The sequence below is a fragment of the Saccharopolyspora terrae genome (assembly GCF_004348435.1).
Taxonomy (GTDB): Bacteria; Actinomycetota; Actinomycetes; order Mycobacteriales; family Pseudonocardiaceae; genus Saccharopolyspora; species Saccharopolyspora endophytica.
Genome location: NZ_SMKS01000041.1, coordinates 1 through 54,373 on the forward strand (window position 1 = coordinate 1; position 54,373 = coordinate 54,373).

A 54,373-nucleotide genomic window follows, 5' to 3' on the forward strand; every position below is an offset into this window, starting at 1 on the left:
AACACCACCGTGCCGTGGCCTGCCGGTACGACAAACTCGCCCTCCGCTACGAAGCCACCGTGCACGTCGCCACCATCGACATCTGGCTCCGCAGCCTCACCAAGATCGGTTCCTAAACAGCTCCTAGACGCGGTTCGAAGGATGCGGCGAAGCCGCATCCTCTCTCACCACCCAAGGCGCTGGCACCGCCGCGGGTTCTTCAGCGGTTTCGTGGCGAGTACGCCGGGACGCGTCCACCCCATGGGTAAGGCGGAACACATCAGAAGCGGCGACGGAGTCCACGGAGGCGCTGCGCTTTCCCCTTCGGGGGTTTCCGCTACCCGCACCGCCACGCAAAACGACCCGCAACAGCTCCTACACCTGCGGCATCAGCAGCAGCCAGAACCCTCCGACCAGCAGCGATGCCAGTCCGATGAGGAACCACAGGAACATCCAAGCTCCGCCGCCGATGCCGGTGAGCCGCGCCAGCTGGTCGGCGTCGGAGTCCCCGGCTCGCCCGCGCCGGCGCTTGCGCCCCAGTTCGTTGAGCGGCCGCAGTCCGCCGATGAGCAGGAACCAGCACAGCAGCGCCGCGCACAGCGCCTGCCACGGCGGGCTCGCCAGCCACGACACCGCTCCGAGCGCGCCACCGGTGACCACCACCGACAGCACGCCGTAGGCGTTGCGCACGGCCAGCAGCACCAGCACCAGCAGCGCGATGCAGCCCCACAGCATCCACCGCGCCCGGTCGGAGGTGACCAGCCACGCGCCGCCCAGCCCCAGCAGCGACACCGCCGGGTAGCCCGCGAGCAGGGTGAACACCATGCCCGGCCCGTGCGCGCGACCCGTCGAGACGGTCAGCCCGGAGGTGTCGGAGTGCAGCCGGATGCCGTTGAGCTTGCGGCCGCTGAGCAGCGCGACCACCGCGTGCCCGCCCTCGTGGGCGATGGTCACCACGTTGCGCAGCGGCAGCCAGGTCCCGCGGTTGAGCACCAGGGCGAGTGCGATCACCCCGGCGATGAGCGCGGCGACGTTCCCGGAATCGAGGAGGCGCGCCGTCGCGTTCCGCACTAATTCGTCCACGGCGGAACCCTAACGGGTCAGCTGAAGTAGTTCGGCACGTCCAGCGGTCCACCGGCGGCGTCGAACTCGTCACGCACCGCGTCCCGCAGCGCACCGTCGGTGAGGTAGTCCACTGTGGTCAGCGCGAGACCGATGGCGCCGTCGATCACCGCCGCGTCGCCGGCAGCGGAACCGGCTGCGGCGGCGAACCCCTCGGTGTGCAGCGACAGGTTCGCATCACCCAGGCCGATCATCGGGTGGATGGCGGGCATCCGGAAGCTGAGGTTGCCCAGGTCGGTGGAACCGGTCAGGTAGTCCGGGACGATGCCGCGCGGCAGCGAGGTGCGACCGCGCCTGGCCTGGTGCTGCGCCCATCGGGCGGCGAGCGCGTCGTTGTGCCGGATCGGCAGGTAGGCGGGGTTGTGGTCCCAGTTCAGCTCGACCCCGCAGCCGGTCATCGCCGCGGCGCCGTGCGCGATCGACTCCACCCGCTGCGCCAGGTCCTGCAGCGAGCCCGGCTCGGCGGAGCGCACGTAGAACAGCGCAGCGGCCCGGTCGGGAACGACGTTGGGGCGCTTGCCCCCGTCGGTGATCACGCCGTGGATGCGATCGGTGGAGGGCATGTGCTGACGCATCGCCGCCACGCCCTGGTAGGTGGCCACCACCGCGTCCAGCGCGTTGCGGCCCATGAACGGCTGCGCGGAGGCGTGCGCGGCCACGCCGTGGAAGACGACCTCGACCTGCCTGCGCCCGAGGAACGGGTGGGTGGCGATGTCGTGCGAGAACGGGTGCAGCATCACCACGGCGTCGACGTCGTCGAAGACACCGGCCCTGGCCAGGTGCTCCTTGCCCCCGCCACCCTCTTCGGCGGGCGTGCCGAACAGGCTGACCCGGCCGCCGGTTCGCCCCGCGGCGGTGGCCGCGGCGAGGAATCCGCCGACACCGGCCGAGCAGATGATGTTGTGCCCGCATCCGTGACCGATGCCGGGCAGCGCGTCGTACTCGGCGAGCACCGCCACGTGCGGCCCGTCCGAGCCGACGCCGGTGCGCAGCGCGGTGTCCAGCCCGCCGACGCCGACCTCGACGTCGTGGCCGAAGTTCCGCAGCAGCTCGGCGGCCCGCGCGACCGACCGGTGCTCGGCGTAGGCCTCCTCCGGATCCGCGTGCAGCTCGTGGCTCAGCCCGAGCAGGTCGCCGCCGTGCTCGGTGACCCACCGCTCGACCTCGGCGAGCAGCGCCTCATCGGCACCGGCGTGCGCGGACCGCAGCGGCTCGGCCGAGGCCACGGCCTTCTCGGTGGCCGCGGCGACCGCGCGCAGGTAGGACTCATCAGGCTGAACCGGCTGTGTCACAGCACAGACTCTAAGCCGCCGGATGAGCCTCGACACCACCCTGAGCCCACCGGTGTGGCGCTCTGGGAGCGCTGAGCGGCCGCACCCGAACTCCCACCGCCGGCCGGGCAGGGAATCCGAGCGACGAAGAAATTGATTCCAGAAACAACCACCGGGAATCGAATGTCTAGGGATCACACCAGTTGAATTCCCGGAACACCGAGTTTCCCCCAGTTCGACACAACCCAGCGCTCGCTCATCACGCGCATTCAGGCAATCGATCGTTGGCGCGGGTGCACCTGAAAGAAAAAGATGATCAAGGTCGAGCTGGTGCAGCAGGGCGTCTGGCACATGGCCAAGGAATCGATGCCGCTGGCCGCCGGCTACCTCGCGGCGGTCACCCGCGAGCAGCTCGGCGACCGGTGCGACGTGCGGATCTTCAACGCCTCCGGCTCGATGACCCCGCTGGAGATGGCCGTCGACGTGCTCCGCGACGGGGTCCCGGACGTGATCGGCTTCTCGGTGCCTGGCTGGAACGTGCGCCAGTTCGCCGCGGTGGCCGAGACGATCAAGCAGGTGAACCCGCAAGCCGTGGTGGTCTTCGGCGGCAACCACGTGGCCAACCAGGCCGAACGGGTGCTGCCGCGCGACGTCGACGTGGACGTGGTGGTCAACGGCGAGGGCGAGGTGACCTTCGTCGAGCTGATCAACGCGGTGCTCGACGGCGGTTCGTTCGCCGACGTGCGCGGCATCTCCTACCGCGAGGCGGACGGCTCGATCACCACCACCGAGGAGCAGCCGCGGCTGGACGACATGGACGCGATCCCGTCCCCGATCCTCACCGGCGTGCTGCCGCTGACCGACGAGCGCGGCGACTTCCGCTACGACGTCGCGCTGATGGAGACCAACCGCGGCTGCCCGTACCACTGCTCGTTCTGCTTCTGGGGCGGCGCGGTGGGGCAGAAGGTGCGGTCGTTCCCCCGGGAGCGGTTGCGCGCCGAGCTGGAGGTGCTGGCCAAGGCCAAGGCGCACACCGTGGTCCTGTGCGACGCCAACTTCGGGATGCTGCGCCAGGACGCGGAGTTCATCGAGGACTTCATCGAGGTCCGCGAGCGCTACGGCTACCCGCGAGCGCTGGAGACCTCGTGGGCGAAGAACAAGTCCAAGGTGTTCCGCGACATCGTGCGGCGGATGCGCGAGGTGGGGCTGGGCAGCTCGTTCACGCTGGCGCTGCAGACGCTCAACGACTCGGTGCTGGACCTGATGAACCGGCGCAACATGAAGATCAACCAGTGGCGGGAGCTGGCGGAGTGGCTGGCCGTCGAGGGCCTGGACTGCTACGCCGAGCTGATCTGGGGCGTGCCGGGCGAGACGCCGGAATCCTTCCTGGAGGGCTACGACGAGCTGGCCAAGCACGTCTCCCGGATCGCCGCCTACCCGTTGCTGCTGCTGCCCAACACCGACTTTTCCGATCGCCGCGAGCTGCACGGGTTCGTGACGGTGCGCGGTCAGCGGGACGACTTCGAGTACGTGCCGCTGGTCCGCTCCACCAACCACGAGGAGACGGCGCACTTCGTCGCCCACCCGTCCCCTGCCCCGCAACTGCTCTCCGACGCGGGCTGACCGGCGCGGGACCGGTTCCGCTCCGCTGGGCCGGTCCCGCGCCGGATGTCATTTCTGCGTGATGACACCCGGACGCGCGTCGAGAACGCGGTGGGCCAGGAGGGTTCCGCCGACCACCGCGGCCGGGATGACCAGCAGCTGCAGCACCGGCACCAAGCACAGCAGGTAGGCGGGCAGGCCGAAGCCGAGCGTCATCGCCTTGTGCTCGCGCAGGCTCCGGTGGCGCTCGCCGAAGGCGAAGCCGCGCCGCTGGAACACCAGGCCCACCATCTCCAGGCTGATCACCCACGCGCCGAACAGCGAGCCCAGCACCACGCCCGCGATCTGCCCGGCGACGGGGACGAACCCGATCACCAGCAGCACCACGGCCCCGATCAGCGCGACGACCACGAGCTTGAGCGAGTCCCGCACTCCCCGGCCGAGCTGCCGGGCGAATCCGGCTCCGTCGTCGGAGGTGTCCAGCCCGAGCTGCTTCTCCGCCTGCTCGGCGATGTGCTCGTAGAACGGTCCGCCGATGAGCAGGGTGAGCGCGATGAACGAGATCGATCCCAGCACCGCCGCCGCGCCGACCAGCGCGGCGCCGAGCAGGACGCGCACTCCCTTGCGGGCGAAGTCGGCCCAGCCGTCGGCGAACGGGGTCATCCAGCTGGTCAGGTCACCGCTGAAGTAGATCAGCGTGCCCAGGCTCCCCAGCAGCAGCAACGCGCTGATCAGGGCGGGGATCGCGCCGAGCAGCAGCAGTTTCGGGCTGCGCAGGATGATGCCCGTTCCGGATCCCAGCGCGCGGACTCCGGCGGCGAACGAACTCATTCGACAACTCCCGTGATCGGCGATCTCGGACCACCGTACTGCGTGCCCGGTGAGCAGATTCACCGATCGACCGCAGACCGATCGACACCTGAGTTAGGTTAGCCTAGCTTGAACTGCTGCTTCGGGCGGTGAGCCCGGAAACGAACGAACAAGGACTCGGTGATGACTCCTCCCCCCAGCGTGATCGGCCGTCGAGGCTTCCTGATGGGCGCGACCGGACTCGTTGCGGCGGGCCTGGCCGCGTGCGGCAGCGGCGGCTCGACCCCGAGCGGGAACGCGCCCTCCGGCCCCGGATTCCCGGTACGCATCCCCAACCGCTACGGCGCGGCCGACATCCCGGCGGCACCGCAGCGCGTGGTCACCCTGGGCATCACCGACCACGACGTGCTGCTGCCGCTGGGCGTGATCCCGGCCGGCCTGACCAAGTGGGGACCGTGGGAGAGCGGCGTCGGGCCGTGGGTGGAGCCCATGCTGGGCGGGCAACGCCCGAAGGTCTTCGGCAGCGAGGTCGACGTCGAAGGCGTCATCGCCCTGGCCCCCGAGGTGACCATCGCGCTGCAGAGCGCGCTGACGCAGGAGCAGTACAACCGGCTGAGCAGCTTCGCTCCGGTCGTGGCGCAGCCGCCGAACTCCATCGACTACGGCATCGACTGGCGGGTGCAGGCCGAGGCCATCGGCCAGGCCCTGGGCAAGCAGGCAGAGGTCGCCGACCTCCTCGGCAAGACCCAGGCCCGCATCGACGAAACCCGCAAGGCCAACCCCGTTTTCGAGGGCAAGACCCACGTCGTGGTCCGCACCGACGCGGCGGGCACCTACGCCGCCTACACCAAGCAGGACGCCCGCACCGCGCTGCTGGAGCAGCTCGGGCTGCGCCTGTCCCCGGCGATCGAGGGCATGGACAGCGGCGGCAAGTTCAACGTCAAGGTCAGCAAGGAGCAGGTCTCGCTGCTCGACGCGGACGTCGTCATCGTCACCACCGCCAAGGCCACCGACGTCGAAGCGGTCCGCAAGGACCCGCTGCTGAACAACCTCCCGGCCGCCAAGCGGGGTTCCCTGGTCCTGCTCGACGACTACGACCTCACCATGGCCCTGGGTTCGGCAACGGTCTCCAGCATCCCCTACGCCCTCGACCACCTCACCCCCAAGCTCCTCGAAGCCCTCTCCTGACCGGCGGCCGGGATTCGAATTTCGCGCGAAATTCGAGGCCGAACTTCGGCGTTCGAATTTCGCGCGAAATTCGAATCCCCCTGAACTCGGGCGTGTCCGCACAGGTCGGGAGCTTGGCTTTCACATTTCGCGCGAAATTCGAACTCTCGGGACTACGCCTTGAGGGAGTCGACCAGGTCCTTCCAGGGTTCCCACGGGGAGTCCGGGTCGGGCTGGTGGGCGGTGACCATGTCACCGTCCCGGCCGATCGCGAAGAGCGTGCAGGCACCGTCCGGGCGGCTGATGGCGACCGGGTCGCCTTCGAGCTCGCCGCCCAGGTCCGTCCACGCCGACCAGCCGCCGTGGGCTGACTGCTGCTCGGCGGTGTGGATCGCGCCCGCGGTGTCGCGGACGAACACCTCCAAGCGGCCGTTGGGGTTGAGCCCGATCGCCGGGGTGCCGACGAAGTCGCCGCCCAGGTCGGACCAGTTCCCGCCCTCGCCGGGCCGTTCCATGCTGTACAGCTGCTGGTCGTCGCCGACCGCGAGCAGCACGACCACGCCGTCGGCGAGGGTCACCACCACGGGGTCGCCGGCCATGCTGCCGCCGAGGCCCTTCCACTCCGACCAGCCCGCGCCCGCGGTGCCCTGCGTGGACATCACGACCTCGCGCTTCGAGTTGCGGGCGAACACCGACACGGCGCCGTTCGCCCCGAGCGCGATGGCCGGACGGCCGATGAGGTCGCCGCCGTGGTCGTCCCAGTCGGTCCAGTGCCCACCCCGACCGGCCTGCGCGGCGCTGTGCAGCTTGCCGTCCTTGCCGACCGCGAACAGCGCGAGCGCGCCGTCCGGCCGCAGCACCGCCACCGGGTCGTCCTCGATCTGACCGCGCAGACCGATCCACGGACTCCACTTCGCACCCTGCTGCGGGCACGACGACGTGATCACCTCACCGTGGCGGTCGCGCACGAAGACGACCATCCCGCCCGAAGGTTCGCGCACCACGACCGGACGCCCGTCGGGCTCGCCACCGATGCCCAGCCACCCGACCCAGTCGCCACCGGGCGAGACCTGCCAGGCGGTGACGACCTCACCGGACGTCGACGTCGCGAACGCCGACAGCGCACCGTCGGGACCGGGCAGGATCCCGGACCCGAACACGGTCGGCACCACCGGCTGCGGCGGCGGAGGCGGAGCTGGAGCAGGCGCCGGAGGCTGCTGCTGCGGCCGACCCTGCGGCGGCTGGCCAGGCTGCGGCGGCCCAGGAGAAGGCGGCGGCACCGGCGGCTGCCCCTGGTTCGGCGGCTGCGGCGGCACCGGCGGCTGACCGGGCTGCGGGGGCGGATTCGGTCCGGGCGGCGGCGCCACGTTCAACGCCCGCTCGGTGTCCTGGATCAGCCGTCGCGCCTCAGCCTCGTGCTGGTCGTAGCGGTCCCGGTACTGCTTCGCGGGCCTCTGCACGGCGGCAGCGATCTGCCCGGCCGTGCGATTCGAGTCCTCTCGCTCTTCCTTGATCGCCGCTTCCAGGAACTTGTGCGCCGCGTAGTTGACGTTCAAGACCTGCTCCGGTGCGCCCCAATCCTGCGACGGGCGCTGCTGGAACACACCCAGCGAGTCATGGTCACGCGCACCATCGATGTTCGACATCCGGGATTCGACCAACCCGGTCTCAAAGGCGGCGAGCAGGAGCTTGTAGGGGACCTGCATCTCCTTAGCGACCAGGTAAACGGTTCGCATGACCTCGGGGTCGGGAGGTCCCGGCTTACCCATTCGCGGGGGCGGACCGGGCGGTGCAGGAGGAAGCGGCGCGGGGCCAGGCGGAGGCGGCGGAACGGGCTGCTGCCCCTGCGGAGGCTGTCCCTGCGGAGGCGGCGGTGGAGTCGGCGGCGCGCCACCGAGAATCGGCAACGTCCAAGGTCGACGGTCGTCGCACGCCGGCGAATTCATCACCGAGATGTGGAAGTGCTTCGTGTGCGGGTTGCTCCCGCTGTACTTGGTCCACTGCCACGGACTTTGCCCCGGTCGGCTGTCCATGATCAGGCCGTTGGCGATCACGTACTTGATCCGCGGGTCACGACTGGCCGCGAGTTCGTCGGTGATTCGGTTGATGTCGACGCCGTTCTGAGGATCGTGCGTGATGTCCACCGCTGTCACGATTCCCGGCCCGACCCACGGATTGTGGTCGCTGTCCCGAGATTGGTGCGAGGCATCACCGATGGTGCCGTCGCTAGCTTTGTTCCGCTGTGGGAACGCCGCGTCGAACTGGGCGAGCAGTGTCTCCAAACTGCCCGCAAGTCGCCAGTTGGCCATTTTTCTCCCCTTGTGTTCCTGAACCTGTACGTCTGCGGGAGTTCAGGGACCGATCAATCCGAGTAGAGGTGGGTTCGTTCGACACGGCGGTCGCCGCAGACCGTGCCGAAGTTCCAGTCCAGCGTGATCGGCTCGGTGTTGTCCGGCGGGTAGATGCGCACCTTCGCCGGGTCGTCAACGCAATCACCTGTCTGGTAGATCCAGTACAGTTCCTGGGCCACGCCCTCACGGGTGCCGATGCTCATCCATTCGGCAGGCGGCGTCCCCGCCTTGTCCACGAACGTCGCAGGCATCACGGCGCCGGCTCCGTCGAGGAACTCGATCCTCGCGTCGCCGTGAACCGTGCACGCCTTGGCCCCGACGTTCGCCAGCCGCAGCTTCGTTCGTGATCCTCCGACGGGCTGCGTGGGATCGTCGTGCAACCCGACGAGCGTGTCCGGGTAGAACCGGGCTCGGAGCTGCGACGTCTGACAGGGCTTCTGCGTCGGAATTTCCTCCGGATGACTGACCTTCGTCTCCGATGAACTGCCTTGCTCCGAGGCCTCCCCCGAGCTGCTCGTCTCGCTCCCCTCCGGCGCCGGCTGGGTCACCGTCACCGTCGCCGGTGGTTGCTGCGCCTGCGGCGCTTGCTGGCCGCAGGACACCGTTACCGCCGCGGTCGCGGCGATCAACGCCCCCAGGCGCTTCCCCCTGATTTCCAGCACTTCGCGGACCTGTCCTCCCCTGTTGTGCATCGGCCGAGCGTTCGGCCGGAATCCGGGGCGGGAGTCTTCCAAGCGGGTGATGTTCTCCAGGGCCATTTCCGCGAAAACGATAGGTAGATCACTGAATCAGCCGAGGCGGTGGCGATGAATGGCCAGCAACGCAACCCGATCGGCGGTATCCCCATTTCGCGGACGATTGTTATTCGGGCGCGGAATGGGTATTTCCACTTGCACCGCATGCTATTTCGGAATGCGAAAACGGCCGTTGCCGACCCCGGAGGTCGGCAACGGCCGTTTCGGTTGCGCCAGAAGTGATCAGGCGATGATGCGGATCGGGTCCTCCAGCAGCGAGGTGAACTGCTGCAGGAACGCGGCACCCACCGCGCCGTCGACGGCGCGGTGGTCCGCCGAGAGCGTCACGCGCAGGATCTTGCGCGCCACGAACTCGCCGTCGCGGACCTGGACCTCGTCGCGGGCCGCACCGACCGCCAGGATCGCCGCCTCCGGCGGGTTGATCACCGCGCTGAACTGCTCGATGCCGAACATGCCCAGGTTGGAGATGGAGAAGGTGCCACCGGACATCTCGTCGAGCTTCAGCTTGCCCTCGCGCGCCCGGCCTGCCAGCTCGCGGCTCTCGGTGGCGATCTCCGAGACGCTCTTGCGGTCCGCGTCCTTGACCACCGGCACCACGAGACCGCCCTCGATCGCCACCGCGACGCCGAGGTTGATGCGCTTGTGCTGCAGCATCTTGTCGCCCGCGAAGGAGACGTTGACCGCCGGGTTGGCGCGCAGTGAGGTCGCCACGGCCTTGACGATCAGGTCGTTGACGCTGATCTTCGGGCCACCGGCCGACTGCAGGCGCTCGTTGAGGCTCGCCCGGAACTCCAGCAGTTCGGTGACGTCGATGGCGCTGGTCAGGTAGAAGTGCGGCGCGTTCTGCTTGCTCTCCGTCAGGCGCTTGGCGGTCACCTTCCGGATGTTGGACAGCGGGATCTCCTCGACGTCGTCGTTGACGACGGCCGGAGCGCTGGCCTGCGCGGCCGGAGCCGGGGTGGGCTCGGCCGGAGCCGCCGAGGCCGCGGCCTCGATGTCGGCGCGGATGATGCGGCCACCGGGGCCGGTGCCCTGCACGGTGCCCAGGTCGACGCCCTTCTCCTTGGCGACGGCCTTGGCCAGCGGCGAGGCCTTCGGCTTGCTCCCGGACTCCGCCGGGGCCGCGGTCCCCCCCGGAGCAGCGGCCGGGGCCGGAGCCGCGGGCGCTTCCTCGGCTGCCGGTTCGGCTGCGGCCGGAGCGGGTGCGGCGGGCGCCGGAGCCGCCTCGGCGGCGGAACCGGAACCGTCGCCGAGGACCGCGATCGGCTCACCGATCGGAACGGTCGTTCCGGCCTCGACCAGGATCTTCTCCAGCACCCCGTCGTCGTAGGCCTCCAGCTCCATGAGGGCCTTGTCGGTCTCGATCTCGGCCACCACTTCGCCGCGCGCGACCTTGTCACCGACCTGCTTGTGCCAGTTCGCGATCACGCCCTCCTCCATGGTGTCGGAGAGCCTCGGCATCTGAATGTCAGTCATCGTCTTCCTCGGGTGAGCACGGGACTCAGCGGCGGCGGCCCACCGCGTCCAGGGTCTGGTGAACGGCGGTGGTCAGCGACTCCGCGGACGGCAGGGCGGCACGTTCCAGCGGCTTGGCGTAGGGCAGCGGCACCTCGGCCGCCGCGACCCGCCGCACCGGGGCGTCGAGGTAGTCGAAGGCACCGTCGGAGATCGAGGCCGCGATCTCCGCGCCGATGCCGTAGGTCAGCCAGTCGTCCTCGGCGACCACGGCGCAGCCGGTCTTGCGCACGGACTGCACCACGGTGTCGCGGTCCAGCGGGCGCAGGCTGCGCAGGTCGATGACCTCGGCGTTGATGCCCTGCTCGTCGTGCAGCTTCTCGGCGACCTGCTGCGCGACCACGGCCATCCGCGAGTAGCCGATGATCGTGATGTCGGTGCCTTCGCGGGTCACCTTCGCCTTGCCGATCTCGGCGGGCTCCACCACGTCCGGGACCTCGCCCTTGGTGTTGTAGAGCGCGAGGTTCTCCAGGAACAGCACCGGGTCGTCGTCCCGGATCGAGGCCAGCAGCAGCGCCTTGGCGTCGGCGGGCGTGCTCGGCGCGACGACCTTCAGGCCCGGCACGAACGCGTAGTACAGCTCGATGTTCTGCGAGTGGGTGGCGCCCAGCTGCTGACCGCCGCCGCCGGGGGTGCGCAGCACCATCGGGACGCTGGTCTGGCCGCCGAACATGCCGTAGATCTTGGCGGCGTGGTTGACGATCTGGTCGAGGGCGACCAGCGAGAAGTTGATCGTCATCAGCTCGACCACCGGGCGCAGGCCCAGCATCGCGGCGCCGACGGCCGCACCGACGAAGCCCTCTTCGGCGATCGGGGTGTCGCGCACGCGCTTCTCGCCGAACTCCTTGAGCAGGCCGGCGGTGATCTTGTAGGAGCCTTCGAAGACTCCGATCTCTTCGCCGATGAGGAGCACGTCCTCGTCGCGCCGCATCTCCTCCTGGAGGGTGTCGTGCAGCGCTTGGCGATAGGTCATGAGGGCCAAGGGATTTCTCCTGGACAGCGGTCAAGAGCGGCCCGAGGACCGGGGTTTCCCGTTTGGCGTCGAGAAACCCCGGTCACCGGGTTGCGATACGTGTGGCGGGGTGTCGCAAAAACCGCAAGGGGACTTGAGGATTCGACCCGTCAGTTGTGCACGAACAGCGGGTCGGCGGGCAGCCGTCGCGAGTCGTTGGCGACCGGCGTGGCGTAGGTGTAGTCGAACAGCGTCTCGACGTCGGGGTGCGGGCTGTCGTCGGCGAAGGCCACGGCGGCGTCCGCCTCGGCCTGCGCCTTGGTCTCGAGCTCGACCGCGGCGTCCTCGTCGAGGACACCGGCGTTGATCAGCTCCGCGCGGAAGTTGGCGACGGGGTCGGCCTGCTTGGCCTTCTCCATCGACTCCTCGTCGCGGTACTTGCCCGGGTCGACCACGGAGTGGCCCTTGAGCCGCTCGCTGACCAGCTCCAGCAGCGCCGGACGGCCGGTCTCGCGGGCCTGCTCGACCAATCGGGAAGCCGCGTCGCGGACCGCGAGGACGTCGTTGCCGTCCACCCGCTCGCCGTGCATCCGGTAGGCCGAAGCCCGCTTGTACAGCTCCGACTCCGCCGAGGACTTCTCCACGGTGGTGCCCATGCCGAGCTGGTTGTTGATCACCACGAAGATGACCGGCAGGTTCCACAGCGCGGCGATGTTCAGCGCCTCGTGGAAGGCGCCGATGTTGGTGGTGCCGTCGCCCATCTGGCACATGACGACCTGGTCACCGGAGCGGTAGTCGATGGCCAGCGCGGCACCGGTGGCCAGCGGGATCTGACCGCCGACGATGCCGTACCCGCCGAGCAGACCGGCTTCGACGTCGAACATGTGCATCGAGCCGCCCCAGCCCTTGGAGGTGCCGGTGGTGCGGCCGTAGAGCTCGGCCATGACGCGGCCGGGCTCGATGCCCTTGGCGATGGCGTAGCCGTGCTCGCGGTAGTTGGTGAACAGCAGGTCGGTCTTGCGCAGCGAGCGCATCAGGCCGACGACCGAGGCCTCCTCACCGAGGTTGAGGTGGCAGTAGCCGCCGATCTTGGCCTGCGTGTAGCCCTGCGCGGCGCGCTCCTCGAAGCGGCGGATCAGGGTCATCTCGTAGAAGTAGTCGCGCAGCAGCTCGGGCGACTCCCCCGTGAAGCGGCCACGCTCAGCGGCCCGCGCCGAGGTGGAGCGCCGCGCCTTGGTCGCGCCGGTGCGCGTGGACGGCTTGCTGCGGGTGGCGGTCTGTGCCATCGCGGATCCCCTTTTCTCTTGCCTCTAGCGCTTCTTGGGCGGTGCTACGTGGACCGGCAGGCCGAGGGCGTTCATCGCGGCCTCCATGCCGACCTCGCCGAGCGTCGGGTGCGCGTGGATGGTCTCGGCCAGCTCGTCGAGGGTGGCCTCCAGAGCCATGGCCAGCGCGCCTTCGGTGATCAGGTCGCTGGCGGCGTGGCCGATGATGTGCACGCCCAGGACCTCGCCGTACTTCTTGCCGGCGACGATCTTCATGAAGCCCTCGGTGTCGCCGTAGCTCTGCGCGCGGCCGAGCGCGGCGAAGGGGAACTTCGCGGCGATGACGTCGTGCCCGGCGTCCTTGGCCTGCGCCTCGGTCAGACCGACGGAGGCGACCTCGGGGTGGGTGAAGGTGGCGGCCGGGATGACGTTGTAGTCGATCGCGGCGTGGTGCCCGGCGATGGTCTCGGCGGCGACGACGCCCTGGTGCGAGGCGACGTGCGCGAGCAGCGCCTTGCCGGTCACGTCGCCGATGGCGTAGACGTGCTCGACGTTGGTGCGCAGCTTGTCGTCGACGGTGATGAAACCGCGCTCGCTGGTGGCGATCCCGGTCTTGTCGAGGTCGAGGCTGGCGGTGTTGGGCTTGCGGCCCACGCCCACCAGGACGATGTCGGCGTCGATCTGCTGCGGCTTGGCGCCGTCCACGGTGACCTTGAGAGCGCCGTCAGCCTGGTCGACGCGGGAGACGGTGGCCTCGGTGAGGACCTTGATGCCGCGCTTGGTGAAGGAGCGGCCCAGCGCCTTGCCGACCTCGGCGTCCTCGGCCGGGACGAGGGTCTTCTGCATCTCGATGATGCTGACCTCGCTGCCCAGGGTGGAGAACAGCGTCGCCCACTCGGCGCCGACCGCGCTGCCGCCGATGATGGCGATGCGGTTGGGGACCTCGGTGAGGCCGAACGCGCCGTCGGAGGTGATCACGCCGGGCAGGTCCGCACCGGGCAGCGGCAGCTGCACGGGGACCGAGCCGGTGGCGATGATGACGTCGGTGGCCTTGACCTGGTCGATCGGCTTCGCGCCGGTCGGCTCGGCGGCGTAGCGGGGGCCGTCGGCGCCCAGCGGGGACTCACCGGTGGCGTAGACGTCCGCGGTGGTCGGGCCGGTGAAGCGGGCGTGGCCGTTGATGACGGTGACGCCGTTGCCCTTGAGCAGGCCCGCGACGCCGTCGGTCAGGCCCTTGACGACGCTGGCCTTGCGACGGGTGATCGCGTCGTAGTCGACGCTGACGCCTTCGACGTTGACGCCGAAATCGGCGGCGTGCAGCACGGTTTCGTAGACCTCGGCGGACCGCAGCATGGCCTTGGTCGGGATGCAGCCCCAGTTCAGGCACACACCCCCGGTCCGCTCCTTCTCCACCACGGCCACCGAGAGGCCGCGCTGCGCGGCCCGGATCGCGGCGACGTAGCCACCGGGGCCGCCGCCCACCACCAGAAGGTCGAACTCCTGCACTTCGCTGTGCTCCTTTGAACGCACGCGCCGGTTACCGACGACCCGTCTTCGTGAGCGGGCCATCCTCACCCAGAGTGTCGTGAGCACGACCACTTCCGCGCTATGCCCAGCCGCCCAGACTTTAGGACGACCAACTGTGCACATCGCACAGTCCATGCCGTGACGGGCACAACACGTGGCACCGCGGTTACAGAAGGCAGCCGCGATCCCCGTCACAAACGGAACGCCGGCAGGCACAAAACCCCAGCACCTGCGGTTACGCCCGCTACCTGCGAAAAGAACCCAAAATTTTCCAACTATGCCCACTGCACAATTGCCGCGTCGTAACCTGGGGCGCGTGACGGAGCGACGCACGATCTCCAGCGGCTCGACCTTCGAAGATCAGATCGGGTTCGCGCGCGCCGTGATCGACGGCGACCGCGTCCACGTGGCCGGCACGACCGGCTCCTCCGCCGCTACTTCGGCGAAACCCGCCCAGCCGGAACCATCCTCATCTGCGACCTCATCGACCCCCGCATGAAGATCGAGATCGAAGTAGAAGCCCGCCGACCGACCAGCTGACCCGGACGAGCCCCCGGGGTCGTGGGCAGCTCCAACCCGAACAGCCCACGACCCCTTCCTCTCAGCCCGTCAGGTGGCCGGCGTGGAGTCCGCCCGCGCCTCGTTCGATTCGTCCGGGGTCTTCCGCCAGGTCTGCCAGGCGCCGAGGGCGCATCCGGCGCTGAGCACGCAGAGCAGGACTATGCCGACGACGGCGAAGCCATATCCGGCCGAACCCGGCCAGGTACCGATGGTCGCCCAGGGCACCGTCGGCCCAGCGGCGTTACCGGGGTCGTCGAAGCCGACGGGCACCGGCTTGCCGACGTCGGCGGGACTCAGCTGCGAACCGCCGAACGTGTGCCGAATCCGCTGACCGGTCTCGTTGATCGTGACCTCCGCGGCGCACTGCCAGGTCGTCCCCAGCATCGACACGTCCCGCTCGCAGCTTCGCGCGACCGCCGTGCCGGTCGGCTCGACCTCCAGCTGCGAACCGCTGACGAACCAACCGTGCAGCAGGAAGGCCCCGTAGCCGAAGACGACGGCCATCCCCAGGCTGAACCCGACCAGGTAGCGTTCGAAGCCATCCAGCTCGCCCCGACCTCGACCCGGTCGAACACCTCGGTACAACGACCACGCGCTGAGCCCGACGAGCAGCACCTCGGCCGGAACGGCCAGCCCGTAGTTCGGCGCGGGCTGCGCGACGCGCCACCCGTCGTGCACCGAACCCCTGGCGTCCGAATAGGACAGATCAACCCGCTGCCCCGGCACCGCCTCGTCCACCCGGGCGGCCGACACCGACAGCACCCCGTCCGGAGTCCGGACCTCACAGCTCGACAGAAGCCCGAGGTAGACCCACTCCGGCGAGCAGGCCAGCACCTCCCCCTGCGCCTCGACAGGACCGCCCTGATCGCGATCAGCCAGGAAGTACCCGTAGTGCAACAGCGCGGCCAGCAACAACACCACACCGCCCACGATCCGAACAGGCGCCCGTTTCCGCTCTTCCGACTTGCTCACTGCCCATCCTCGTCATGCGGAAAGATCTGCCCGCGCATGGTCCGATCACGTTCGGTCTGGGCCTTCTCCTCGTCATCCTGGAGGTAGCCCTTGTTCGCTTCCTTCGCGCCTTCCTTGATGGCCGGAACGGCATCTCCGACACCAGGTGCGAGGTGTCCGATATCGCCGGAGCGGGCTGCTCGGATCCAGTTCTGGCCGTCGGTCATCCCCTTGCCCGCCGCGTTGTCGACCGCCTCAGCCGCGCGTCCGACAGCGGTCCCCGACAGCGGTCCGCTGGACGGCGCGTCGGCCCGAGCGGTCAGCCGGTCGTAGCCGAGCCCGGAAGCGTCTCGCCCCTCAGCGATGTCCTGGCGGTCCCGCTCCCAGTTCTCCCTCGCCTTCTGATCGAACTGGTCGGCCTTCTGCCTCAGCTGATCGGCTTGGTCGTTACGCCGCTGCGTGAAGTCGTCGAGCTTCTGATCCCGCGCCTCCTGCTTGTCGGCGCGACGGTTCATCTGGTCCGCGAGACCTTCTTCCCTGCGCTTGAGGGCACTGTCCAGGGGATTGTCCCCAGCGCGGTTGGCCGCGCTCTGCGCGAGTTCGTCAGCGCGGCGGCGCAGCGCATCGGTGGCACCGCGCGCGACCCCACCAAGCTCGTCGAGCGCGCGGAAGAGGGTCTTGAGGTGCTGAGCGATCTTGCCCGCGATCTCGACGACCTTGATCCCCGCTCGGGTGATGAAGGCCGCCACCGAAGCGCCTGCGGTTGGGACGGACGCGGCCATCGCGGGCAAGCCCCAGGTCAACAACGTCCCGGCGAGCTCCGCGATCAGGTCGCGGATTAACGCCCGCGTCGCCGCGACGCACACGCCCGCCGTCTTGATCTTGCTCGCCGCGGTCGCAGCCCCGGCGCTCGCGTTGGTGACGTGCCCGGCAAGTGTCTTCGCCTCGCCCCGGTACGCCTCACCTGACTGCTCTTGCCATGAGTCGACGTCTCGCAGCGCTGCCTCGTACTGGGCTCCGACCTCCTTCAAGTGGTCGGAGATGTTCTTGAACGTGTTCGAAGCCGCTTCGATCGCCGGCGGATCACCGGCGAGGTCGTCGAACGGCTCGCGGATGAACCCGACGTTCTCGATGATCCACCCGACGGCCGACGACGCCAGAGTGCCCAGCGGGTCGACCACGGCACCCGCCGCATCAAGCCCCAGCGAGGCAACGTCGATGCCCAGCTGAACGGGCTCGATCTCCTTGCGCAGCTCCTCGTCGACGCCGTCGCCGTTGGTGTCCTTCTTGATGGTCTCCGCAGGGTTGTTGAGGTTGGCGCCGATGTCCTCCATCGTGTCGAGAGGCCCGGCACCGGTGAACATCTTCCCGTCATCTTGTGGCTTCGCCACCAAATCGTTCATCGCACGGCTCCCTCGACCTGGCCCTTGCCGTACTCATCGCGTTCGCGCATCTCCTTCGCCGAGTCCAGAACTCGGTTGCCGGAGGCGTCCACTGCCTTGGGCAGTTGCTGCAGCATTTGCCGGGCCGCTGCGATTTCCTCGTCGAAGAGCTGTGCCCACGGAGCGCAAAGCACGCCCATGGACTCCTCTTCGACCTTCACCTCGGTCGCGGCGTCGTGCGCCTTCTGCAGGGCCTCGGTGATCTCGCCAGTCAGCTGCTGGCCGTGCTTGTGAACCGCGTTCGGGTCTGCCTTCATCCCGCTCATCGACGGCCTCCACGAGGGTTCCAGTCGTCGAACTCGTCGTACTCGTCCAGCTCGATGCTCGGCGTCGCTGAACGCCGGGATTGATCCTGAGGCGTCCCGGCTGCGTCGGCCTTCGCGATTCCGGATTCGACCTGCTCGCTCAAGAAGTTCATGGCTTCCCCATCCCCGAGCATCGGACGCATGCTCTCCTGGGCTGCCTGAGCGGCTTTGGCCTGGGCGGTGCGAATCGTATCGATGATCAAGCGCCCGAGAGCGTCATGTCCGAGCTGCATCGCCTTCGGAGTGAGCCGCAGCTCCTCGATCGCGCCACCGATGCCGGCTGCCACCTCGACGCTTCCGTCGGGGCTAGTCGCCTGACCTCGGGCATTTTGCATGGCCTCTTGCGAGGCCTCCAACTGCCGCTGGAGCTGCTCGGCCTTCTTCTCGAAGTCCTCCAGATAGCGATGCGGATCCATGTCCCCCCGTTCGTCTGCGGCGTTCGACGTCCGTAGTTACCAGAACCGCCGAGTCATCGGTGAAGCTTTTATCAAATCCATCGTCGGCCGGACATCAGCTCTGCTGGTTGTCGCGGAGGTTGAGGGTGGACAGGGCGAGGGAGAGGGAGACGTAGGCGGTGCGGCCGTGGAGGGGTTGGCCGATGAGGGTGGTGATGCGGTGGAGTCGGTTGAGGACCGTGTTGCGGTGGCAGTGCAGGCGGACGGCCGCGTTGGCGGTGGAGCAGTTCTCCTCCAGCCAGGCGGTGAGGGTGTCCAGGAGCATGTCGCGCTCCTTGGGCGGCAGTTCCAGGACCGGGCCGAGCTGGGTCTCCAGCAGGCGGTGCGCCAGGTCCGGTGACTGCACCAGCAGGGCTTCGGGGAAGCGCTCCTCCAGGGTGACCAGTTCGGCGGTGCCGTGGGCCGAGGTGCCCAGCGTGGTCAGGGCCAGCTGGTGGGCGAGGCCGATCTCGGCGAGGCCCTGCACCTTCGGCGAGACCGCGACCCGGGCGCGGGCCAGCGGTCGCAGCGCGTCGAGCGCTAGCGCCGCGGGGTGCTGCTCCAGGGCGACCAGGCCGACGAGGGAGTCCGCGCGGACCTGCCAGACCGAGCGGAAGTGCAGCGCGGCCAGCGCCTCGGAATGCCCGCGCAGCGCGAAACCGCCGTCGTCGGTCATCTCGGCGACCACCACCAGGTACGCCCCGCCGGTGGGCAGGTCGAGCTCCTTGGCCGTGCGCTGGGCGAAGGCGACGTCGCGGGCGCGGCCGGCCAGCAGGTCCTCCACCAGGGCGTGCCTGCGCTGGTCGTCGCGGCGCAGCCGCTCCAGCTCGGTGTTGCGGTAGAAGGTCGACAGCGTCGAGGACAGGCCGTCGATGACCCGCCAGATCGACGTGGCCACGCCCAGCACCGAGTCCGGGTCGGCGCCGTCGCGGTGCGCCTGGTCGACCAGCGCCTCCCACACCACGCGCCCGCCCAGCCGGAAGGTCCGCAGCATGACCTCCAGCGGCACGCCCTGCTCGGCGCGACGGCGACCGATGGCGGCGGCGACGTCGTCGTCCCGATCGGAGATGTCGACCTCGCCGCTGAGGATCTGCAGGATCCGCTCCAGGTACTGCCGACAGCCCTCCCACAGGTCTTCCTTGGGCACCGGCCGGTAGTCGGTCCACTCGGGGTTGTCGGTGAAGATCGCGGACATCAGCCGCTCGGTCAGCACCGGGACGTCATCCAGTCCGGCTTTGGCCAGCGCGCGGGTCACTTTCGGGAGATCGGCAGGATCGGCTACCACGCCCTGCGACAATACCGGTCACGGCGACGTGGCGAGGCCGAGAACGCCGATCCCACCCCCGACGGCACGACGCCGCAGGGTCACTGATCCATCACCTAGAGCGAGCGGGATTCGACTCCGGTGAACCCGAAATCCGGTCGCCGCCAGAATGTTCCGCATCACACCAGAAAGTTGTGACGAAGGCGTTAACGCTGCCGCCTCTCGCGCCGACACCTGGTGTGGGACGACTTCTCCGGCACTCGCCGGGAGCCCCCACCTCCTCCACTCCGCACGACATTTCTCAGGGAGAGCAGCGCGATGCAGATCAACAGCCGCACGATCGTGTCGGTTGTAGCGACGGTTTCGATGGTCGTCATGACCGTTCTGCTCGCGGTGTTCAGTCCTCCGGCCGATACGGGCCAACAGATCGAGCCGGCCGCCAACCAGGCGCCGATCGTCTCCGAGCGCTGACGCGCGTCATTCGCGGCGGACGTCGCCGGCCGGTTTGTCGTTGCGCAGACCCGAGAACCTGGGGTGCCGGAGCTTCCCGTCGCCGGTCCACTCGCTGAAGCCGACCTCGGCGACCAGCTCCGGCTCCACCCAGTGCGTCCCCGGTTCCCGGATCGTGTCGTGGAACGGTGAGTCCGCGCGGGCGAGCTCGTCCAGCTTCGCGGACAGCTCGCGCAGCGTCCGCTCGTCGTACCCGGTGCCGACCTTGCCCGCGTAGCGCAGGCCGTCGGAGTCGTAGTAGCCGACCAGCAGCGCGCCGAAACCGGACCGGGAGCCCTTGGGGTCGGTGTAGCCGCCGATCACGAACTCCTGGCCGGAGACGCACTTGAACTTCAGCCAGTCCCGGCCGCGCCCGGACCGGTAGGGCTGATCCGCCCGCTTGGCGATCAGCCCTTCCCAGCCGCGCGCGCACGCCTGCGCGAAGAACTCCTCGCCGTCGCCGCTGCGGTGCTGGCTGAACCGCAGCGGGTCGGTGAACTCGAAGCACTCGCGCAGCAGCCGCTTGCGGGTCCGCAACGGCAACCGGGTCAGGTCCACGCCGCCGAAGGCGATCAGGTCGAAGACGTAGTAGTGGACCGCGACGCCGGTGCGCCGGGCGGTCGCGGCGTCGGTGAGGTGCATCCGCTTCTGCAGCCGGGCGAAGCTCGTCTGGTCGCCCTCGAAGGCGACGACTTCCCCGTCCACGACGAAGTTCGGCGCGTTCTGAGCAGCGAGCGCCTCGGCGATCTCCGGGTAGGAGGGGTCGACCCGCTTGCGGTTGCGCGACCACAGCTGCGGCTCGCCGCCGTCGGCCCCGGCGATCAGCCGGACCCCGTCGAGCTTGCGCTCGTAGATCCAGTTCTCGTCGGAGAACTCGTGCCGGGTGAGGGTGGCCAGCGCGGGCGGATACCACGTCCCACCTGGCCAGGCCCGCAACGCGGCGCGCGATTCGTCGTCGAGCAGGCCCGCCAGATCGGTCATGCGCGTCAGCATCACCCCTGGTCGGATCACCGACAAGCTGAGAGCTCGCTGTGAAGGTGCTGTGAGAGCACCCCCGCAGAATTTCCCGACCGGGTGAATGCGCGAGACTGTTTTGGTCGGTTCCCCTCACAACCGCCGAAGGTGAATGCGCACGATGCCGAAGAACCAGAACCCGGTGACCCAGAAGAGCGGGGTCTCCACCAACGTCATCCTCACCATCGCGGTGGTGGTCGTCGCAGTGCTGGTGATCGGTGGTGTGCTGCTGTTCAACCGATCCGGCGACAGCGGTGGCGGCGCCGGCGGCGGTAGCGGCACGCCCCCGGTCGCGGCAGAGGTGCTGCGCAAGCCCGACAGCAACGTGCTCACCGAGGCGCCCGACGACAAGGTCACCGTCACCGAGTTCCTCGACTACCAGTGCTCGTCCTGCTACCAGTACTACTCGCAGATGACGAAGAAGATCGAGACCGACTACGCGGGCCGGATCACGTTCGTCACGCGCAACTACCCGCTGGAGATGCACCCGCTGGGGCAGCACGCCGCGCGCGCCGCCGAGGCCGCCGCGCTGCAGGGCAAGTACAAGGAGATGTACCACGCCCTGTTCGACAACTGGACCGCCTGGGCGACCGCGAACGCGGAGGAGCTCAACAGCGACGAGGCCAAGGCCACCGCGGAGTTCGAGAAGTACGCGCAGCAGATCGGCTTGGACGTCAACCGCTTCAAGCAGGACATGGTCTCGCCCCACGTCCAGGCCAAGATCGACCGCGACGTGGCCGACGGAGAAGCCGCCGGGGTCTCGGGCACCCCGTCGATCTTCATCAACGGCAAGAAGTTCGAGCAGGGCAGCGCGCAGAACATGGCCGAGGTCGATCAGGCGTTCCGCAAGCAGCTGGACCAGGAGCTGGCGAAGTGACCACCGCCCACGCCGTCGAACAGGCCGCACCCGGCGCGCAGCGGCCCGCCGCCGGGCCGCGCGGCCTGGCCTGGCTCTACGTCGTGGGCGGCGCGATCGGGCTCGTCGCCTCGTTCGCGCTGATCGTCGAGAAGCTGGTCAAGCTGTCCAACCCGGGCTACGTGCCCTCGTGCAGCCTCAACCCGATCGTGTCCTGCGGTTCAGTGATGGACAGCTCGCAGGCCGCGCTGCTGGGATTTCCGAACCCGCTGATCGGCGTCGCGGCGTTCCCGGTCGTGGTCACCGCGGGCGTCACGGTGCTGGCCGGGTTCCGCCCGCCACGCTGGTTCTGGGTGGGCATGCAGGTCGGGACCACGCTGGCCGTGGTGTTCATCCACTGGCTGATCGTGCAGAGCCTGTACTCCATCGGTGCGCTGTGCCCGTACTGCATGGTCGTCTGGGTCGTCACGATCCCGCTGTTCTGGTACACGACCCTGCACAACCTGCGCGAGGGGCACTTGGGCGGCGGCCGGTCCCTCGGCGTGGCGATGAGCCGGTTTCACAGCCTCGTGGTCGTAGTGTGGTACGTCGTGATCGTGGCTCTGATCCTGCAAGCCTTCTGGGATTACTGGACGGGTCGTTGATCGGGCGTGGAGTTTGCACGACCGGGGCCACGGGTACCAGGAAGCCGCAAGGGCAGGTCACCGTGAGTGAACGCCGCTCCGAGACGAGGTGGTCGTCGAAATGAGCGTGGAACGCGAGGTCGCGCAGGTGGAGCCTGCGACTTCCGCTCCGAATCAGGTCGAGGTGCGGGTCCGGGCTGAGCCCGACCAGCTGTCGGTGATGCGGGCCGTCGTGGGCGACCTGGCAATGCGCGCCGACCACGACATCGACTCGATCGCGGACCTGCGGCTGGCCGTCGACGAGGCGTGCTCGTCGCTGGTCCGGCTGGCCGCGCCGGAAGCCACCCTCGTCTGCCGGTTCCGGCTGTCCGGTGAGCAGTTGTCGATCACCGCAGAAGTGCTGAGCAAGAACGATTTCGGGCCCCGCAAGGACACTTTCAGCTGGCGCGTGCTCAGCGCGTTGGCCGACGCTGTGTCAACCTCGGTCGAGTCGGATCCCGCTGCCAACGGCAGCCACCTGGTGCGGATCGAGTTGACCAAGGGACGGACGGCTCAGGTGTGAAACGAGCGGATTCCACTCAGTCACGCAACGAGCGCTACGACAGGCTGGCGCCGCTGTTCGGCGAGCTCGCGAAGCTGGACGAGAAGGACCCACGTCGCTCCGAACTCCGGGATCAGCTGGTCACCGAGCACCTGCCGGTAGCCGAGCACATCGCCCGGCGCTTCAGCCACCGCGGCGAGTCCCAGGAGGACCTGACGCAGGTCGCGGTGCTGGGCCTGATCAACGCGGTCGACCGCTTCGACCCCGAGCGCGGGGTCGACTTCTTGTCCTACGCGGTCCCGACGATCATGGGCGAGGTCCGCAGGCACTTCCGCGACACGGGCTGGGCGGTGCGGATGCCGCGCCGCCTGCAGGAGCTCCACCTGTCGGTGTCGGCCGCGATCGCGCGGCTCTCGCAGGAGCTGGGGCGCGCCCCCACCCCCAGCGAGCTGGCGAAGGACCTCGGCATCAGCACCAACGACGTCTACCACGGGCTGGAGGCGGGCAACGCCTACCGCAGCGCCTCGCTGGACGAGCTGCTCACCGACACCGACGAGATCCCGCTCGGCGACGCGATCGGGTCGGACGACGCCGAGCTGGCCGAGGTGGAGAACCGCGAGATGGTCCGGCCGCTGCTGGAGGAGCTGCCCGAGCGGGAGCGCCGCATCCTGGTGATGCGCTTCTTCCGCGGCATGACGCAGACACAGATCGCCGACCAGGTCGGCATCTCCCAGATGCACGTCTCGCGCCTGCTGTCGCGAACCCTGGTGTGGCTGCGCCAGCGCCTGGAGGACGACGCACCCACCCCGCAGCCCACCGAGTGAGGAATTGAGCAGAAGAGCGGAGTTCCCGCCCCGTCCTGTCGGCTAGCGTTGTTCTTGATCGAGGCAGAGCAGCCGAGGGAGGACACATGGGTGTGCGGATCGACCTGGCAAGGCTCGCGGGAACCACGGACCACCCGGACCGATCGACCGACGAACCGGAGACCCGGCGCCGCCTGCTGCCCCTACCGCGCCTCCTGCGCCGCAGGCCCGAATCCACGACCAGGACGACGGCGTCCTGAACTTGGTGAACCGCCCGGGGTCTGTCGGGGGAATGCGGACCCCGGGCGGCCGTTCTCGGGTGACACCGCAACTCGGTGCCCCTGCTTTGTGAGGGCGGCGTAGCCGCTCTGCTTCAGGTGAGGGACTCAGCCGGCACCGCCGCGGGTTCTTCAGCGGTGCTGTGGCGAGCACGCCGCGACGCCGTGTATTGGCTGGCATACATCAGGAGTGGCGCGCGGAGTCCACAGCGCCGCTCAGGTTCCGCCACCCGCACCGCTAAGCAGAGCAACCACGAACAGTCCTCAACTGACGTCGATGCCTCGTTCTTTGAGCCAGGGCAGCGGGTTGATCTTCGTCCCGTCTTCGTGGACCTCGAAGTGCAGGTGAGGACCGGTCGACTGGCCGCGGTTGCCCATGGTCGCGATCTGCTCGCCGGCTCCGACGCGCTGCCCCTCGTCGGCCACGATCGTGTTGACGTGGCCGTAGACGGTGACCGTGCCGTCGTCGTGCTTCACCCGGACCCACATGCCGAAGCCGCTGGCCGGGCCCGCGTCGATGACCTCACCGGGCGCCACCGAGTAGATCGGCGTGCCGATGCTGTTGGCGATGTCGATGCCCATGTGGCTGCTGCCCCAGCGGGAGCCGAAGCCGGAGGTGTACCGGCCTTCGGCGGGGCTGTGGAAGCCGGCGGCCTTGCGCGCCTTCTCCTCAGCGGCCCGCTTCGCCTCGGCCTCGGCCTGCGCGGCCTGGGCTGCCGCCTGGCGGGCGGCCTCCTCGCGGACGATGCGCTCGGCCTCGATGGCCTTGGCCTTGGCCAGCTCCTGCGCTTCGGGCTGCTGTTCGGGCACTTGGGCCTTGAGCAGCCGAACGGCTGCGGGGCTGTTCTGAGTGCCGGTGATCGCGGTGCTCAGTTTCTTGGTCCCGGCCAGGGGCCGGACGTCGCGCTGCTGGTCGGAGCCCGCGTTCGCGGCCAGGGGCTGACCCACTGCCGCGAACGCGCCTCCGGCCACCACCGCAGCCACAACTTTGTTGCGGAGCGGAAGGCCGGCTGTCGGGGGGAGCCGGTCTTCCTTGCGATGCTTGCCCATCACTGCCTTCCGTCGGGGGTCGGTCCGGCCACTCCCGCGTTTCGGGGGTGCGGGCAAGAGCTCCTCGGGGAAAGAGATCTTGTCGTGATCGAACCGTGACGTGCAGATCAGAACGTAGCTGACAGTCACGGCAGGCCGCAACTGATGGCTCACCCAGCAGATGGTTCATCCGACTGCGCCATACAAACCGTGACTTTCAGTGACCGACTGAGATCGCCGTTCGATAACATCAACAGCCGGACCAGCCTGCGGAGAAGCCGTTTTCGGCAACCGGCCTACGCCGCCGCTGACTCCTTGATTCGAACAGTTCACGCAGGTCACACGGATGATCAAAGGTAGATCGCCAAGGCGCGCAACGGCTGTCAGATCAACTACCCGCAGGTGGATCGTCCACAATGGACACAAGAGGGCCGGAGCCGGATCAAGATCAATTCGGCCGGATGGTGTCCTTCGACACAAGCCACCCTCGATCGGCCTAGAGATCCCTCCCGCACTCTGGGAGACGCTGCCACTCGAACGCGGGATCTGTTTGACTGTCCCCCATGACGCCCGGTGATCAGTGGCGGCTGCTGTCGCAGCGCCTCCACGTCGACCTGCGCCGCGTCACCTCCGCACGGTGTCGGCGCTCGCGCTAGTCCCTAGTCGCGCCCACCTGTCCGCAGCACCATCCCCGCCACGAGCCCTCGCGCCGCGAACTCGTCGCGTCTCGGATCTTCCCGTACGGAGACATCGTGCAAGCATTCCTGATCTTCGCGGTCGGCGGTTTCATCGCGCAGCTGGTCGACGGCTCGCTCGGCATGGCCTACGGCGTCACCTCGACGACCATCCTGCTGACCGCTGGACTCACGCCCGCGCTGGCCTCCGCCTCGGTGCACCTCGCCGAGATCGGAACCTCGGTCGCCTCCGGCCTCTCGCACTGGAGGTTCGGCAACGTCGACTGGAAGATCGTGCTCACCCTGGGCGTGCCGGGCGCGATCGGCGCCTTCCTCGGCGCGACCGCGCTGAGCAACGTCTCCACCGAGGCCGCCGAGCCCTGGATGTCGACCATCCTGCTCGCGCTGGGCCTCTACGTGCTGCTGCGCTTCGCCATCCGGCCGCTGCGCCGCCGCCAGCTCACCGGCGTCAGCTCCAAGCTGCTGGCTCCGCTGGGCCTGGTCGCCGGGTTCGTGGACGCCACCGGCGGTGGCGGCTGGGGCCCGGTCGCCACGCCCACGCTGCTGAGCACCGGCAAGGTCGAGCCGCGCAAGGTCGTCGGCTCGGTCGACACCAGCGAGTTCCTGATCGCGGTGGCGGCGAGCCTGGGCTTCCTGTTCTCGCTGGCCGACCAGAAGCTGTCCTGGATGACCGTGGGCGCGCTGCTGCTGGGCGGTGTGCTCGCCGCGCCGCTGGCGGCCTACCTGGTCCGGGTCGTGCCGATGCGGCTGATCGGCGTCGGCGCCGGCGGCCTGATCGTGCTGACCAACGCGCGCACGCTGATCAAGGCGTTCGACCTGCCCGCCCCGACCCCCGCGGTGGTCTACGGAGCGATCGTCGTGGCCTGGGTGGCCGCGCTGGCTTACACCATTCGGGTGATCGTCAACGAGCGCCGGGAGATCGACGACTTCGAGGAGGAGGCCCCGGCCACGGCCCAGGGCTGAGCAGGCACGGGACGTTCCCGCCCTGGATCCGACCCCCCGCGCGGGCCCTGGCAGCCCGTCGGATTTGGGAGGGAAACCGTCCGCTTGTCCGGATCCGGGCGCTCGGTGATGCTCGTTAACCAACGTTCACAGCGGGTTCGAGATTTACCCACGTGCCGTATCGCCGTGATCATCCGCGAGGGCTAATGTTCGAAGCTGCCGCGTGGAAGCCCCCCGACACGCGGTAAGGAGCCCCGGGCCGAACAGCCCGGGGCACCCTTCTGAATTCGCCGCTTCCGGCTACTTCTCGTCGCGCATCGGGTTGCTGGCCTTGCGCCAGTTCACCGTCGGCCGCATCGCGGCGAGGTCGACCCGGTGCTTGTGCTTGTCCGCCACCTCGAACAGCGACTCGATGAGCGTGTTCGACAGCAGGTGCGGCTCCAGGCCCAGCTCCACCAGACCGGTGTGCTTGACGTTGTAGTAGTGCTCGCCCTGCTCGACCCGCGGGTTGTCGACGTGCTCGATCTCGACCTGGCCGTCGAAGTTGTTGGCGATGGTCTTGGCGATCTCACCGACCGAGTAGCTCTCGGTGATCTGGTTGAACACCCGGAACTCACTGCGGTCGGCCGGGTTCTCGGCGGCCAGCCGGATGCACTCCACGGTGTCCCGGATGTCGATCATGCCCCGGGTCTGCCCGCCCGGCGTGTACACCGTCAGCGGGTGCCCCAGCACCGCCTGGATGACGAACCGGTTGAGGACCGTGCCGAAGATGGCGTCGTAGTCGAACCGGGTCGCCAGCCTCGGGTCCCGCACCGTCTGCGGGGTCTCCTGCCCGTAGACCACGCCCTGGTTGAGGTCGGTGGCCCGCAAACCCCAGATGCGGCAGGCGAACTCGATGTTGTGGCTGTCGTGCACCTTGCTCAGGTGGTAGAAGGACCCCGGCTTCTTCGGGTAGAGCATCCGGTCGGTCCGCCCGTTGTGGGTGACCTCCAGCCAGCCTTCCTCGATGTCGATGTTGGGCGTCCCGTACTCGCCCATCGTGCCCAGCTTGACCAGGTGGATCTCCGGGTCGACCTCCTGGATCGCGAACAGCACGTTGAGGTTGCCGACCACGTTGTTCTGCTGGGTGTAGACCGCGTGCTTGCGGTCGATCATCGAGTACGGCGCCGCACGCTGCTCGGCGAAGTGCACGATGGTGTCCGGCCGGAAGTCGGCGATCATCTCGGTCGTGAAGTCACCGTCGACCAGGTCGCCGTAGTAGTGCTTGATGGTCTTGCCGGAGACCTCGCGCCAGGCGTCCAGGCGGACCTGCATCGGCTCGATCGGCACGAGGCTCTCGACGCCCATCTCGTGGTCGTAGCCCCGACGGGCGTAGTTGTCCGCCACGGCGACTTCGTGACCGCGGTCGGACAAGTGCAGAGCGGTCGGCCAACCGAGATAGCCGTCCCCTCCGAGGACGAGGATTCGCACGCCTGTCTCCCTCTTTCCAGCCGGTAGTGCAGCATGAACATCACGCATGCTCTCATCTCTTCAACAGTCCAAGAAGACCACGCACAGCGATCGGTATCGTTCCGCGCAGCACACTTGCGCATGAATTTCTCTGGAGGACACGTGGCGCAGCCGATGATCACCGGCCGTGCTCGCTACTGGCGGTTGATCAGTCGGTTCGCGGCGGCATCGGTCGTGGCCACCGGCATAAGCCAGCTCGTGTTCCTGCTGTCCTACTCGCTCGGAGCCACACCGGTCGTCTCGACCGTGCTGGCCTGGCTGGCCGGGGCGATCCCGAACTTCACCCTCAACCGTCGCACCTGGGGCGGCGGTGGGCACGACGCGCTGCGCGGCGAGCTCCTGCGCTACGGCGCGATCTCGGTCGGAACGGCGTTGCTGGCCGCGGGCGCCACCCACCTCGCCGAGATCGCGGCGACCTCGGCGTTCCCCGACACCCGGCCCGCTCAAGTGGCCGTGGTGTGGGGCGCCTTCATCGGGACCTACGCGGTGATGTTCGCGGTCAAGTTCGTCCTGATCGACAAGCTCGTGTTCACTCGCCGACCGCAGCAGGACGCTCGCTGACCCGCTCCACCGCCGGGGCGTCCGCGCGAGCGGTGCCGCGACGCTCGCGCCACCACGTGCCGAGCACGACCTTGGCGTAGCGGTAGCCGTAGCTGAAGCTGGAGCCCTTCTTGCTCTCCCCCGCCGTGCGCTGCAGCATCCGCATCGGCTGCTCCACCGCGCGGTAGCCGTGGCTGAGCAGGCCCACCAGCAGCTCGGAGGACTGGTACTGCGGCTGCCGCAGGGTCACCGAGTTCGGCACCTCCACCCGCATGCCGCGGAAGCCGAACGAGGTGTCGGTGATCCGCTGCCGGGTCAGGGCGCTGACCACCCACGCGAACACGTAGGTGCCGATGCGGCGGATCAGCGCCGGGCGCTCGTTGCTGCCCAGCCGCCGCGAGCCGCTGACGAAGTCCGCGCGGCCCTCGATCAGCGGTTCCAGCAGCTTCGGCAGCTCGGAGATGTCGTACTGGCCGTCGGCGTCGGTGGTGATCACGTAGCGCGCGCCGCGCTGCGCGGCCAGCCGGTAGCCCAGCCGCAGGGCCGCGCCCTGGCCCCGGTTGTTCGGCGCCACGCAGGTGTGGGCTCCGTGCTCCAGCGATACCTCGGCGGTGCGGTCCTTGGCGCCGTCGACGACCACCAGGGTGTCGACGTCCAGGTCGCAGCTGCGGGCCGGGATGGCGTCGAGCACCTCGCCGATCGACTCCTCCTCGTTGTAGGCGGCGATCAGCACGACCACCGGCGCGAACCGGTGCTCGCCGTAGCGGGACGCGTACTCCTCCAGCGCGTCCCGGTCCACCTCGTCGGGGAAGGTCGTCAACATCTGGCACTCCTCGGAGGGCGTCGATCGGGGTGTGGAACGGATGGCCTCGCGGCCGAAGATCGCGGTGGCGCCCAGCGCGCCGGCGAGCGGGATGAGCACGAGTCCGGGCAACTGGTAGCGCCAGGAGAATTCCATGACCGATGCGGTCAGCAGCGAGGTGGTCACCAGACCGGCCGGCAGCAGCGTCACCGCGCGCAGCCCGCTGCGCCTGGCCCGTCCCGCGCCCAGCACCGCCGCGCTCGCGAGCAGCAGCGCGCCGCCGAGCAGCAGGCCCGGGGTGTAGCCGCCGCCGAGCTGGTAGCCGCGCAGGAACGAGGTGAGCTCCGGATCCGCGTGCAGCCCGACGCCGTCGTAGAGCTCGGCCCACTCCTGCGCGTACCACTCCGGCGCGTACATCGGGTGGTCGAGCTGGAACTGCCAGCGGTCCAGCGGCACGTCGCCGACCGCCTGGGTGCGGGTGGGGGCGAAGCCCTTGAGGAAGTCGCCGACGATGCCGCCCGCGATGTCCAGCGGCTGGTGGAGCACGACCTTCCGGGTCAGCGACCGCTGCGCCGCGTTGACGTCCATGCCCTCGGGCAGCAGCTTGTCGACGTTGGCCTGGACGTCCCAGAGGTGCAGGTAGAAATCGATGCCGATCGTCTCGCGGTGCTCGCGCGGCTCGTCGGGGCACAGCAGCTGCTCTTCGCGCGTCAGGTCCAGCTCATCGCAGTTCGCCACGACCGCCGCGCGCCCGAACAGCACTCCCCCGCCGCCGGAACCGCCGACGCCGAACTTCCCCGCGACCAGCGCGCCGTAGAGCGCGTAGACCAGCACGAGCCCGCCGAACCCGGCGACGAGCGCACCGGTGGCGATCAACCGGGGCCGCCAACCCCCGCGCGGGCGCAGACCGGCGGCCAGCAGCACGAACACGGCCGCGGGCAGCACCAGCGTCAAGCCCACCGAGCGCACCATCACCGACAGCGCCAGCACGCCACCGGCCACGGCGGCGACCTTCGGCGTCGGCGGGCCCCACCAGCACAGCAGGTACACGGCGACCAGCAGCAGCACCTGGAACAGCAGGTCGGACATGATCAGCTGCTCGATCTGCAGCTGGTAGGCGTCCAGCAGCACCGGCGCGGCGGCCAGCGCCGCCAGCCACTCGCGGACGCCGAAGCGGCGCAGCAGCACGTACACGCCGATGCCGAGGCCGAGGCCGAGCAGGTGCTGCACGACCGCGACCCCGGCCAGTCCGCCGACGCCCAGCAGCGGCCACAGGAACCACTCGTACCCGACCGGGTTGATGCCGCCGGGGTGGAACACGCCGACGTCGTCGAGGTAGCGGAACGAGTCGATGTAGAGCAGTGCGGGCCGGTAGGCGAGCTGCGTGATGATCCGCAGCACCAATCCGGCCAGCACCAGCAGCGCCAGCAGCCAGTGCCGGCGCAGTGCGCGCGCGAGCGCGGCCGTCACCGCGCTCCGCTGGTGAAGTCCGCCCAGACGGTGCGCAGACCGTCGGTCAGCTCCACCCCCGGCTGGTAGCCGAGCTCGCGCTGCGCTTTGGAGACGTCGACGATCACCGCGGGCATCTCGCCGTTCTTGGCGGGCACGTGGGTGACCGGGACGTCGATCTCGGTGGCGGCGCGGACGGCGTCGATGAGCTGCAGGACCGTGATCGACTCGCCCGAGCCGATCACCGCGGTGCCGGTGTACTGCTTGTCCCACGCGGCCAGCACGCCCTGCACCACGTCGTCGAGGTGCACGAAGTCGCGCTGCTGCGCGCCGTCGCCGTAGACCTCGACGCCGTCACCGGCCAGCGCGGCGCGCATCAGGCGCGGCACGAAGCTGTCCTTGTGGCCCATGCCGGGGCCGTAGATGTTGGTGAACCGCAGCGCGCAGGTCGACATCCCGTAGGCGCCCGCGTACCCGGACAGCAGCATCTCGCAGGCGGCCTTGGTGGCGCCGTAGGGCGTGAGCGGGCGGACCGGCAGCGCCTCGGAGATGGTGCCGTGCCCGATGTCGCCGACGACGGCGTTGGTGGAGGCGAGGATGAACTGCCCGACCTCGCGCTCGCGGGCCAGCTCCAGCAGGTGCTGGGTGACCTCCACGTTGTTGGCGTAGGTGGCGGCGGGCTGCTCGACCGACTTGAGCACCGAGGTGATCGCGGCCAGGTGGATGATGCCTGCGCTGCCGGGCGCGACGGCGCGGTCCCGCACGTCGGCATCGCGCAGGTCGCCCTCCACGAAGCTCACCAGCGGGTCCCGGAGGGACTCGGGCGGGGCCTGGAGATCGACGATGGTGACCGGGGTGCCGCGCTCGATGAACGCTCGGACGACGGCCCGGCCGACGAAGCCGGAGCCTCCGGTCACCACGACCCGGTCGGAGTGGGCGATGTCTGCGGGGGTAGGGCTTGGCACGCGCCCGACTCTAACCGGAGCGTCGGATCACGATCCCCGAGCCCTTCGGTTTCGCCATCGCCCCAGGACCGGAAGTTTCCACCTCCCAGGAGATGACGTTCCAGCGAAACTTCCGCGTCCGTGGTGGCGGTTCCGGCGGGCAACCGCCACCACGCGACGCCCTAGGAGCCGCTCGTGAATGCGGCGGAGCCGGATCCTCTTCCACCACCTGAGCAGCTGGCACCGCCGCGGGTTCTGAGCGCCTTCGTGGCGAGTACGCCGGGACGCCGTGTATTGGCATACATCAGGAGTGGCGCACGGAGTCCACGGAGGCGTTCAGGTTCCGCTACCCGCACCGCCACGCAAAGCAATTCCTCAACAGTTAGCCCGCGACGTGCGCCGCTAGGCCCTTCAAGCCGGTGGCGTAGACGCCCTGGGCGAAGGTCTTGTCCATCTCGGCTTCGACGTCGGCGTCGGAGTCGAAGTCGGCGAACCACTCGACGAAGCTGTGCCCGGACGCCGTGACCGGCAGGACGTGGATCGTGGAGCGGTAGCTGCGGACCGGGAACGGGCTGGTCACGAACTCGTAGGTGTAGCTGCGAGCGACCTCGTCGAGGGCCACCAGGCGCTCGCGCACCTCTCCCCCGTCGCCGAGCTCCAGGCGCCGCACGCAGCCGACGCTCGCGGAGTCGCGGCCGTCCTCGATCTCGCTGGAGGCGATCGCCGGGTGCCACACCGGCAGCGCGTCGAAGTCGCGCACCGCCTCCCACACCTTCTCGACGGGGGCTTCGATGACCGCGCTGGCGAAACTGCGCATGGTTCCTCCTGGTGTCGGTTCTAGAACTTGATGTTGGTGAACGCCTTGGTCTGCTCGGTCAGGGCTTCTTCGGTGGGGAGTCGTTCCATGCTGCTGGCGCCGTAGAAGCCGTGGCAGCGCTGGGTTTTCGACAGCACGTAGGAGGCGTCGGACGGCGTCGCGATCGGCCCGCCGTGGCACAGCACCAGCACGTCCTCGCGGACCTCGGAGGCGGCCTGCGACCACTCGTCGATGAGCCGCACGCAGTCGTCGAGGCTCTTGGCGGTCTCCGCGCCGATCGCGCCACCGGTGGTCAGCCCCATGTGGCAGACGATGATGTCGGCGCCCGCCTCGGTCATCACCCGGGCGTCGTCGGCGGAGAACACGTAGGGCGTGGTGAGCAGGTCGGCCTCGCGGGCGGCGGCGACGAGCTCGACCTCCAGGCCGTAGCCCATCCCGGTCTCCTCCAGATTGGCCCGGAAGGTGCCGTCGATGAGCCCCACGGTCGGGAAGTTCTGGATGCCCGCGAAACCGAGATCGCGCAGTTCGCGCAGGAAGTGCTCGCGCAGCATGAACGGGTCGGTTCCGTTGACCCCGGCGAGCACGGGCGTGCGCTGCACGACCGGCAGCACCTCGCGGGCCATCTCGACCACGATGTCGTTGGCGTTGCCGTAGGCCAGCAGTCCGGCCAGCGAGCCGCGTCCGGCCATCCGGTAGCGACCGGAGTTGTAGATGACGATCAGGTCGATGCCGCCGGCTTCCTCGCACTTGGCGGACAGCCCGGTGCCGGCGCCGCCGCCGACGATCGGTTCGCCGCGCTGGGCTTTGGAGTGGAACTCGCGGAGCAGTTCCGCGCGGTCGAATCCGTTCATCGCCCCTCCAGTGTCAGTGCCGGGAAGCCTCTCGGGTCCCGGGGTTTCCCTGCTCCTCCAGGATTTCACGGAACGAGGCCAGCAGCGCCGTGACGAATTCCTCGTCGTTGATGTTGTGGCCGACCCGCAGCACTCGGCGGTCCTCGGTCTGCTCGACCTCGCGCTCGATGGTGTCGAACAGCGCGGCGTCGGCTTCGGGGTCGTGGAACGGCTGGCCAGGCGCGTCCAACATGGACACTCCGGCAGTCGGCAGCAGGAAGCGGACGGGGCCGCGGCAGGCGTTGAGCTTGCGCGCGATGAACGAGCCGATCTCCCGGCACTCCTGCGCGGTGGTGCGCATCAGGGTGACCTGCGGGTTGTGCACGTAGAGGTTGCGGTCGCGGTAGCGCTGCGGAACCGATTCCAGCGCACCGAAGTTCACCATGTCCAGCGCACCGCACGAACCGACGTAGGGGACCCCGGCGCGGGCGATGGCGTCGAGCCGCTGCTCGCCCGCGCTCATCACGCCACCGGCGATGAGGTCGCAGACCTCGGTGGTGGTGATGTCTAGGACCGCGCGCACCAGGCCGTCGTCGACGAGCTTCTCCATGGCCCGGCCGCCCGTGCCGGTCGCGTGGAAGACCAGCGGGTCGAACTCGGCGGCCAGAGCGTCGGCGGTGGCGGTCACGCAGGGCGTGGTGACGCCGAACATCGACAGCGCCACCGCGGGCTTGTCCTCGACCTGCGGCATCGGGTGGCTGATCGCGCCGAGCAGCGCGTGCGCGGCGTTGGCGAGGATGCGGCGGGAGATCCGGTTCAGCCCCGCGACGTCGGTGACCGAGGGGAACATCGCGATGTCGGTGGCGTCGACGTAGCCCGACACGTCACCGGAGGCCACAGTGGACACCATCACCTTCGGCACGCCCACCGGCAGCTCCCGCATCGCGGGGGTGATCAGCGCGGTTCCGCCGGAACCGCCGAGCCCGATGACGCCGTCGACGTCGCGCTCCCGCAGGAAGTGCGCGAACGCGCACGCCATCGCGGTCACGGCCGTGCCCCTGTCACCGGTGAACACCGCGTCCGCCCCGTCCGGGTGGTGCGCGGCGACCTCGGCGGGCTGGACGACGGCGCTGGACGAGCCCTCGCCGGTGGTCGACAGGTCGACGGTGACGACGGGGTGCCCGTGGGCGATGAGTTCGGCGACGTGGTCCAGTTCCGCGCCCTTGGTGTCGAACGTTCCAGCGACGTACGCGCTGCCCATCGAGACCTCCGTGCTGCTCGCCGTGGAGAACGACCCGGGACCGGACTCTACTGTCGATCGCCCGGCGGGCAACAGAAAAGCGGCCCCCGGCTTCACGCCGGGGGCCGCTCTCTGGGTCTTCCGCTCAGTGGTGCCCGCCCTGGGAACCACCCTGGGAGCCGGATCCGCCCTTGCCCATGAACTTGTTCTTGACCTGGTCGATCTTTTCCTTGTTCTTCGGGTCGGAGGCGTACTTCTTGGCCTGGTCCATCACCTTCTTGCCCTGCGGGCTCTTGGCGAAGTCGGTGACCTTCTTGAACAGCGACATCATCACTCCCGATGCATCGAGGCCGTTGTCCACCAGAGTACCGACAAATCACCCGCGACTCACGACTCACCACGTCGAACGGAGTGGCGACGTTGCGGTGACGTTCCGTTCCGCCAAGCATGCGGCGGAGCCGCATCCTCTTTCCCCACCTGAGCAACAGGCACCGCCGCGGGTTCGCCAGCGGCTTCGTGGCGAGCACGCCGCGACGCCACGTATTGGACATGCATCAGGAGTGGCGCGCGGAGACCGCGGAGCCGCTCAGGTTCCGCTACCCGCACCGCCCAGCAGAACAGCCACGGACGACTATCAGCCCAGTACGCCGCTGACCGAGGCGTGGCCCTTGAGCACGTTGCGGGCGATGGTGCGGCGCTGGATCTCGTCGGTGCCCTCGAAGATCCGGAGGAGTCGCAGGTCGCGGTACCAGCGCTCGACCGGGAGCTCCTTGGTGTAGCCCATGCCGCCGTGGATCTGCAGGATCCGGTCGACGATCTGGTTGGCGTGCGTGGCCCCGAACAGCTTGGCGATGGACTGGGCGTGCCGGGAGTCCATGCCCTGGTCGACCTGCCAGGCGGCCTGCAGGATCAGCCAGCGCAGCGCCTCGATCTCCACCGCCGAGTCGGCGATCATCCACTGGATGGCCTGCCGGTCGGCGATCGGCGCGCCGAAGGTCTCGCGCTGCTGGGCGTACTCCGAGCCCATCTCCACCAGCCGCTCGCAGGCGCCCAGCGCCGCCGCGGGCAGCAGGTAGCGGCCGCGGCCGATCCACTGCATGGCCAGCCCGAACCCGTTGCCGACCTCGCCGAGCACGTTCTCGGCGGGCACCCGGACGTTGTCGAACACCAGCGCGGCCGGCTGGCGCTCGTCGGGGCCCATGATGTCGATCGGCTCGGACTTCCAGCCCATGTCGCGGTCGACGAGGAAGCAGGTGACACCGCCGTTGGCGCCCTTCTCGCGGTCGGTGACGGCGAAGACCATCACGAAGTCGGCGTCGATGCCGCCGGTGATGAAGGTCTTCTCGCCGTTGATGACCCAGTCATCGCCGTCGCGCACGGCGGTGGTGCGCAGGTTCTTGGCGTCCGAGCCCGCGCCCGGCTCGGTGATGGCGAAGCAGGACTTGCGGGTGCCCTCGATGGTCGGCAGCAGGTAGCGCTGCTTCTGCTCCTCGTTGGCGTAGTAGAGGATGTTGTCGGCGTACCCGCCGAAGCGGAACGGCACGTAGGTGCGGCCGAGCTCGACCTCGATCAGCGCCGTCATGACCGCCGAGAGGTTCATGCCGCCGTACTCCTCGGGCGTCTGCACGCCCCAGAAACCGGCCTCCTTGGCCTTGTCCTGCAGCTCCTTCAGCTCGTCCTTGGTGAGACCGCGCTGACCCGCCCGCTCCCTGCGCAGGACCTCCGGCTCCAGCGGCATGAGCTCCCGCTGGACGAAGTTGCGCACCCAGTCGCGGATGTCGCGCTCGGTCTCGGAGAGCGAGAAGTCGACCATCGCGTCGTTCCTTTCCGTGCAGGCCGGTAACTAACACCGTTAGTTTTATGGCAGCCTAGAACCGTCCTGGCGCACGCCGCAAGGGATTCCGGTGAGGAGACAGACGTTGCCCAGACCCAGCACACCCCGGCTCTCCCCGGAACGCATCCGACGGTCCGGGCTGGAGATCATCGACACCGAGGGCCTGGACGCGCTCTCGATGCGCAGGCTGGCCCAACGCCTCGACGTGCGCGCCGCGTCGCTGTACAACCACGTGGCCACCAAGGAAGACCTGCTGCACGAGATCGCCGACGAGGTGATGAGCGCGGTCGACGTCTCCGATTTCGACCGGGACTGGGTCACCGGCCTGCGCACCTGGGCCCGCTCCTACCGCGCCGCCCTGGTCGACCACCCGAACCTGGTCCCGTTCATCGCCTACGGCCCGGCCCGGCGCGATGCGGCCCTGCGCGCCGCCGACGCCGTCCACGGCGGCCTCACCCGGGCCGGTTGGCCGCAGCGCTACGCCACGATGATCGGCGCCTCGACGAAGTACCTGGTCATCGGCTCGGCCATGGGCTCGTTCAGCCACGGTTTCCCCGCCGACGCCACGGTCTACGCCAACCGCTTCCCACACCTCAGCAGGGCCCACCTGCTCCACCAGAAGGCGGCGGAGATAGACGCCGCCAGCTTCGAACTCGCCCTCACAGCCCTCATCGACGGCCTCAAGACCCAACTCGACGACCTCACCCGCGAAAGTTGAACCAAGAGGGACACCATCGAGCGAACCACTTTTGGTTCTCAGTCCGGTTCGCGCCACGTACCATGGAGGCATGTCCACCAGCTTCACCGTCCGCCTCGACGACGACGCAGAACGGAAACTGGCTGCCCTCATGAGCGATGGCAGCTCACGCAACAGCGCCATCCGCTACGCGCTGGACGTGTCGTACCGACACCTCGTCAACGAACAGATGCGAGAGGAATCTGGCAGACTGCTTCAAGATCCAGAAGACCTCGCCGAGGTCAACGCAGCCCGCGAAGCGATGGGCGCGGGCGATGCGTGGTGACGTTTACCGATTGAAGGACACCCCGAACGCACGAGGTCACGAGCAGCACGGTCCGCGCTTCGCCGTGATCTTGCAGTCGGACGCGCTCCTGACCTCGACGGTGATCGCCGCGCCGACGTCAACCAGCGCACGTCCTGCCGCACACCGCCCCGAGATTCGCATCGGAGATCAACGAACACGCGTCCTGGTGGAACAGGTCCAGGCCGTCGACCCCCTGCAGCGGTTCGGGCAACAAGCAGGCACTTTGACGAGAGACGAGGTCGAAGAGGTCGACGAGGCCTTGCGGCGCGTACTGGGGCTTTTCGCTCCTTGGTGAGAACGCGCCGCTCAGCGGGAGTCCTGCGCGCAAGGGTTGAGATCACTCGGTCTTCCTGTTGACTGGGGGTGGGGCGGTTCGTAGCGTCTGTGAGCGGTACAACCGAATACCGCGCCGATGACGTCTCGCGGGAGAGACCTCGTCCTCGCCGGACGAGGCGCCGAAGGAGCAATACTCCCCAGTAAACTCTCAGGCACCGTTACCGCAGGACACCAGGCGAATCACGGAGAAAAGCAGGAGCATCGCGCTTCTCGCCCACGGTGCAAACCACCCTGCCGGGTGGTGAAACTCTCAGGCCAATGACTCCGGGGAGACCCCGCCCGACCAGCGCAGACCGCGCCGGTCGGGGGTCGAGGCGCCCCGGATAAGGTTGGGCGCGTGAGCTGACCGGCCCTCGACTGCCGACCGGCACGCCCACCCAGGAGGAGTTTCACCATGTCGTCGCCCCGACAGACACCGCTGCACGCGGTGCACGAATCCCTCGGCGCCACCTTCACGGAGTTCGCCGGCTGGCAGATGCCGGTTCGCTACAGCAGCGACACCGCCGAGCACAACGCGGTCCGCACGGGCGCCGGTCTGTTCGACCTCACGCACATGGGCGAAATCCTGATCAGCGGCCCGCAGGCCGCCGAGGCGCTGGACTACGCGCTGGTCGCCAACGCCTCCGCCATCACTCCCGGTCGCGCCCGCTACACCATGATCTGCAACGAAGCCGGTGGCGTGCTCGACGACCTGATCGTCTACCGGCTCGCCGACCAGGAGTTCCTGGTCGTGGCCAACGCCGCGAACGCCGCCGTGGTCTCCGCCGAGCTGGCCGAGCGGGTCTCCGGTTTCGACGCCGCGCACTCCGACGTCTCCGACGACTACGCGCTGATCGCGGTTCAGGGCCCGAACGCGGTGGCGATCCTGGCGCCGCTGACCGACACCGACCTGAGCAGCGTCAAGTACTACGCGGGCTACCCCTCCACGGTCGCGGGCAAAGACGTGCTGCTGGCGCGCACCGGCTACACCGGCGAGGACGGCTTCGAGCTGTTCACCTCCCCCGGCGACGCCGAGGCCGTGTGGCAGGCGCTGACCACCGCCGGTGCCGAGCACGGCCTGCAGCCGGCCGGGCTGTCCTGCCGCGACACGCTGCGCCTGGAAGCGGGCATGCCGCTGTACGGCAACGAGCTGTCCGCGGAGCTGACGCCCTTCCACGCGAACCTCGGCCGAGTGGTCAAGCTGGACAAGGACGCCGACTTCGTCGGCAAGTCCGCGCTGGCCGCGGTTGCCGAGAAGCCCACCGAGCGCACCCTGGTGGGACTGACCACCGACCAGCGGCGGGCGCCGCGCCACGGTTACCGCGTCCTCGACGCCGACGGCGCCGAGATCGGCGAGGTCACCAGCGGCGCACCGTCCCCGACCCTCGGGCATCCGATCGGGATGGCCTACGTCGACCGGGAGCACAGCAAGCCCGGCACGGCCCTGCAGGTCGACATCCGAGGCCGCAACGTCGCGGTGCAGGTCGTCGAGCTGCCGTTCTACCGCCGCAACGCCTGACTGAAAGAAAGAAACAGGAGGCACACACTGATGTCGAACCCGGATCTGTTCAACGATGCCCTGGCAGCGGTTGACCCGGAGGTGGCAGCGGCGGTCGGCGCCGAGCTGGGTCGCCAGCAGAACACCCTCGAGATGATCGCCTCGGAGAACTTCGCGCCGCAGGCCGTGCTGCAGGCGCAGGGCTCGGTGCTGACCAACAAGTACGCCGAGGGCTACCCGGGCAAGCGCTACTACGGCGGCTGCGAGCACGTCGACGTCGTCGAGCAGCTGGCCATCGACCGCATCAAGGACCTCTTCGGCGCCAGCTACGCCAACGTGCAGCCGCACTCGGGCGCGCAGGCCAACGCGGCGGCGATGTTCGCGCTGCTCAAGCCGGGCGACACCATCATGGGCCTGGACCTGGCCCACGGTGGTCACCTCACCCACGGCATGCGGATCAACTTCTCCGGCAAGCTCTACAACGTCGTGCCGTACCACGTCTCCGAGTCCGACCACCGGGTCGACATGGACGAGGTCGCGCGCCTGGCGCGGGAGAACAAGCCGCAGCTGATCGTCGCGGGCTGGTCGGCCTACCCGCGTCAGCTGGACTTCAAGCGGTTCCGGGAGATCGCCGACGAGGTCGGTGCCTACCTGATGGTCGACATGGCCCACTTCGCCGGCCTGGTGGCCGCGGGCCTGCACCCGTCGCCGGTGCCGCACGCGCACGTGGTCACCACGACCACGCACAAGACGCTGGGCGGCCCGCGCGGTGGTGTGATCCTGTCCAACGACGAGGAGTTCACCAAGAAGTTCAACTCCGCGGTCTTCCCCGGTCAGCAGGGCGGCCCGCTGGAGCACGTGATCGCGGGCAAGGCGGTGGCCTTCAAGATCGCCGCCGGCGAGGAGTTCAAGGACCGCCAGCGCCGCACGGTCGAGGGCGCCCGGATCCTGGCCGAGCGCCTGCTGGCCTCCGACACCACCGAGGCCGGTGTCTCGCTGGTCTCCGGCGGCACCGACGTGCACCTGGTGCTGGTGGACCTGCGCAACTCCGAGCTGGACGGCAAGCAGGCCGAGGACCGGCTCCACGAGATCGGCATCACGGTCAACCGCAACGCCGTCCCGAACGACCCCCGCCCGCCGATGGTCACCTCGGGTCTGCGGATCGGCACCCCGGCGCTGGCCACCCGCGGCTTCGGCAAGGAGGAGTTCACCGAGGTCGCCGAGGTGATCGCGCAGGCCCTCAAGCCGAACTTCGACGAGTCGATCAGCGCCGAGCTGCGCGCCCGCGTGGAGGCCCTGGCCGCCAAGCACCCGCTCTACCCGAACCTCTGATCGCCTGAAAGAACGCCGCGTTCCAGGACTTCCGTCCGGAATGCGGCGTTTTTTCGTCGCGCTCCGAAGTGCACCGAACGCGAGTGGTGAAGCGGTTCTTCCGGAATCATGCGCCCTCTTGCCGCAGCTCGGTCCCGGGTGGATCATCTTCGCGAAACCACCGCCGAAATCGCCGAGAAAGCGGCCTTCGTCCACAGAGGAGCACAACGTCCATGAGCCAGCCAGTGGCCGAGTACAAGAGAGATCTCAGCACCCGGCACATCAACATGATCGCCATCGGTGGCGCGATCGGTGTCGGGTTGTTCCTCGGCTCCGGCAAAGCGCTCCACCAGGTGGGCCCCGGCCTGATCCTGATCTACGCGATCGCCGGTGTGATGATCTTCTTCGTGATGCGGGCGCTCGGCGAACTGCTGATGTACCGCCCGGTCAGCGGTTCGTTCGCGGAGTACGCGGGCGAGTTCGTGGGCCCGTGGGCGCGGTTCGCGACCGGCTGGGGCTACTGGCTGGTGTGGATCGTGACCGGCATGGCCGAGATCACCGCGGTCGGCGAGTACTTCCAGTTCTGGTTCCCCGAAGTGCCGCAGTGGATCCCCGCGCTCGGCGCGCTGATCGTGCTCAGCGGGGTCAACCTGATCGCGGTGAAGCTCTTCGGCGAGTTCGAGTTCTGGTTCGCGCTGATCAAGGTGCTGGCGATCGTCGGCCTGATCGTGCTGGCCGCGCTGATCCTGGTGTTCGGCTTCTCCAACGTCGGTGACACCGCCTCGCTGAGCAACATCTGGGCGCAGGGCGGGTGGTTCCCCCACGGCACCGCGTCCTCGCTGCTGGCCTTCCAGATCGTCATGTTCGCCTTCGTGGGCGTGGAGATGGTCGGCCAGACCGCCAGCGAGAGCGCCGACCCGCAGAAGGTGCTGCCGCGCGCGATCAACTCGGTGATGCTGCGGATCCTGATCTTCTACGTGGGCGCCCTGGTGGCGCTGACCGCGCTGGTGCCGTGGCACCAGTTCCCGGCCAGCGGCAGCCCGTTCGTGCACGCGTTCACGCTGATCGGCATCCCCGCCGCTGCCGGGGTCATCAACTTCGTGGTCACCACGGCCGCGCTGTCGTCGTGCAACAGCGGCATCTACTCCACCGGCCGCATGCTGCGCACGCTGTCCGAGGACGGGCAGGCGCCGCGCAGGCTCGGACAGCTGTCCGGCCGGGCCGTTCCGGCGCGGGCGATCGGCGTGACGTTCTGCGCGATGCTGATCGGCGTGGCGCTGAACTACCTGGCGCCGGAGGAGGCGTTCACCTACATCACCAGCGCGAGCACGGCCGGGGCCATCTTCACCTGGGGGATGATCCTCGTCGCGCACCTGGGCTACCGCCGCAAGGTCTCGCGGGGTGAGCTGCCCGAGGGCCGGTTCCGGATGCCGCTGGCGCCGTACTCGAACTACGTGGTGCTGGCGTTCCTGGCGTTCGTCGTGGTGCTGCTGGCCTTCGACGCCGAGACCCGCATCGCCCTCTACATCACGCCGGTGCTGGCGATCGCGATCGTCGTCGGCTACCTGGTGAGCCGCGAGAAGCAACCCGCCCGAGTCTGAGCGTCGAGGCGGTGAACGGGCCCCCGGTCCTCATCGGCCGGGGCCCGTTCTCATGCGCCTTCGGCGGTGTCGGCGAGGCCCTGGAGGGCCCGGGCCAGCTGGCGGGCTTCGGAGCGGCTGAGCTCGCTGGGCTCGTAGCCGGCTTCGCAGGCGGTGCGGCCGAGCCAGGTGACCAGGTAGGTCTCCGCCCCCTCGGCCTCGATCGCGAGGTTGAGCTGCTGACCGGTGCGCGACATGTCGAAGGCGACCTGCCCGGCCTCGGCGTCGAGCAGGCCGAGCACCGCTCTGGCCAGCTCGCGGGCCTCGTCCGGGGACAGCTCGCAGGGCTCGCAGCCGCCGTCGCGGGCGCTGTCGACGAACGCGATCAGGTAGGTCTCCCCGACCGAGGTCTCGACGGCCACGTGCAGCCGCTCGCCCGTGCGAGGAGCCGGGATGGCGGCCGCTGTGGCCGGAGCGCTCACGGTGCCGGTGTGGCTCATGCTGTCACCCCTCATCCGTTCTCAGGCAGCAGTCCACTCCGCTTCCGGCCGGATGTCACGCCGTGAACGTTCGCGGAGGGCCAACCGTTTCCGAATTTCAACAAGGCCCGGCACCTACACGCCGACTTCCGCGTGGTCGGCGGTGGAGCGCTCCAGCTTCTCCACGCGCGCGCTGACCTCGCGCAGCAGGACCTGGGTGGGCACCGAGTCGAGTTCGGGAACGATGCGGACCTCGGCTCCGGCCTCGTCCGCGCTCAGCCGACCGGCCTTGACCAGCACTTCCAGCAGCGGGACGCCGAGGGCGCGGGCCATGATCCGCGCGTTGCCGATGTCCGGCCGGTAACCCTTGCGCCAGCGGAAGACCACGCTCGGTCTCAATCCGCTGTGCTCGCAGAAGTCGTGAACGGTCCATCCGCGTTCGGCCAGGTGCCGTTCGAGGTATTCGACGAAGTCGCTGTCCCCCGCAGTCGCGGTCACGTCGCTCGCGCCAGCGTGTGCCATGCGTTCGAGTCTAGTCCCACCCGTGCGACTCACCGCACTCCGCTCAACGGTGGATGCGCACGCCTGCCATCGGCCGCCAACGCGTTCACCACTGGTTTCGCGCTGATGCATCCATTAGAGTCCAGACACATGAATGAGACTCACGTGTGCGTCACGCCGCCGACCCCAGGCCGCGGAGTCCGCATCTCGTTGCTCCACCCGGCTCACTAGGGGCGGCTGGTGTTCCAGGTGTGGGACTCGGCCCGCACCGCCCCGCGAAGTGGTCCCGACAGTTCTCAGGCCGCGGTCTCGACGTCCTCGACCTGTGTCTCGGTCACGACCTGGCTGCGCGGGCGACGGCGCTTCCACGCCCAGACACCGACCCCGACCAGCACGACCGCGATCGCCAGCACCCAGCTCGCCCGGCCGAGCATCGACTCGACGTACTTCGCCGACGCTCCCGCCGCCCAGCCGATGCCGACGTGGGTGGCCGACCAGGCCACGGCGCCGATCACCGACGAGACGAAGAACCGCGGGTAGGACATGCCGCTGGTGCCCGCAGCGGCGGGCAGCAGCGTCCGCACCACCGGCAGGAACCTGCCCACCAGCACCGCGCCGATCCCCCAGCGCCGCAGCAGCGTGCCCGCGCGATCCCAGTGGTGCTGGCCGAGCTTGCGCACCACCTTCGTCTCGCGCATCTTCAGCCGGTACCGGCGGCCGAGCCAGAACCCGATGTTGTCGCCGATCGCCGCGCACACCGCCACGGTTCCGGCCAGCGTCAGGAAGAACCCGAGGTCGTTCACCGCGGCCGAGGCCACCAGCAGACCTGCCTCGCCGGGGACCAGGAACCCCAGGCCGATGGTGCACTCACCGAGCACCAGGGCTCCGGTGGCCAGCACGAGCAGCGGCCGGGGCAGACCGGCGATCATGGCCAGGGCGTCGCTGATGAACGTCACGGGATCGGGCTCCTCGGCTGCGGTAGCTCGGACGGCGGTCACGCTACCGGGGAGCAGATGAGGTGTTCTCAGGTATGGCACCGATACGCCAACCCGAACCCGAAACCGTTGCCCCTAGGGGGAACCGGATCAGCAGGACTTGGTCCAAGCGCACTCCAGGGCACTTTCGTCGCGCGGGGTGCTCGGGTCGTCGGGCGCCGTGCGCGGCTGCGGCACCCGCGGGAGCCCGCGCGGCTGGTCGGCGGCGCCGTTGTGCTCGGCGAGCCGGATCGCGATCGCGTCCTCCAAGTCCTGCGGGGTGTCGGAGAGGAAGTCGTTGAACACCACCGAGAACACCAGCCTGCGGCCGTCAGCAGCGGTGACGTAGCCCGACAGCGAGGTGACACCGGTCAGCGAACCGGTTTTGGCGTGGACGTTGTCGGCCGCGGCGGTGTCGGCCATCCGGTTGCGCAAGGTGCCGCCGACCATCCTGTCCGGTGCTCCGGCGACGGGCAGGGCGTCGTAGAAGGTCTGGGCCCACGGGCGCTGCGAGGCGTTGTCCAGCAGCACGGCGAGCTGATCCGGGGTGACGCCGTCCATCCGGGACAGCCCGGAGCCGTCCACCAGGCGCAGCGCGTCGGCGTCCACGCCGAGCCCGCGCAGCTTCTCGGCGAGCACGCCCGTCCCGGCCGCCCAGCTCCCCTCCCCGGCCTGCTCGCGGCCCATGGCCTTGACCAGGACCTCGGCGTGGCCGTTGTTGCTGAGCTTGAGGAACGGCACCAGCAGCTCGCGCAGCGGCATCGACTCGCGCGCGGCCAGCTCGCGGGCGCCCGGTGGCGCGGCGGCCTTCCCGGTCCCGGTGACGGTGATGCCGTGCGCGGCCAGGGCGCGGGCGAAGACGTCGGTGGCGTAGGCGGTCGCGTCGGGCACGGCCACCCACTCCTCGACCGGCGCGGCACCGGCCGGGACGGTCCCGGTCACCACGACCCGGCCGCTGTGGTGGTCGCGGGTGATGGCGAGGTCAGGTTCTCCCTCGGCCGCGGTGGTGGCGCGGTTGTCGACGCTCAGCGCATCGGTTCCCGGGTCGAGCGCGACCTCCGGCGCCTGGCCCGGCGCGGTCGGCGTGACCCGCACGATCGCGCTGCCGGCGTCGTAGTCGGTGTCCGGCGCCGCGCTCAGCGCCGAGACCGGCGCCGAGTAGTAGTAGGGCTCGTCGTCCCAGGCCCAGCCGGTGCCCAGCGGAACGTCGTCGAACCAGGTGTCGTCGGCCAGCAGGCGACCGCGCACCTCGCGAACGCCCTGCTCGGCGATCTGGGCGGCGAGCCGGTCGTAGTCGGCGGCCAGCATCGTCGGATCGCCCGTTCCGCGCAGGTGGAGATCACCCAGCAACGTCGGGCCCTGCTGCGCGGCGTCGCTGAGCACCTGCGTGCGGAACCGGTAGTCGGGCCCGAGGGATTCCAGCGCCGCCGCCGCGGTGAACAGCTTCGCGTTGGAGGCCGGCGTAGCGCGGTCGGTGGCCTGCCTGCTGTAGAGGATCTCGTCGGTGGCCGGATCGCGGACCACGACCCCGGCCTGCGCTCCGCCGAGCCTGGGGTCGGCCAGGATGTCGTCGAGGTCGACCTTCAGCGCGTCCACACCGGTCGGCGCCGCACCCGTGGAGGGCACCGCCACCAGCGGGAACGCCACTGCCAACCCGACCACGAACGCCCACCGTCTGCGCATGCCCGCTCCTCTCCGAGATCACGGAGACTAGGCACCCCAGCTGTGAACGGTCAACAAACCCAACCCAAAAGCCGCAAACAAGAAACCACCCGCCACACCCCCCGCCCCCGCACCCGGAACACCGCAGTATTCAGAACCCGGAATACCGCCGTAATCCGGGAACCGAATACGGCCGTAATCCGGCACGGACCCGGAACCGAAGTCAGACGACTGCGAGCGAAGTGACCGCGGCCAGGGGCACGGCTGCCGCAGGGACGGAATACCGCCGTAGTCCGGGATCTGAATACTGCGGTATTCCGGGTGGAGCGGGTGGGGGTCGGGGGTCAGCCGACTGCGATCGAGGTGGCCATGGCCAGGAGGGCGCCGCCGCAGCAGCGCTCGAAGACCGCGCGGCGCTTGGGGCTCGCCAGGAACGCGGCCAGCCGACCCACGGACGGGACCACGACCAGCCACCACGCGGCGAAGGCCATCACCGCGACGCCGCTGAGCAGCGCGGCCTGCGGCATCGGTGCCGCGCTCGGGTCCATCGCCTGCGGCAGCAGCGTCAGGAACGTCAGCATCACCTTCGGGTTGAGCACGTCGGTGAGCAGCCCGCGCAGGAACACCGAGCGGCCGGAAGGCGGCTGCTCGACGACGGTCTCGGCCGGGTGGGAACCGGCGTGGCGCAGCATCTGCAACGCCATCCACGCCAGGTAGGCCACGCCCAACCCCTTGACCACGAACAGCGCCGCCGGCACGGCCGCCACCAGCGCCGACAGGCCGAGGGTGGCGGCGGTGGCGTGCAGCAGCAGCCCGCAGTTCACGCCCGCCGCGGCCAGCCATCCGTACCTGCGACCGCTGGCCGCGTTGCGGGTCACCAGGACGAAGTCGGGACCGGGGACCAGCACGATGACCAGCAGCGCCAGCAGGAACGACCCCCAGGCGATGTGCACGACGAACTCCTTCGAAGAATTTCGGGGAAGCAGATGCGAAGATTCTCCGACGATGGTTCGCCTGCTATCGAGCTCCTGCGTAGGATGTTCGGTTATGAGCGAATCCGTAGAACTGGATTCGGTTGACTGGTGGATTCTGGAGGAGTTGCAGAACGACGCGACCCTGCCGAACCGCACCCTCGCCGAACGGATCGGGCTGGCACCGTCCAGCTGCCTGCAACGCGTCCGCAGGCTGCGAGAACAGGGAGTGATCACCGGGTCGCACATCGACGTCGACCCGGCCGCGACGGGCCTGGCGCTGGAGGCGGTGGTGGCGGTCAACGTCCGCCCGCACACCCGCCAGATCGTGGATCAGTTCCGCGAGTTCGTCATGGCCCAGCCGGAGACCCGCTCACTGCTGCACGTGAGCGGCCAAGCCGACTTCCTGCTGCACGTCGCGGTGGCCGGCACCAAGCACCTGCAGGAGTTCCTCGTCGACAAGCTCGCGTCCCGAACAGAGGTCCGCAACTTCACCAGCTCGATCGTCCTCGAACAACTCCGCACCAGAGCCCTCACCGCCCCCAAGCACCTACGTCCCAAACGCCGCAGACGAACCTGAACCCCGCTCCCGGCAACCGCCACCCTTAGCCGTCGGACTCACCCGACACGACCACGACCCGGTCCCCGCAGGTGATCAACCGGATTTCAGTGGAACTCCGTAACCCGATTTCAGTGGAACTCCGGGACCAGACTTCAGTGGAACTTTGGAACCGGACTTCAGTGGAAGTCGGAGGCCCGATTTCCACTGAAATCGGGGGTCTGGACAGGAGTGGGCACGCGGCGGAGCCGGAGAACAGAGGTGTCAGTCGTTGACGCGGAGGAGACCCTCTTGGACGACCGTGGCGACGAGTTGGCCGTCCTGGGAGAAGAAGCGGCCGGTGGCCAGGCCGCGGCCGCCGGAGGCGCTCGGCGAGGCGCAGTCGTAGAGGAACCACTCATCAGCGCGGAAGCGGCGGTGGAACCACATCGCGTGGTCCAGGCTCGCGCCGACCACGTTGTCCAGGCCCCAGTAGACGCCGTGCCGCGCCAGCGGCGCGTCCAGCAGCGTCATGTCGGAGGCGAAGGCGGCGATGCAGACGTGCAGCAGGTGGTCGTCCGGCACGGCCAGGGCGCCGTCGGCGCGCATCCACACCTGGTTGCGGGCCTCGCGCGGGCCGTTCTCGCGGCTCACCCACGGCGGCTCGGTGACGTAGCGGACGTCGATCGGGCGGGGCTGCGGCGGGCCGAGCTTCGACAGCGACTCGCCGAGCCGCTCGCCGAACGTCGGCAGCGATTCGGGGTCGGGGACCTCGGGCATCGGCTCGGCGTGGTCGATGCCGTCCTCGTCGAGCTGAAACGACGCCGACAGCGAGAAGATCGTCTTGCCGCGCTGCAGCGCGACCACGCGGCGCGTGGTGAACGAACGACCGTCACGGGTGCGGTCGACCTCGTAGACGATCGGGATGCTCGGGTCGCCGGGCCGGATGAAGTACGCGTGCAACGAGTGCACCCGTCGCTCCTCCGGCACCGTGCGACCGGCGGCGACCAGCGCCTGTCCGGCGACCTGGCCGCCGAAGACGCGAATGGTCGAGGAAGCGGGGCTGACACCGCGGAAGATGTTCTCCTCGATGCGCTCCAGGTCCAGCAGCGCCACCAGGCTGTCCAGCACGGGTTGGCCGTGCGGCACGCCGTTGACGTCCACCGGAACCTCGCCCTGCAGGTGGGTCCCGGTCGGGTCGGCTGCTGCGGCCCTGGCCGCTTCGGTCACTGCGTGCTCCTCGGGTAGTGCGCCCGACCGGCCGGACGGGAGCTGGTGCTCCCGTCCGAAGGCCGATCAGACGTGGTCTTCTTCGCCCAGCCGGTGCACGCGGATGAGGTTGGTCGAACCGACCGTGCCCGGCGGCGAACCGGCGACGACCACGACCATGTCGCCGCGCTGCGACCGGCCCAGGGACAACATCGCCTGGTCCACCTGCCGCACCATCTGGTCCGTTGTGTCCACCTTAGGCACCAAGAACGTTTCCGTCCCCCAAGTGAGAGCGAGCTGACTCCGCACGGACTCCTCGGGGGTGAACGCCAGCAGCGGCAGGCGGGTGTGCAGTCGCGCGAGGCGGCGCACGGTGTCGCCGGACTGCGTGAAGGCCACCAGAGCCTTGGCGTTGAGGCGCTCGCCGATGTCGCGCGCCGCGTAGGAGATCACGCCGCGCTTGGTGCGCGGGACGTGGCTCAGCGGCGGCGGCGTGGGCGAACCGGATTCCACGGCCTCGACGATGCGGGCCATGGTCTGCACGGTCTCGATCGGGTAGCGGCCGACGCTGGTCTCACCGGACAGCATCACCGCGTCGGCGCCGTCGAGGACCGCGTTGGCGACGTCGGAGGTCTCGGCCCGGGTCGGGCGCGAGTTCTGGATCATCGAGTCCAGCATCTGGGTGGCCACGATGACCGGCTTGGCGTTCTCCCGCGCGATGCGGATCGCCTTCTTCTGGACCAGCGGGACGTGTTCGAGCGGGAGCTCCACGCCGAGGTCACCGCGGGCGACCATGACACCGTCGAAGGCCAGCACGATGGCTTCGAGGTTGTCCACCGCCTCCGGCTTCTCCAGCTTCGCGATGACCGGTGCGCGGCGGCCGACGCGATCCATGACCTGGTGGACCAGGTCGATGTCGGCGGGGCTGCGCACGAACGACAGCGCGATGAAGTCCACGCCCAGCTCGAGCGCGAACTCCAGGTCCTCGATGTCCTTCTCGGACAGGGCCGGCACGGAGACGTCCATGCCCGGCAGGGAGATTCCCTTGTTGTCGGAGACGGGACCGCCCTCGGTCACCTCGCACACGACATCGTTGTCCTCGACGGAGGTCACGACCATCGCGACCTTGCCGTCGTCGACCAGGAGCCGGTCGCCCTTCTTGGCGTCCTCGGCCAGGCCCTTGTAGGTGGTGGACACCCGGTCGTGCGTGCCCTGCACGTCATCGACCGTGATGCGCACGACGTCGCCGGTTCGCCACTCGACCGGTCCGGCTGCGAACTTCCCGAGCCGGATCTTCGGTCCCTGCAGGTCTCCTAGGATGCCCACGGCGCGGCCGGATTCCTTCGCCGCGGCCCGGACCATGTCGTAGACCTGCTGGTGGTCGGCGTGGCTGCCGTGGCTGAAATTCAGCCGGGCGACGTCCATTCCGCTGCTGACGAGCTCGGCCACCTTCTCCGGATTGGCGGTGGCGGGGCCCATGGTACAAACGATCTTGGCTCGTCGACTCACATCACGTCAGCGTAGTCTCTCGCCGCCCGGGTGCAGTACTCAGCCACGCCCCAAGAAGCTGATCGGTGATTTCGTTGCTGGATCATTACAGAAACCAGCTCAAGCGGCTTCCGCTCCTGATCGCGCTCCTGGTCAGCCTGATCGTGCTGTTCACCCCGGAATCGGGCGTGCCCACGGCCCCGCCCGGGACCGACAAGGTGGTGCATTTCACCCTTTTCGCCGCGCTGGCGATCACCGGTCGCATCGCCGGGTGGCGCACCTCGTCGCTGCTGCCCGCGCTCGTCGCCTACGCAGCCCTCTCGGAGGTGCTGCAGGGCGTGCTGCCCCTGGGGCGCAGCTGCGAACTCCTCGACGGCCTCGTGGACATCGCGGGCGCACTGCTCGGCTGGGCGGCGTTCGCCCTGCGGTCCAAGGCCCGTTGAAGCATGCGGCGGAGCCGCATCCTCTTCCACCACCCAAGAAACCCGCACCGCCGCGGGTTCTTCAGCGCCTTCGTGGCGAGTACGCCGGGACGCCGCGTATCGGCGTACTCGAGGAGCGGCGCACGGAGTCCACGGAGGCGCTGCGCTTTCCCCTTCGGGGGTTTCCGCTCCCGCACCGCCACGCAAAGCAATTCCTCAACAGCGCCTAGCGCCGCTTCTTCTCGGTGGTGCCGATGTGGTCGGCGCACCACTGGTTCAGCTCTCGCACTGCCTCCCACGACTCGCGCACGCGCTGCAAGCAGTCGCGCTCGTGCAGCACGTCGTCGGGTTCCCAGGTGCGGGCCGCGTAGAGCGTCTTGTGCCGCAGCAGGTCCAGCTTCGGGTGATCGGGGGCGAACCCGCGCGGGCGCGTCTGCAGCGTGGTCCCGGCGATCTCCCAGCCCTGCTCGGCGAGCGCGTCGAGCAGCCTTCGCAGCTCCTCGCCGTGGATCTCGGTGTCCACGGCCGCCCGGAACCGGGCCAGCTGGTCGGACTCGGTGTGGTAGCAGCCGCCCGCCACCATCATCCCCTCCGGGCCGACCTCGACGTAGTAAGCGCCGCCGCCGCGCCCCTGCTCGATGACGGCTCCGCAGTGGGTCTTGTACGGCGACTTGTCGCGGCTGAACCGCACGTCGCGGAAGGGCCGGAACACCTTGCCCTTGCCGAACCCGGGCGCGAACTCGGGTTCCAGCTCGGCCAGCAGCGCCTCCATCGGCGCCCGCACGTGCTCGGAGTAGAGCCGCTGGTTGTCCGCCCAGTAGGCCTTCGAGTTGTCCGCCAGGAGCCCTTCGTAGAACTCCACAACCCCGTCGCCGAAACCCTCGAACCTCACACCTCGACCTTAGAAGGGGCGATCAGGTGACGCGGATCCGGTGGCCGACCTCCTCGAGGAAGAGGGCCGCGAAACCCCCGGCAGGGTGGATTCCACGACTACTGCGGGTCGGCTGATCTCCGAAGTCCCCTCGAAGGGATTACAGCGGCCGGGCGGATCAAGATCCCAGGTCAGCGGCCGATTCGCGAGCTAAGCTCGAATCGTGGTCTCCACTGCCAACGCCCGCATGAGCGAATCAGCGGGCAACCTCCCGGCCGACGTGACGAGCTTCGTCGGCCGTCGTCGTGAGATCACCCTGACCAAGCGCCTCTTCTCCGAGGCCCGCGTGGTCACCCTCACCGGCCCGGGCGGCGTCGGCAAGACGCGGCTGGCCGTGCGCGTGGCCTCCAACATGCGCCGCTCCTTCCGCGACAAGGCGTGGTTCGTCGAGCTGGAGAACCTCGACGACGGTGCGCTGGTGCTTGACGCCGTGATCGAGCAGCTGGGTCTCGGCGGGCCGTCGTCGGCCGCGGGCCTGGAGACCATCGTCGACCAGCTCAAGAACCGCGAGATGCTGCTGGTCCTGGACAACTGCGAGCACCTGATCGAGGACGTCGCGATGCTCGTCGACGCGATCATGCGCTGGTGCCCGGGCGTGCGCGTGCTGGCCACCAGCAGGCAGTCGCTCGGCGTGGCCGGCGAGTCCACCGTCGTCGTGCCGCCGATGCAGGTGCCCGATCCCGGACACCTGCCGCCCGCCGAGGCCTACGAGCAGTTCGCCTCGGTCCGGCTGTTCGTCGACCGGGCCAAGGCCGCGGTCCCGGAGTTCGAGGTCACCGCCGACAACGCCGACGCGCTGATGCGGCTGTGCCACCACCTCGACGGGAACCCGCTGGCCATAGAGCTGGCGGCGGTCCGGCTCCGGTCGCTGTCGCTGCAACAGCTCGAGGAGCGCCTCGCCGATCGCTACGACCTGCTCACCGAGGGCCGCCGCGGCGCTCCTCCCCGCCAGCAGACGCTGCGCGCGCTGATCGACTGGAGCTACGAGCTCCTCGACGAGCGCGACCGGCGGGCGTGGGCGCGGATGTCGGCCTTCTCCGGCAGCTTCGACCTCTCCGCAGCCGAGCGCGTGGCCGGCGACGGCAAGGGAGTCGACATCCTCACCGCGGTGCACTCGCTGGTCGACAAGTCCGTGCTGATGCGCGAGGAGGACGGCGGCGAGGTCCGCTACCGGCTGCCGCACACGCTGCGCGAGTACGGCCTGGACAAGCTGGGCGAGTACGGCGAGACGAACCTCGTGCGCGACCGGCACTGCACCTTCTACGCCGAGCTCAGCGCGCGGTTCACCGCCGAGTGGATCGGTCCCGACCAGGCCGCGTGGGTGCAGCGGCTGCGCAACGAGCAGGACAACCTGCGCATGGCGCTGCGGCACGCCGCCGAGGGCTCCGAGACGGGCGGGACCGCCCTGCGGCTGGTCACCGACCTGTGGCCGTACTGGGGAATCCGCGGTCTGAACGCCGAAGCGCGCCACTGGCTGGACGAGGTCCTCGACAACACCCCGCGCGACCTGCCCGAACGCGCCAAGGCGCTGCGGGTCAGCGCCTGGTTCGCGCTGCTGCAGGGCGATCTCGACCGCGTGCAGCCGACCCTCGAACGCGCCACCGTGCTGGCCACCCAGCGGGGTGACGAGATCGAGCGCGCCTACCTGGCGCTGCTGCACGGGCTGATCGCGTTCTTCTCCAACGACCAGCAGCGCGGCACCGAACTGGCCGACGGAGCGCTGGAGCAGTTCCGCAAGCACCGGGAGCTGGCCGGTGAGCTGTGGTCGCTGCACGCGCTGGGCCTGATCAAGGGCATGGGCGACGACCCCGACTCCGGGCTTCGGATGCTCGCCGAGTGCATCCAGCTGTCGACCGAGCACAGCGAGCTGTACTGGCGCTCCTACGCGCAGTGGGCGACCGCGCAGGTGCAGATGCGCCGGGACCGCGCCGACCGGGCGGAGAACTCGGTGAAGGAGGCGCTGCGGTTGCAGCGCAAGCTCGACAACCGGCTGGGCATCGCCTTCAGCATGGACACGCTCGCCTGGATCGCGCACCGCCAGCAGCGCTTCGAACGCGCGGCCCGGCTGCTGGGCGCTTCTTCGGCGCTGTGGGACGCGGTGCGCTCGGCACCGGGGTTCTGGGCGCGGTTCGCCGGTGACCACGATCAGCACCTGATGCAGATCCGGACGGCGCTGGGCCCGGAGGCGTTCGACGAGCAGTACGAGCGCGGGCGGGAGATGTCGCTGACGCACTCAGTGGACTACGCGCTGGAGCTCAAGCGCACCACCAGGCGGTCGTCGTCGGGTTCGGAGTCCGAGGACAACGTGCACCCGATGCCGCTGACCCGCCGCGAGCGGCAGATCGCCGATCTGGTCGCGCAGGGGCGCACCAACAAGGACATCGCGGAGAACCTGGTGATCGCCCAGCGCACGGTCGAGGGGCACGTGCAGAACATCCTGACCAAGCTCGACTTCACCTCCCGCGCGCAGATCGCGGGATGGGTCGCGGGGCAGCGAACGGGTGACGCAGCCGACACCGAAGCCCGGTAACGTTCTTGCCCACTATCACAACGGGTAGCCAAAAACGTTCATTGATTGCCCCGAATGACGCAATATAGGTAGTCGACCCCGTAGAAACCACCATGCAGGGTGACTCTCCGTTCCGGAGTCTGGTTCCTCGTGACCCCCGACGAGACGAAGACCCCCGACCAGATCACCCCCGACACCCCGCAGGATCGCACGACCGGCCGGCACCGTTGGGAGAGGACGGCGCCCTTCGGCAGCCGACTGCGCGCGACCTTCCTCGGCGAACCCGCCGACCGCGCTCACCGCGTCGCCCCCAAGATGCGGTCGCTGCAGGTCGGTGCCGCAGTCGCGGCGTTCGGCGTGCTCGGTGTCTTCACCGCCGCCGCGGGCGGCGACAACGCCGAGACCCGCACCGAGTCCGCTCCGGTGCACCAGGC

Annotated in this window: 51 protein-coding genes, 1 pseudogene and 2 riboswitches; of the genes and pseudogenes, 20 read left to right on the forward strand and 32 right to left on the reverse strand. The window is 69.1% G+C overall.

Annotation, left to right across the window (positions count from 1 at the left end):
* Positions 1–354: 354 nt before the first annotated feature.
* Together E1181_RS20865 and E1181_RS20870 are read right to left on the reverse strand one after the other, a co-directional pair.
* A complete protein-coding gene (locus tag E1181_RS20865; RefSeq protein ID WP_132677333.1) occupies positions 355–1,062 on the reverse strand; it encodes a M50 family metallopeptidase in 708 nt (235 codons plus the stop codon).
* A 17-nt stretch (positions 1,063–1,079) separates the two neighbouring features.
* Positions 1,080–2,393: an amidohydrolase gene (locus E1181_RS20870; RefSeq protein ID WP_132677335.1), complete on the reverse strand. Its 1,314-nt coding sequence runs from the start codon at positions 2,391–2,393 to the stop codon at positions 1,080–1,082.
* 291 nt (positions 2,394–2,684) lie between these two features.
* Between E1181_RS20870 and E1181_RS20875 the strand changes: the two genes are divergently transcribed.
* Positions 2,685–3,995: a KedN5 family methylcobalamin-dependent radical SAM C-methyltransferase gene (locus tag E1181_RS20875; protein WP_235876919.1), complete on the forward strand. Its 1,311-nt coding sequence runs from the start codon at positions 2,685–2,687 to the stop codon at positions 3,993–3,995.
* A gap of 48 nt (positions 3,996–4,043) precedes the next feature.
* On the opposite strand, the gene E1181_RS20880 is transcribed toward E1181_RS20875, so the two are convergent.
* Positions 4,044–4,805, reverse strand: a complete 762-nt coding sequence (locus E1181_RS20880; RefSeq protein WP_132677337.1) for an EI24 domain-containing protein — start codon at positions 4,803–4,805, stop codon at positions 4,044–4,046.
* A gap of 162 nt (positions 4,806–4,967) precedes the next feature.
* Here E1181_RS20880 and E1181_RS20885 point away from each other — a divergent pair, with 162 nt between their 5' ends.
* Complete coding sequence (locus E1181_RS20885; RefSeq protein WP_132677338.1) at positions 4,968–5,972, forward strand: iron-siderophore ABC transporter substrate-binding protein; 1,005 nt, start codon at positions 4,968–4,970, stop codon at positions 5,970–5,972.
* A gap of 152 nt (positions 5,973–6,124) precedes the next feature.
* Here the strand turns inward: E1181_RS20885 and E1181_RS31535 are convergent, their stop codons facing one another.
* The 11 genes from E1181_RS31535 to E1181_RS20950 all read right to left on the reverse strand — a co-directional run bounded on the left by E1181_RS31535 (position 6,125) and on the right by E1181_RS20950 (position 19,294).
* Positions 6,125–7,687, reverse strand: a complete 1,563-nt coding sequence (locus E1181_RS31535) for a hypothetical protein (protein ID WP_165944698.1) — start codon at positions 7,685–7,687, stop codon at positions 6,125–6,127.
* Positions 7,688–8,313: 626 nt separating this feature from the next.
* A complete protein-coding gene (locus tag E1181_RS20900) occupies positions 8,314–9,060 on the reverse strand; it encodes a DUF4232 domain-containing protein (RefSeq protein WP_132677340.1) in 747 nt (248 codons plus the stop codon).
* Positions 9,061–9,279: 219 nt separating this feature from the next.
* A complete protein-coding gene (locus E1181_RS20905) occupies positions 9,280–10,533 on the reverse strand; it encodes a pyruvate dehydrogenase complex dihydrolipoamide acetyltransferase (RefSeq protein WP_235876920.1) in 1,254 nt (417 codons plus the stop codon).
* Positions 10,534–10,558: 25 nt separating this feature from the next.
* Entirely contained in the window at positions 10,559–11,545 is a 987-nt protein-coding gene (locus tag E1181_RS20910) for an alpha-ketoacid dehydrogenase subunit beta (protein ID WP_408010311.1), read from the reverse strand.
* 149 nt (positions 11,546–11,694) lie between these two features.
* Positions 11,695–12,810, reverse strand: coding sequence for a pyruvate dehydrogenase (acetyl-transferring) E1 component subunit alpha (pdhA, locus tag E1181_RS20915; protein ID WP_132677342.1), 1,116 nt, complete (start codon positions 12,808–12,810; stop codon positions 11,695–11,697).
* Positions 12,811–12,834: 24 nt separating this feature from the next.
* The gene (gene lpdA / locus E1181_RS20920; RefSeq protein WP_132677343.1) at positions 12,835–14,295 is read right to left on the reverse strand and encodes a dihydrolipoyl dehydrogenase; all 1,461 of its coding nucleotides are present in this window, start codon (positions 14,293–14,295) and stop codon (positions 12,835–12,837) included.
* Positions 14,296–14,925: 630 nt separating this feature from the next.
* Positions 14,926–15,849, reverse strand: coding sequence for a DUF6346 domain-containing protein (locus E1181_RS20930; protein ID WP_132677344.1), 924 nt, complete (start codon positions 15,847–15,849; stop codon positions 14,926–14,928).
* Positions 15,846–17,231 carry a hypothetical protein gene (locus tag E1181_RS20935; RefSeq protein WP_132677345.1) on the reverse strand — a complete coding sequence of 462 codons (1,386 nt, stop codon included), beginning with the start codon at positions 17,229–17,231 and terminating at the stop codon, positions 15,846–15,848. The genes E1181_RS20930 and E1181_RS20935 overlap by 4 nt, the downstream gene beginning before the upstream one ends.
* Positions 17,228–17,536 (reverse strand): hypothetical protein, encoded by a 309-nt coding sequence (locus E1181_RS20940; RefSeq protein WP_132677346.1) that lies wholly within the window; start codon positions 17,534–17,536, stop codon positions 17,228–17,230. The genes E1181_RS20935 and E1181_RS20940 overlap by 4 nt, the downstream gene beginning before the upstream one ends.
* A complete protein-coding gene (locus E1181_RS20945) occupies positions 17,533–17,991 on the reverse strand; it encodes a YbaB/EbfC family nucleoid-associated protein (RefSeq protein ID WP_132677347.1) in 459 nt (152 codons plus the stop codon). The genes E1181_RS20940 and E1181_RS20945 overlap by 4 nt, the downstream gene beginning before the upstream one ends.
* Positions 17,992–18,085: 94 nt before the next feature.
* Positions 18,086–19,294 (reverse strand): PucR family transcriptional regulator, encoded by a 1,209-nt coding sequence (locus E1181_RS20950; protein ID WP_132677348.1) that lies wholly within the window; start codon positions 19,292–19,294, stop codon positions 18,086–18,088.
* A 297-nt stretch (positions 19,295–19,591) separates the two neighbouring features.
* On the opposite strand from E1181_RS20950, the gene E1181_RS31540 reads away from it, so the two are divergent.
* Positions 19,592–19,744: a hypothetical protein gene (locus E1181_RS31540; RefSeq protein WP_165944699.1), complete on the forward strand. Its 153-nt coding sequence runs from the start codon at positions 19,592–19,594 to the stop codon at positions 19,742–19,744.
* Positions 19,745–19,750: 6 nt separating this feature from the next.
* On the opposite strand, the gene ligD is transcribed toward E1181_RS31540, so the two are convergent.
* Entirely contained in the window at positions 19,751–20,743 is a 993-nt protein-coding gene (gene ligD, locus E1181_RS20955) for a non-homologous end-joining DNA ligase (protein WP_132677349.1), read from the reverse strand.
* 154 nt (positions 20,744–20,897) lie between these two features.
* Here ligD and E1181_RS20960 point away from each other — a divergent pair, with 154 nt between their 5' ends.
* From E1181_RS20960 to E1181_RS31545, 5 genes are all read left to right on the forward strand, one after another.
* Positions 20,898–21,653 (forward strand): DsbA family protein, encoded by a 756-nt coding sequence (locus E1181_RS20960; RefSeq protein ID WP_132677350.1) that lies wholly within the window; start codon positions 20,898–20,900, stop codon positions 21,651–21,653.
* Complete coding sequence (locus tag E1181_RS20965) at positions 21,650–22,276, forward strand: vitamin K epoxide reductase family protein (RefSeq protein ID WP_132677351.1); 627 nt, start codon at positions 21,650–21,652, stop codon at positions 22,274–22,276. The genes E1181_RS20960 and E1181_RS20965 overlap by 4 nt, the downstream gene beginning before the upstream one ends.
* A gap of 100 nt (positions 22,277–22,376) precedes the next feature.
* Positions 22,377–22,817 (forward strand): ATP-binding protein, encoded by a 441-nt coding sequence (locus tag E1181_RS20970; protein WP_132677352.1) that lies wholly within the window; start codon positions 22,377–22,379, stop codon positions 22,815–22,817.
* Complete coding sequence (locus tag E1181_RS20975; RefSeq protein WP_132677353.1) at positions 22,814–23,620, forward strand: SigB/SigF/SigG family RNA polymerase sigma factor; 807 nt, start codon at positions 22,814–22,816, stop codon at positions 23,618–23,620. The genes E1181_RS20970 and E1181_RS20975 overlap by 4 nt, the downstream gene beginning before the upstream one ends.
* An 86-nt stretch (positions 23,621–23,706) precedes the next feature.
* A complete protein-coding gene (locus tag E1181_RS31545; RefSeq protein WP_165944700.1) occupies positions 23,707–23,859 on the forward strand; it encodes a hypothetical protein in 153 nt (50 codons plus the stop codon).
* A 282-nt stretch (positions 23,860–24,141) separates the two neighbouring features.
* Here the strand turns inward: E1181_RS31545 and E1181_RS20980 are convergent, their stop codons facing one another.
* Positions 24,142–24,927, reverse strand: a complete 786-nt coding sequence (locus tag E1181_RS20980) for a M23 family metallopeptidase (RefSeq protein ID WP_132677354.1) — start codon at positions 24,925–24,927, stop codon at positions 24,142–24,144.
* Positions 24,928–25,658: 731 nt separating this feature from the next.
* On the opposite strand from E1181_RS20980, the gene E1181_RS20985 reads away from it, so the two are divergent.
* Complete coding sequence (locus E1181_RS20985) at positions 25,659–26,564, forward strand: sulfite exporter TauE/SafE family protein (RefSeq protein WP_132677355.1); 906 nt, start codon at positions 25,659–25,661, stop codon at positions 26,562–26,564.
* Between the two features lie 279 nt (positions 26,565–26,843).
* Here the strand turns inward: E1181_RS20985 and E1181_RS20990 are convergent, their stop codons facing one another.
* A complete protein-coding gene (locus tag E1181_RS20990) occupies positions 26,844–28,013 on the reverse strand; it encodes an NAD-dependent epimerase/dehydratase family protein (RefSeq protein WP_132677356.1) in 1,170 nt (389 codons plus the stop codon).
* 141 nt (positions 28,014–28,154) lie between these two features.
* Between E1181_RS20990 and E1181_RS20995 the strand changes: the two genes are divergently transcribed.
* Positions 28,155–28,613: a GtrA family protein gene (locus E1181_RS20995; protein ID WP_235876922.1), complete on the forward strand. Its 459-nt coding sequence runs from the start codon at positions 28,155–28,157 to the stop codon at positions 28,611–28,613.
* On the opposite strand, the gene E1181_RS21000 is transcribed toward E1181_RS20995, so the two are convergent.
* The 7 genes from E1181_RS21000 to E1181_RS21030 form a co-directional block, all read right to left on the reverse strand.
* Positions 28,582–30,864 carry a glycosyltransferase family 2 protein gene (locus E1181_RS21000; protein ID WP_132677357.1) on the reverse strand — a complete coding sequence of 761 codons (2,283 nt, stop codon included), beginning with the start codon at positions 30,862–30,864 and terminating at the stop codon, positions 28,582–28,584. The genes E1181_RS20995 and E1181_RS21000 overlap by 32 nt on opposite strands.
* Complete coding sequence (locus E1181_RS21005; RefSeq protein ID WP_165944701.1) at positions 30,861–31,808, reverse strand: NAD-dependent epimerase/dehydratase family protein; 948 nt, start codon at positions 31,806–31,808, stop codon at positions 30,861–30,863. The genes E1181_RS21000 and E1181_RS21005 overlap by 4 nt, the downstream gene beginning before the upstream one ends.
* 361 nt (positions 31,809–32,169) lie before the next feature.
* Entirely contained in the window at positions 32,170–32,604 is a 435-nt protein-coding gene (locus E1181_RS21010; RefSeq protein ID WP_132677358.1) for an SRPBCC family protein, read from the reverse strand.
* A 20-nt stretch (positions 32,605–32,624) separates the two neighbouring features.
* Positions 32,625–33,455, reverse strand: a complete 831-nt coding sequence (locus tag E1181_RS21015; RefSeq protein WP_132677359.1) for a phosphoenolpyruvate hydrolase family protein — start codon at positions 33,453–33,455, stop codon at positions 32,625–32,627.
* A 13-nt stretch (positions 33,456–33,468) separates the two neighbouring features.
* The gene (locus E1181_RS21020; protein WP_132677360.1) at positions 33,469–34,695 is read right to left on the reverse strand and encodes a Tm-1-like ATP-binding domain-containing protein; all 1,227 of its coding nucleotides are present in this window, start codon (positions 34,693–34,695) and stop codon (positions 33,469–33,471) included.
* Positions 34,696–34,819: 124 nt separating this feature from the next.
* Positions 34,820–35,035: a hypothetical protein gene (locus E1181_RS21025; protein ID WP_235876923.1), complete on the reverse strand. Its 216-nt coding sequence runs from the start codon at positions 35,033–35,035 to the stop codon at positions 34,820–34,822.
* Between the two features lie 273 nt (positions 35,036–35,308).
* On the reverse strand, positions 35,309–36,487 hold the full coding sequence (locus E1181_RS21030) for an acyl-CoA dehydrogenase family protein (protein WP_132677362.1): 1,179 nt from the start codon (positions 36,485–36,487) through the stop codon (positions 35,309–35,311).
* A 106-nt stretch (positions 36,488–36,593) separates the two neighbouring features.
* On the opposite strand from E1181_RS21030, the gene E1181_RS21035 reads away from it, so the two are divergent.
* The 6 genes from E1181_RS21035 to E1181_RS21060 all read left to right on the forward strand — a co-directional run bounded on the left by E1181_RS21035 (position 36,594) and on the right by E1181_RS21060 (position 42,276).
* On the forward strand, positions 36,594–37,226 hold the full coding sequence (locus tag E1181_RS21035) for a TetR/AcrR family transcriptional regulator (RefSeq protein ID WP_132677363.1): 633 nt from the start codon (positions 36,594–36,596) through the stop codon (positions 37,224–37,226).
* A gap of 70 nt (positions 37,227–37,296) precedes the next feature.
* Positions 37,297–37,530 (forward strand): hypothetical protein, encoded by a 234-nt coding sequence (locus E1181_RS21040; protein ID WP_132677364.1) that lies wholly within the window; start codon positions 37,297–37,299, stop codon positions 37,528–37,530.
* Between the two features lie 10 nt (positions 37,531–37,540).
* Entirely contained in the window at positions 37,541–37,846 is a 306-nt protein-coding gene (locus tag E1181_RS21045) for a type II toxin-antitoxin system PemK/MazF family toxin (protein ID WP_235876924.1), read from the forward strand.
* 118 nt (positions 37,847–37,964) lie between these two features.
* Positions 37,965–38,061, forward strand: a riboswitch (glycine riboswitch).
* Position 38,062: 1 nt separating this feature from the next.
* A riboswitch (glycine riboswitch) is annotated at positions 38,063–38,162 on the forward strand.
* A 119-nt stretch (positions 38,163–38,281) separates the two neighbouring features.
* Entirely contained in the window at positions 38,282–39,385 is a 1,104-nt protein-coding gene (gene gcvT, locus E1181_RS21050; RefSeq protein WP_132677366.1) for a glycine cleavage system aminomethyltransferase GcvT, read from the forward strand.
* Positions 39,386–39,415: 30 nt separating this feature from the next.
* A complete protein-coding gene (gene glyA / locus E1181_RS21055) occupies positions 39,416–40,696 on the forward strand; it encodes a serine hydroxymethyltransferase (RefSeq protein WP_132677367.1) in 1,281 nt (426 codons plus the stop codon).
* A gap of 212 nt (positions 40,697–40,908) precedes the next feature.
* Positions 40,909–42,276 (forward strand): amino acid permease, encoded by a 1,368-nt coding sequence (locus E1181_RS21060; protein WP_132677368.1) that lies wholly within the window; start codon positions 40,909–40,911, stop codon positions 42,274–42,276.
* 50 nt (positions 42,277–42,326) lie between these two features.
* On the opposite strand, the gene E1181_RS21065 is transcribed toward E1181_RS21060, so the two are convergent.
* The 5 genes from E1181_RS21065 to E1181_RS21085 form a co-directional block, all read right to left on the reverse strand.
* Entirely contained in the window at positions 42,327–42,755 is a 429-nt protein-coding gene (locus tag E1181_RS21065; RefSeq protein ID WP_132677369.1) for a hypothetical protein, read from the reverse strand.
* Between the two features lie 114 nt (positions 42,756–42,869).
* Positions 42,870–43,256, reverse strand: a complete 387-nt coding sequence (locus E1181_RS21070; RefSeq protein ID WP_165944702.1) for a helix-turn-helix domain-containing protein — start codon at positions 43,254–43,256, stop codon at positions 42,870–42,872.
* A gap of 275 nt (positions 43,257–43,531) precedes the next feature.
* Positions 43,532–44,191 carry a DedA family protein gene (locus E1181_RS21075; protein WP_132677371.1) on the reverse strand — a complete coding sequence of 220 codons (660 nt, stop codon included), beginning with the start codon at positions 44,189–44,191 and terminating at the stop codon, positions 43,532–43,534.
* A gap of 129 nt (positions 44,192–44,320) precedes the next feature.
* Positions 44,321–45,892 carry a D-alanyl-D-alanine carboxypeptidase/D-alanyl-D-alanine endopeptidase gene (dacB, locus tag E1181_RS21080; protein ID WP_132677372.1) on the reverse strand — a complete coding sequence of 524 codons (1,572 nt, stop codon included), beginning with the start codon at positions 45,890–45,892 and terminating at the stop codon, positions 44,321–44,323.
* 323 nt (positions 45,893–46,215) lie between these two features.
* The gene (locus E1181_RS21085) at positions 46,216–46,824 is read right to left on the reverse strand and encodes a LysE family translocator (protein WP_132677373.1); all 609 of its coding nucleotides are present in this window, start codon (positions 46,822–46,824) and stop codon (positions 46,216–46,218) included.
* A 94-nt stretch (positions 46,825–46,918) separates the two neighbouring features.
* Here E1181_RS21085 and E1181_RS21090 point away from each other — a divergent pair, with 94 nt between their 5' ends.
* On the forward strand, positions 46,919–47,422 hold the full coding sequence (locus E1181_RS21090) for an Lrp/AsnC family transcriptional regulator (RefSeq protein WP_132677374.1): 504 nt from the start codon (positions 46,919–46,921) through the stop codon (positions 47,420–47,422).
* Between the two features lie 243 nt (positions 47,423–47,665).
* Here the strand turns inward: E1181_RS21090 and E1181_RS21095 are convergent, their stop codons facing one another.
* Positions 47,666–48,610: an acyl-CoA thioesterase gene (locus E1181_RS21095; RefSeq protein WP_132677375.1), complete on the reverse strand. Its 945-nt coding sequence runs from the start codon at positions 48,608–48,610 to the stop codon at positions 47,666–47,668.
* A 66-nt stretch (positions 48,611–48,676) separates the two neighbouring features.
* On the reverse strand, positions 48,677–50,098 hold the full coding sequence (gene pyk / locus E1181_RS21100; RefSeq protein WP_132677376.1) for a pyruvate kinase: 1,422 nt from the start codon (positions 50,096–50,098) through the stop codon (positions 48,677–48,679).
* 65 nt (positions 50,099–50,163) lie between these two features.
* Between pyk and E1181_RS21105 the strand changes: the two genes are divergently transcribed.
* A complete protein-coding gene (locus tag E1181_RS21105; RefSeq protein ID WP_235876925.1) occupies positions 50,164–50,520 on the forward strand; it encodes a VanZ family protein in 357 nt (118 codons plus the stop codon).
* Between the two features lie 205 nt (positions 50,521–50,725).
* On the opposite strand, the gene E1181_RS21110 is transcribed toward E1181_RS21105, so the two are convergent.
* On the reverse strand, positions 50,726–51,391 hold the full coding sequence (locus E1181_RS21110; protein ID WP_132677377.1) for a DUF2461 domain-containing protein: 666 nt from the start codon (positions 51,389–51,391) through the stop codon (positions 50,726–50,728).
* Between the two features lie 202 nt (positions 51,392–51,593).
* On the opposite strand from E1181_RS21110, the gene E1181_RS21115 reads away from it, so the two are divergent.
* Both E1181_RS21115 and E1181_RS21120 read left to right on the forward strand, forming a co-directional pair.
* Positions 51,594–53,960, forward strand: coding sequence for an ATP-binding protein (locus E1181_RS21115; RefSeq protein WP_132677378.1), 2,367 nt, complete (start codon positions 51,594–51,596; stop codon positions 53,958–53,960).
* 129 nt (positions 53,961–54,089) lie between these two features.
* Positions 54,090–54,373 (forward strand): annotated as a pseudogene (locus E1181_RS21120) (hypothetical protein); the annotation flags it as partial.

What these genes read in the sequence shown, in the direction of transcription:
- E1181_RS20905 (WP_235876920.1), bottom strand. Translation starts at nt 10,533, where the DNA reads ATGACTGACATTCAGATGCCGAGGCTCTCCGACACCATGGAGGAGGGC.
- pdhA (WP_132677342.1), bottom strand. Translation starts at nt 12,810, where the DNA reads ATGGCACAGACCGCCACCCGCAGCAAGCCGTCCACGCGCACCGGCGCG.
- E1181_RS20970 (WP_132677352.1), top strand. Translation starts at nt 22,377, where the DNA reads ATGAGCGTGGAACGCGAGGTCGCGCAGGTGGAGCCTGCGACTTCCGCT.
- E1181_RS20880 (WP_132677337.1), bottom strand. Translation starts at nt 4,805, where the DNA reads ATGAGTTCGTTCGCCGCCGGAGTCCGCGCGCTGGGATCCGGAACGGGC.
- E1181_RS20875 (WP_235876919.1), top strand. Translation starts at nt 2,685, where the DNA reads ATGATCAAGGTCGAGCTGGTGCAGCAGGGCGTCTGGCACATGGCCAAG.
- gcvT (WP_132677366.1), top strand. Translation starts at nt 38,282, where the DNA reads ATGTCGTCGCCCCGACAGACACCGCTGCACGCGGTGCACGAATCCCTC.
- E1181_RS20900 (WP_132677340.1), bottom strand. Translation starts at nt 9,060, where the DNA reads ATGGCCCTGGAGAACATCACCCGCTTGGAAGACTCCCGCCCCGGATTC.
- ligD (WP_132677349.1), bottom strand. Translation starts at nt 20,743, where the DNA reads ATGACCGATCTGGCGGGCCTGCTCGACGACGAATCGCGCGCCGCGTTG.
- E1181_RS31545 (WP_165944700.1), top strand. Translation starts at nt 23,707, where the DNA reads ATGGGTGTGCGGATCGACCTGGCAAGGCTCGCGGGAACCACGGACCAC.
- E1181_RS21090 (WP_132677374.1), top strand. Translation starts at nt 46,919, where the DNA reads ATGAGCGAATCCGTAGAACTGGATTCGGTTGACTGGTGGATTCTGGAG.
- E1181_RS20960 (WP_132677350.1), top strand. Translation starts at nt 20,898, where the DNA reads ATGCCGAAGAACCAGAACCCGGTGACCCAGAAGAGCGGGGTCTCCACC.
- E1181_RS20910 (WP_408010311.1), bottom strand. Translation starts at nt 11,545, where the DNA reads ATGACCTATCGCCAAGCGCTGCACGACACCCTCCAGGAGGAGATGCGG.
- E1181_RS20940 (WP_132677346.1), bottom strand. Translation starts at nt 17,536, where the DNA reads ATGAGCGGGATGAAGGCAGACCCGAACGCGGTTCACAAGCACGGCCAG.
- E1181_RS21040 (WP_132677364.1), top strand. Translation starts at nt 37,297, where the DNA reads ATGTCCACCAGCTTCACCGTCCGCCTCGACGACGACGCAGAACGGAAA.
- E1181_RS21010 (WP_132677358.1), bottom strand. Translation starts at nt 32,604, where the DNA reads ATGCGCAGTTTCGCCAGCGCGGTCATCGAAGCCCCCGTCGAGAAGGTG.
- E1181_RS21065 (WP_132677369.1), bottom strand. Translation starts at nt 42,755, where the DNA reads ATGAGCCACACCGGCACCGTGAGCGCTCCGGCCACAGCGGCCGCCATC.
- E1181_RS21070 (WP_165944702.1), bottom strand. Translation starts at nt 43,256, where the DNA reads ATGGCACACGCTGGCGCGAGCGACGTGACCGCGACTGCGGGGGACAGC.
- glyA (WP_132677367.1), top strand. Translation starts at nt 39,416, where the DNA reads ATGTCGAACCCGGATCTGTTCAACGATGCCCTGGCAGCGGTTGACCCG.
- E1181_RS20885 (WP_132677338.1), top strand. Translation starts at nt 4,968, where the DNA reads ATGACTCCTCCCCCCAGCGTGATCGGCCGTCGAGGCTTCCTGATGGGC.
- E1181_RS20980 (WP_132677354.1), bottom strand. Translation starts at nt 24,927, where the DNA reads ATGGGCAAGCATCGCAAGGAAGACCGGCTCCCCCCGACAGCCGGCCTT.
- E1181_RS21020 (WP_132677360.1), bottom strand. Translation starts at nt 34,695, where the DNA reads ATGGGCAGCGCGTACGTCGCTGGAACGTTCGACACCAAGGGCGCGGAA.
- E1181_RS20935 (WP_132677345.1), bottom strand. Translation starts at nt 17,231, where the DNA reads ATGAACGATTTGGTGGCGAAGCCACAAGATGACGGGAAGATGTTCACC.
- E1181_RS21060 (WP_132677368.1), top strand. Translation starts at nt 40,909, where the DNA reads ATGAGCCAGCCAGTGGCCGAGTACAAGAGAGATCTCAGCACCCGGCAC.
- E1181_RS20945 (WP_132677347.1), bottom strand. Translation starts at nt 17,991, where the DNA reads ATGGATCCGCATCGCTATCTGGAGGACTTCGAGAAGAAGGCCGAGCAG.
- E1181_RS31535 (WP_165944698.1), bottom strand. Translation starts at nt 7,687, where the DNA reads ATGCGAACCGTTTACCTGGTCGCTAAGGAGATGCAGGTCCCCTACAAG.
- E1181_RS21015 (WP_132677359.1), bottom strand. Translation starts at nt 33,455, where the DNA reads ATGAACGGATTCGACCGCGCGGAACTGCTCCGCGAGTTCCACTCCAAA.
- E1181_RS21030 (WP_132677362.1), bottom strand. Translation starts at nt 36,487, where the DNA reads ATGGTCGACTTCTCGCTCTCCGAGACCGAGCGCGACATCCGCGACTGG.
- E1181_RS31540 (WP_165944699.1), top strand. Translation starts at nt 19,592, where the DNA reads ATGCAGATCAACAGCCGCACGATCGTGTCGGTTGTAGCGACGGTTTCG.
- dacB (WP_132677372.1), bottom strand. Translation starts at nt 45,892, where the DNA reads ATGCGCAGACGGTGGGCGTTCGTGGTCGGGTTGGCAGTGGCGTTCCCG.